45 protein-coding genes and 2 pseudogenes (1 of these 47 running past the window's edge) are annotated in these 57,671 nt (G+C 51.6%); 30 read left to right on the top strand and 17 right to left on the bottom strand.

Going from position 1 to position 57,671, the window contains the following annotated elements:
• The 4 genes from bcsC to ACMWKA_RS21300 form a co-directional block, all read left to right on the top strand.
• Positions 1-686, top strand: the final stretch of a protein-coding gene (bcsC, locus tag ACMWKA_RS21315) for a cellulose synthase complex outer membrane protein BcsC (RefSeq protein WP_414760587.1). The gene continues 2,797 nt to the left of window position 1, outside the view; 686 of the gene's 3,483 nt are visible here — the last part of the coding sequence; the start codon falls outside the window, past its left edge; its stop codon occupies positions 684-686.
• A 119-nt stretch (positions 687-805) separates the two neighbouring features.
• The gene (gene hmsP / locus ACMWKA_RS21310; RefSeq protein WP_155022777.1) at positions 806-2,812 is read left to right on the top strand and encodes a biofilm formation regulator HmsP; all 2,007 of its coding nucleotides are present in this window, start codon (positions 806-808) and stop codon (positions 2,810-2,812) included.
• Positions 2,813-2,971: 159 nt separating this feature from the next.
• Entirely contained in the window at positions 2,972-4,258 is a 1,287-nt protein-coding gene (locus ACMWKA_RS21305; RefSeq protein ID WP_013099213.1) for a dicarboxylate/amino acid:cation symporter, read from the top strand.
• 226 nt (positions 4,259-4,484) lie between these two features.
• The gene (locus ACMWKA_RS21300; RefSeq protein WP_013099212.1) at positions 4,485-5,978 is read left to right on the top strand and encodes a M16 family metallopeptidase; all 1,494 of its coding nucleotides are present in this window, start codon (positions 4,485-4,487) and stop codon (positions 5,976-5,978) included.
• Between the two features lie 63 nt (positions 5,979-6,041).
• Here ACMWKA_RS21300 and ACMWKA_RS21295 read toward each other — a convergent pair whose 3' ends face one another.
• Positions 6,042-6,971 (bottom strand): sugar kinase, encoded by a 930-nt coding sequence (locus tag ACMWKA_RS21295; RefSeq protein WP_013099211.1) that lies wholly within the window; start codon positions 6,969-6,971, stop codon positions 6,042-6,044.
• 229 nt (positions 6,972-7,200) lie between these two features.
• Between ACMWKA_RS21295 and pdeH the strand changes: the two genes are divergently transcribed.
• The gene (pdeH, locus tag ACMWKA_RS21290) at positions 7,201-7,974 is read left to right on the top strand and encodes a cyclic-guanylate-specific phosphodiesterase (protein ID WP_013099209.1); all 774 of its coding nucleotides are present in this window, start codon (positions 7,201-7,203) and stop codon (positions 7,972-7,974) included.
• Positions 7,975-8,040: 66 nt separating this feature from the next.
• The gene (locus ACMWKA_RS21285; protein ID WP_040020789.1) at positions 8,041-10,083 is read left to right on the top strand and encodes an AsmA family protein; all 2,043 of its coding nucleotides are present in this window, start codon (positions 8,041-8,043) and stop codon (positions 10,081-10,083) included.
• 93 nt (positions 10,084-10,176) lie between these two features.
• Here the strand turns inward: ACMWKA_RS21285 and ACMWKA_RS21280 are convergent, their stop codons facing one another.
• The 3 genes from ACMWKA_RS21280 to ACMWKA_RS21270 all read right to left on the bottom strand — a co-directional run bounded on the left by ACMWKA_RS21280 (position 10,177) and on the right by ACMWKA_RS21270 (position 13,738).
• Positions 10,177-11,499 (bottom strand): MFS transporter, encoded by a 1,323-nt coding sequence (locus ACMWKA_RS21280; RefSeq protein WP_013099207.1) that lies wholly within the window; start codon positions 11,497-11,499, stop codon positions 10,177-10,179.
• A 263-nt stretch (positions 11,500-11,762) separates the two neighbouring features.
• On the bottom strand, positions 11,763-12,788 hold the full coding sequence (yhjD, locus tag ACMWKA_RS21275; RefSeq protein WP_414760586.1) for an inner membrane protein YhjD: 1,026 nt from the start codon (positions 12,786-12,788) through the stop codon (positions 11,763-11,765).
• A 50-nt stretch (positions 12,789-12,838) separates the two neighbouring features.
• Complete coding sequence (locus ACMWKA_RS21270) at positions 12,839-13,738, bottom strand: LysR family transcriptional regulator (protein WP_013099205.1); 900 nt, start codon at positions 13,736-13,738, stop codon at positions 12,839-12,841.
• Positions 13,739-13,857: 119 nt separating this feature from the next.
• Between ACMWKA_RS21270 and ACMWKA_RS21265 the strand changes: the two genes are divergently transcribed.
• Both ACMWKA_RS21265 and ACMWKA_RS21260 read left to right on the top strand, forming a co-directional pair.
• On the top strand, positions 13,858-14,616 hold the full coding sequence (locus tag ACMWKA_RS21265) for an SDR family NAD(P)-dependent oxidoreductase (RefSeq protein ID WP_013099204.1): 759 nt from the start codon (positions 13,858-13,860) through the stop codon (positions 14,614-14,616).
• Between the two features lie 173 nt (positions 14,617-14,789).
• Positions 14,790-15,392 carry a DNA-binding response regulator gene (locus tag ACMWKA_RS21260; protein WP_414760585.1) on the top strand — a complete coding sequence of 201 codons (603 nt, stop codon included), beginning with the start codon at positions 14,790-14,792 and terminating at the stop codon, positions 15,390-15,392.
• Here the strand turns inward: ACMWKA_RS21260 and ACMWKA_RS21255 are convergent.
• Together ACMWKA_RS21255 and ACMWKA_RS21250 are read right to left on the bottom strand one after the other, a co-directional pair.
• Entirely contained in the window at positions 15,371-15,697 is a 327-nt protein-coding gene (locus ACMWKA_RS21255; protein ID WP_013099202.1) for a lysozyme, read from the bottom strand. The two genes, ACMWKA_RS21260 and ACMWKA_RS21255, sit on opposite strands and share 22 nt — an antisense overlap.
• 71 nt (positions 15,698-15,768) lie before the next feature.
• A pseudogene (locus tag ACMWKA_RS21250) lies at positions 15,769-16,308 on the bottom strand (GNAT family N-acetyltransferase).
• 148 nt (positions 16,309-16,456) lie between these two features.
• Here ACMWKA_RS21250 and ACMWKA_RS21245 point away from each other — a divergent pair.
• Entirely contained in the window at positions 16,457-18,046 is a 1,590-nt protein-coding gene (locus tag ACMWKA_RS21245; RefSeq protein WP_013099200.1) for an STY4199 family HEPN domain-containing protein, read from the top strand.
• 58 nt (positions 18,047-18,104) lie between these two features.
• Here the strand turns inward: ACMWKA_RS21245 and ACMWKA_RS21240 are convergent, their stop codons facing one another.
• The 3 genes from ACMWKA_RS21240 to ACMWKA_RS21230 all read right to left on the bottom strand — a co-directional run bounded on the left by ACMWKA_RS21240 (position 18,105) and on the right by ACMWKA_RS21230 (position 22,204).
• Positions 18,105-19,754: an alpha,alpha-trehalase gene (locus tag ACMWKA_RS21240; protein WP_013099199.1), complete on the bottom strand. Its 1,650-nt coding sequence runs from the start codon at positions 19,752-19,754 to the stop codon at positions 18,105-18,107.
• Between the two features lie 183 nt (positions 19,755-19,937).
• On the bottom strand, positions 19,938-21,290 hold the full coding sequence (gorA, locus tag ACMWKA_RS21235; protein WP_020687710.1) for a glutathione-disulfide reductase: 1,353 nt from the start codon (positions 21,288-21,290) through the stop codon (positions 19,938-19,940).
• 71 nt (positions 21,291-21,361) lie between these two features.
• Positions 21,362-22,204, bottom strand: a complete 843-nt coding sequence (locus ACMWKA_RS21230; protein ID WP_029883697.1) for a 23S rRNA (adenine(2030)-N(6))-methyltransferase RlmJ — start codon at positions 22,202-22,204, stop codon at positions 21,362-21,364.
• 213 nt (positions 22,205-22,417) lie between these two features.
• On the opposite strand from ACMWKA_RS21230, the gene prlC reads away from it, so the two are divergent.
• Both prlC and rsmJ read left to right on the top strand, forming a co-directional pair.
• On the top strand, positions 22,418-24,460 hold the full coding sequence (gene prlC, locus ACMWKA_RS21225) for an oligopeptidase A (protein WP_038420776.1): 2,043 nt from the start codon (positions 22,418-22,420) through the stop codon (positions 24,458-24,460).
• Between the two features lie 7 nt (positions 24,461-24,467).
• Complete coding sequence (gene rsmJ / locus ACMWKA_RS21220) at positions 24,468-25,220, top strand: 16S rRNA (guanine(1516)-N(2))-methyltransferase RsmJ (RefSeq protein ID WP_032644932.1); 753 nt, start codon at positions 24,468-24,470, stop codon at positions 25,218-25,220.
• A gap of 91 nt (positions 25,221-25,311) precedes the next feature.
• Here the strand turns inward: rsmJ and uspA are convergent, their stop codons facing one another.
• Positions 25,312-25,749, bottom strand: a complete 438-nt coding sequence (gene uspA / locus ACMWKA_RS21215) for a universal stress protein UspA (protein WP_003861223.1) — start codon at positions 25,747-25,749, stop codon at positions 25,312-25,314.
• A gap of 282 nt (positions 25,750-26,031) precedes the next feature.
• On the opposite strand from uspA, the gene uspB reads away from it, so the two are divergent.
• Positions 26,032-26,367, top strand: a complete 336-nt coding sequence (uspB, locus tag ACMWKA_RS21210) for a universal stress protein UspB (protein ID WP_003861224.1) — start codon at positions 26,032-26,034, stop codon at positions 26,365-26,367.
• A gap of 54 nt (positions 26,368-26,421) precedes the next feature.
• Here the strand turns inward: uspB and pitA are convergent, their stop codons facing one another.
• Positions 26,422-27,921, bottom strand: a complete 1,500-nt coding sequence (pitA, locus tag ACMWKA_RS21205; protein ID WP_013099193.1) for an inorganic phosphate transporter PitA — start codon at positions 27,919-27,921, stop codon at positions 26,422-26,424.
• A gap of 228 nt (positions 27,922-28,149) precedes the next feature.
• Between pitA and ACMWKA_RS21200 the strand changes: the two genes are divergently transcribed.
• From ACMWKA_RS21200 to ACMWKA_RS21165, 8 genes are all read left to right on the top strand, one after another.
• Positions 28,150-29,352 (top strand): NAD(P)/FAD-dependent oxidoreductase, encoded by a 1,203-nt coding sequence (locus ACMWKA_RS21200; RefSeq protein WP_414760584.1) that lies wholly within the window; start codon positions 28,150-28,152, stop codon positions 29,350-29,352.
• 142 nt (positions 29,353-29,494) lie between these two features.
• Positions 29,495-30,337: a TnsA endonuclease N-terminal domain-containing protein gene (locus ACMWKA_RS21195; protein ID WP_000090707.1), complete on the top strand. Its 843-nt coding sequence runs from the start codon at positions 29,495-29,497 to the stop codon at positions 30,335-30,337.
• On the top strand, positions 30,324-32,447 hold the full coding sequence (locus ACMWKA_RS21190; RefSeq protein WP_000351437.1) for a transposase: 2,124 nt from the start codon (positions 30,324-30,326) through the stop codon (positions 32,445-32,447). Before ACMWKA_RS21195 ends, ACMWKA_RS21190 begins: the two co-directional genes overlap by 14 nt.
• Positions 32,447-33,895 (top strand): ATP-binding protein, encoded by a 1,449-nt coding sequence (locus tag ACMWKA_RS21185; RefSeq protein ID WP_001049180.1) that lies wholly within the window; start codon positions 32,447-32,449, stop codon positions 33,893-33,895. Before ACMWKA_RS21190 ends, ACMWKA_RS21185 begins: the two co-directional genes overlap by 1 nt.
• 40 nt (positions 33,896-33,935) lie before the next feature.
• Positions 33,936-35,492, top strand: a complete 1,557-nt coding sequence (locus tag ACMWKA_RS21180) for a TnsD family Tn7-like transposition protein (RefSeq protein WP_001324699.1) — start codon at positions 33,936-33,938, stop codon at positions 35,490-35,492.
• Positions 35,493-35,503: 11 nt separating this feature from the next.
• Positions 35,504-36,430, top strand: a complete 927-nt coding sequence (locus ACMWKA_RS21175; RefSeq protein WP_000262423.1) for a hypothetical protein — start codon at positions 35,504-35,506, stop codon at positions 36,428-36,430.
• A 352-nt stretch (positions 36,431-36,782) separates the two neighbouring features.
• On the top strand, positions 36,783-37,082 hold the full coding sequence (locus ACMWKA_RS21170) for a helix-turn-helix domain-containing protein (protein ID WP_001097216.1): 300 nt from the start codon (positions 36,783-36,785) through the stop codon (positions 37,080-37,082).
• A 563-nt stretch (positions 37,083-37,645) separates the two neighbouring features.
• A complete protein-coding gene (locus tag ACMWKA_RS21165; RefSeq protein WP_001239419.1) occupies positions 37,646-39,472 on the top strand; it encodes an AAA family ATPase in 1,827 nt (608 codons plus the stop codon).
• 168 nt (positions 39,473-39,640) lie between these two features.
• Here ACMWKA_RS21165 and ACMWKA_RS21160 read toward each other — a convergent pair whose 3' ends face one another.
• From ACMWKA_RS21160 to silR, 4 genes are all read right to left on the bottom strand, one after another.
• On the bottom strand, positions 39,641-39,991 hold the full coding sequence (locus ACMWKA_RS21160; protein ID WP_000647571.1) for a DUF305 domain-containing protein: 351 nt from the start codon (positions 39,989-39,991) through the stop codon (positions 39,641-39,643).
• A 147-nt stretch (positions 39,992-40,138) separates the two neighbouring features.
• Positions 40,139-40,570 carry a silver-binding protein SilE gene (gene silE / locus ACMWKA_RS21155; protein ID WP_000790485.1) on the bottom strand — a complete coding sequence of 144 codons (432 nt, stop codon included), beginning with the start codon at positions 40,568-40,570 and terminating at the stop codon, positions 40,139-40,141.
• Between the two features lie 244 nt (positions 40,571-40,814).
• Positions 40,815-42,296, bottom strand: a complete 1,482-nt coding sequence (gene silS, locus ACMWKA_RS21150) for a copper/silver sensor histidine kinase SilS (RefSeq protein WP_000555736.1) — start codon at positions 42,294-42,296, stop codon at positions 40,815-40,817.
• Positions 42,289-42,969 (bottom strand): copper/silver response regulator transcription factor SilR, encoded by a 681-nt coding sequence (silR, locus tag ACMWKA_RS21145; RefSeq protein ID WP_414760583.1) that lies wholly within the window; start codon positions 42,967-42,969, stop codon positions 42,289-42,291. Before silR ends, silS begins: the two co-directional genes overlap by 8 nt.
• 189 nt (positions 42,970-43,158) lie before the next feature.
• Here silR and silC point away from each other — a divergent pair, with 189 nt between their 5' ends.
• The 7 genes from silC to ACMWKA_RS21110 all read left to right on the top strand — a co-directional run bounded on the left by silC (position 43,159) and on the right by ACMWKA_RS21110 (position 52,827).
• Positions 43,159-44,544 (top strand): Cu(+)/Ag(+) efflux RND transporter outer membrane channel SilC, encoded by a 1,386-nt coding sequence (silC, locus tag ACMWKA_RS21140; protein WP_000475506.1) that lies wholly within the window; start codon positions 43,159-43,161, stop codon positions 44,542-44,544.
• A gap of 27 nt (positions 44,545-44,571) precedes the next feature.
• Positions 44,572-44,925, top strand: coding sequence for a cation efflux system protein CusF (gene cusF / locus ACMWKA_RS21135; protein ID WP_001246155.1), 354 nt, complete (start codon positions 44,572-44,574; stop codon positions 44,923-44,925).
• Between the two features lie 113 nt (positions 44,926-45,038).
• Entirely contained in the window at positions 45,039-46,331 is a 1,293-nt protein-coding gene (silB, locus tag ACMWKA_RS21130) for a Cu(+)/Ag(+) efflux RND transporter periplasmic adaptor subunit SilB (RefSeq protein ID WP_000157620.1), read from the top strand.
• 10 nt (positions 46,332-46,341) lie between these two features.
• Positions 46,342-49,488, top strand: coding sequence for a Cu(+)/Ag(+) efflux RND transporter permease subunit SilA (gene silA, locus ACMWKA_RS21125; RefSeq protein WP_000574029.1), 3,147 nt, complete (start codon positions 46,342-46,344; stop codon positions 49,486-49,488).
• 86 nt (positions 49,489-49,574) lie between these two features.
• Positions 49,575-50,015 (top strand): DUF411 domain-containing protein, encoded by a 441-nt coding sequence (locus ACMWKA_RS21120; RefSeq protein ID WP_000758225.1) that lies wholly within the window; start codon positions 49,575-49,577, stop codon positions 50,013-50,015.
• A gap of 126 nt (positions 50,016-50,141) precedes the next feature.
• Positions 50,142-52,589: an Ag(+)-translocating P-type ATPase SilP gene (gene silP / locus ACMWKA_RS21115; RefSeq protein WP_001353604.1), complete on the top strand. Its 2,448-nt coding sequence runs from the start codon at positions 50,142-50,144 to the stop codon at positions 52,587-52,589.
• A 40-nt stretch (positions 52,590-52,629) separates the two neighbouring features.
• Entirely contained in the window at positions 52,630-52,827 is a 198-nt protein-coding gene (locus ACMWKA_RS21110; RefSeq protein WP_000843494.1) for a DUF2933 domain-containing protein, read from the top strand.
• A 33-nt stretch (positions 52,828-52,860) separates the two neighbouring features.
• Here ACMWKA_RS21110 and ACMWKA_RS21105 read toward each other — a convergent pair whose 3' ends face one another.
• A complete protein-coding gene (locus ACMWKA_RS21105) occupies positions 52,861-53,598 on the bottom strand; it encodes a peptidoglycan DD-metalloendopeptidase family protein (protein ID WP_000287501.1) in 738 nt (245 codons plus the stop codon).
• 288 nt (positions 53,599-53,886) lie between these two features.
• Entirely contained in the window at positions 53,887-54,336 is a 450-nt protein-coding gene (locus ACMWKA_RS21100) for a copper resistance protein (RefSeq protein ID WP_001023257.1), read from the bottom strand.
• A 234-nt stretch (positions 54,337-54,570) separates the two neighbouring features.
• On the opposite strand from ACMWKA_RS21100, the gene pcoA reads away from it, so the two are divergent.
• The 3 genes and pseudogenes from pcoA to pcoC all read left to right on the top strand — a co-directional run.
• Entirely contained in the window at positions 54,571-56,388 is a 1,818-nt protein-coding gene (gene pcoA / locus ACMWKA_RS21095; RefSeq protein ID WP_000925240.1) for a multicopper oxidase PcoA, read from the top strand.
• A 5-nt stretch (positions 56,389-56,393) separates the two neighbouring features.
• Positions 56,394-57,284, top strand: a complete 891-nt coding sequence (gene pcoB, locus ACMWKA_RS21090) for a copper resistance outer membrane transporter PcoB (RefSeq protein ID WP_001378118.1) — start codon at positions 56,394-56,396, stop codon at positions 57,282-57,284.
• A 39-nt stretch (positions 57,285-57,323) separates the two neighbouring features.
• Positions 57,324-57,572 (top strand): annotated as a pseudogene (gene pcoC / locus ACMWKA_RS21085) (copper resistance system metallochaperone PcoC); the annotation flags it as partial.
• Positions 57,573-57,671 lie beyond the last annotated feature (99 nt).

Genomic DNA, 57,671 nt, shown 5'->3' with positions numbered 1-57,671 from the left:
ACACCAATACCGGCACCACCTGGGGCGGCGTGCGCGCCACCGGCGGTGGCGTGAGCATCAGCTACGATAAAGGCGAGGCGAACGGCATCTGGTCAAGCCTGAATGCGGAATCGCTGACCGGGAAAAATGTAGAGGATAACTGGCGCGTCCGCTGGATGACCGGTTACTACTACAAGCTGATTAATAAAAACAACGAGCGCCTGACTGTCGGTGTCTCTAACATGCTCTGGCACTACGATAAAGATCTGAGCGGCTATACCCTGGGTCAGGGCGGCTATTATAGCCCGCAGGAATATGTCTCCTTTGCGCTGCCGGTCACCTGGCGTAAACGCACGGAGAACTGGTCCTGGGAGCTGGGCGGATCTGTCTCATGGTCTCACTCCAAAACCAACGATGTGCTGCGCTATCCCCTTCAGGGACTCATTCCCGTCGATGAGCCAGGCCGCTACACCGACAGGGGGGCGATGGAAACCGGCAGCAGCTCCTCAGGCACCGGTTATACCGCGCGGGCCATTGTCGAGCGTCGGGTCACGTCCAACTGGTTTGTGGGTCTTGGCGTGGATATTCAGGAAGCGAAAGACTATACCCCAAGCCATGCGCTGCTCTATGTACGCTACTCCGCCGCAGGCTGGCAGGGTGATATGGACTTACCGCCACAGCCGCTCATTCCCTACGCGGACTGGTAATCGGATTTTACTTAATCCATTTGTAAGTCTCTCTTAAAAGTGCGGCGATCGGGTATACTCAGGCGCGCCAGGTTTACACCCTGGTGCGCCCTGCGCTTCGAGTTCTGTGGAGAGTCATTTTGCGTGTCAGCCGTTCCTTAACGATCAAACAGATGGCGATGGTTTCTGCTGTCACCTTGCTGTTTGTACTGCTATTTTGCGTCATTTTGCTGTTTCATTCCGTACAGCAGAATCGCTATAACACGGCTTCGCAATTAGAAAGTATTGCCCGCTCGGTGCGTGGCCCGCTTTCGGCTTCTATTCTGAAAGGCGATATTCCCGAAGCGGAAACCATTTTAAAACGTATTCAGCCTGCGGGCGTCGTCAGCCGCGCAGACGTGGTGCTGCCGAACCAGTTCCAGGCGCTGCGGATGAGTTTTATCCCCGAACGTCCCGTCCCGATGATGGTGATGCGCCTGTTTGAACTGCCGGTACAAATTTCGCTCCCCATCTACTCGCTTGAACGCCCTGCGAATCCGCAGCCGCTGGCCTATCTTGTTCTGCAGGCGGACTCGTACCGCATGTATAAATTCGTCATGAGCTGGTTTATTACGTTAGTGACCACTTGCTTACTTATGACGCTGATACTGAGCGTGGCGCTGACCTGGTGCATTAACCGGCTGATTGTCCACCCGCTGCGGCGTATCGCCCGGGAGCTAAACGCGCTTTCTCCCCAGGAGCAGATGGGTCATCAGCTTGAGCTGCCCCGCCTGCATCATGACGATGAGATCGGCATGCTGGTGCGCAGCTACAACCTCAACCAGCAGCGCATTCAGCGTCAGCAGGATGAACTGAACAGTAGCGCCACCCGTTTTCCGGTGTCGGAGCTTCCTAATAAAGCGTTCCTGATGGCGATGCTGGAGCAGACCGTGGCGCGCCAGCAGACCACGGCGCTGATGGTCATCGCCTGTGAAACCCTGCAGGATACCGCTGGGGTGCTCAAGGAGAGCCAGCGTGAAATGCTGTTACTGACGCTGGTCGAAAAGGTTAAATCGGTGCTTGCTCCACGTATGGTGCTGACTCAGGTCAGCGGTTATGACCTGGTGGTGATTGCGAACGGCGTGAAAGAGCCGTGGCATGCGATCACGTTAGGTCAGCAAGTACTCACTGTCATTAATGAGCGGCTGCCCATTCAGGGTATTCAGCTTCGCCCCAGCGCCAGTATCGGGATTGCCATGTTCTATGGCGATCTGACCGCGGAGCAGCTCTATCGTCGCGCCTTCTCGGCGGCATTCACCGCCCGTCGCAAAGGGAAAAACCAGATCCAGTTCTTCGACCCGGATCAGATGGAAAAGGCGCAGCAGCGTCTGACGGAAGAGAGCGACATCCTCACCGCGCTGGATAACCACCAGTTTGCCCTCTGGCTCCAGCCGCAGGTCAATTTGCTGACGGGTGAAGTGGAAAGCGCGGAAGCGCTGTTGCGCGTGCAGCAGCCGGATGGCAGCTGGGAGCTGCCGGAAGGGTTAATCGAACGTATTGAGTCCTGTGGCCTGATGGTCACGGTGGGCTACTGGGTGCTTGAGGAGTCATGCCGCCAGCTTGCCGCCTGGCAGGAGCGTGGTGTCAACCTGCCGCTGTCGGTCAATCTCTCTGCCCTGCAGTTGATGCATCCCACTATGGTCTCGGAGATGCTGGAGCTCATCAATCGCTACCGGATCCAGCCGGATACGCTGATTCTGGAAGTGACGGAAAGCCGCCGTATTGACGACCCGAATGAGGCGGTCGCGATCCTCAAACCGCTGCGCAACGCCGGTATCCGCATCGCGCTGGATGATTTTGGCATGGGCTATGCCGGACTGCGTCAGCTTCAGCACATGAAAACGCTGCCGGTGGATGTCCTGAAAATCGACAAAGCGTTTGTCGATGGGCTGCCGGAAGACAGCAGCATGGTGCAGGCCATTATTCAGATGGCGCGTAGTCTCAACCTGAATCTGATTGCTGAGGGTATCGAGACGGAAGCGCAGCGCCGCTGGCTGGCTGAGGCGGGTGTCGGGAAAGGCCAGGGCTTCCTGTTTGCCCGTGCCGTCCCGTCGGATGTCTTTGAACAACGGTACCTTTCCGGCACTGGCAATAACGCAAAAGTGTAATTTTGTTGCTGGCTTGTGCGAGCCAGCTCAAAGTTCTTAACATTTGTGTTTCAAATTTGAACTGAGTTTATTTCTGTCCTGTTATGCGGGTGTTATTTTAGAGCCGCAGGTTAACCATAACCTTACAAAGCCTGTGGTTTTTCTTCCCAAGGACATTCTATGAAAACCTCACTCTTCAAAAGTCTTTATTTCCAGGTCCTGACAGCCATCGCAATCGGTATTTTACTGGGTCACTACTACCCGGAACTGGGTGCGCAAATGAAACCGCTTGGCGACGCGTTCGTTAAGCTCATTAAAATGGTCATCGCCCCGGTGATCTTCTGTACGGTGGTGACCGGTATCGCTGGCATGGAAAGCATGAAGGCGGTAGGGCGTACCGGTGCAGTGGCGCTGCTTTATTTCGAAGTGGTCAGCACCCTGGCACTGATTATCGGTCTGATCATTGTTAACGTGGTGCAGCCTGGCGCTGGCATGAACGTCGACCCGTCGACGCTGGATGCCAAAGCGGTGGCGGTTTACGCTGAGCAGGCGAAAGATCAGGGCGTGGTCGCCTTCCTGCTGGACGTCATTCCCGGCAGTGTGATCGGGGCGTTTGCCAGCGGAAACATTCTGCAGGTGCTGCTGTTCGCCGTCATGTTTGGTTTTGCCCTGCATCGTCTGGGCAGCAAAGGCCAGCTGATCTTTAACGTCATTGAAAGCTTCTCGCAGGTCATCTTTGGCATCATCAATATGATCATGCGCCTGGCGCCGATTGGTGCCTTCGGGGCAATGGCGTTCACCATCGGTAAATACGGCGTCGGCACGCTGGTACAGCTCGGCCAGCTGATTATTTGCTTCTATATCACCTGTATTCTGTTTGTGGTGGTGGTGCTGGGTTCGATTGCCCGCGCGGCCGGTTTCAGCATCTTCAAATTTATCCGCTATATCCGCGAAGAGCTGCTGATTGTGCTGGGAACCTCCTCCTCTGAGTCGGCGCTGCCGCGCATGCTCGATAAGATGGAGAAGCTGGGTTGTCGTAAATCGGTGGTGGGGCTGGTGATCCCGACAGGGTACTCCTTTAACCTCGACGGTACCTCGATATACCTGACCATGGCGGCAGTGTTTATTGCACAGGCAACCAACAGCCATATGGATATCTTCCATCAGATCACCCTGCTGGTGGTGCTGCTGCTCTCGTCGAAAGGGGCTGCGGGCGTAACGGGCAGTGGCTTTATCGTGCTGGCGGCGACCATTTCCGCTGTGGGACATCTGCCGGTGGCCGGTCTGGCGTTGATTCTCGGTATTGACCGCTTTATGTCTGAAGCGCGTGCGTTAACCAACCTGGTGGGTAACGGCGTGGCTACGGTTGTGGTGGCAAAATGGGTTAAAGAGCTGGATCACAAAAAGCTCGACGATACGCTGAATAATCGCTCTTCTGATAGCAAAAACCCGGGTTTATCCTCCTGATTTTCCGCTAAATTCCCGCATTCCCTTGTCGGAATGCGGGCTCCTGCGCATAATGACTGTTCGTACCTGTCATAATTCGACAAGATTTTTTTTGGGTATATTGCACTTCTCACCGTGACGTTTTGCCGAACGCGCGGTCTAATCGACGTGTTTTCATCGTCATCTTTTAGAGTGAAGCGCGTCGCGAGACACTCTTTTTAACCAGGAATGTTGATCAGGGGTTCACATGCAGGGCACAAAAATTCGACTCTTAACCGGCGGTTTGCTGATGATGGCAGCAGCCAGTTATGTGCAGGCAGATGCGCTCCAGCCAGACCCGGCATGGCAACAAGGGACCCTGGCGAATGGTTTTCAGTGGCAGGTGTTAGCCACGCCGCAGCGTCCCAGCGATCGTATTGAGATCCGTCTGTCTGTGAATACCGGCTCCCTCACCGAAAGCACCCAGCAGACCGGCTTTAGCCATTTTATTCCCCGACTGGCGCTCACCCAGAGCGGCAGTTTACAGGCTGTTCAGGTGCGTTCGCTCTGGCAGCAGGGCATTGACCCGAAGCGCCCATTGCCGCCGGCTGTCGTCTCGTATGACTACACCATGTTTAACCTGAGCCTGCCGAATAACCGTAACGATCTGCTCAAAGAAGCTCTTACGTATCTCTCCGATGCCACTGGCAATCTGGCGATCACGCCGGAAACCGTTAACTATGCGCTGAGCAACAGCGATATGGTGGCGACCTGGCCTGCGGATACCAAAGAGGGCTGGTGGCGTTATCGCCTGAAAGGCTCAGCGCTGCTTGGGCACGATCCGGCAGAGCCGCTGAAACAGCCGGTCGATGCCGAACAGGTAAAATCGTTCTATCAGAAATGGTACACCCCGGATGCGATGACGCTGATCGTGGTCGGGAATGTGGATAGCCGCGCGGTGGTTGAGCAGATCAACAAAGCCTTCGGCGAGCTGAAAGGCAAGCGTGAAACGCCTGCTCCTGTCCCGACGCTCTCCCCGCTGCGGACAGAGCCAGTCAGCATCTCCACTGATGCCGTGCGTCAGGACCGGCTCTCCATGATGTGGGATACCGCCTGGCAGCCTATCCGAGAATCCGCCGCGCTGCTGCGCTACTGGCGTGCGGATCTGACGCGTGAGGCGTTGTTCTGGCACGTTCAGCAGAGCCTCAGTAAGAACAGCGTGAAGAACATTGCGCTGGGCTTCGACTGCCGGGTGCTGTTCCAGCGCGCCCAGTGCGCCATTAATATCGAATCGCCTGGCGATAAGCTGAATGCCAATCTGGGCGTGGTGGCGAAAGAGCTGGCAAAAGTGCGCAAAGAGGGCCTGTCTGAAGAAGAGTTCAACGCGCTGGTCGCGCAGAAAAAGCTGGAACTGCAGAAGCTGTTTGCCACCTATGCCCGCGCCGATACGGATATCCTGATCAGCCAGCGTATTCGCTCCTTGCAGAATCAGGTGGTGGACATCGCACCGGAACAGTACCAGAAGCTCCGTCAGGACTTCCTGAATGGGCTGACCGTCGATATGTTAAATCAGGATTTACGTCAGCAGCTGTCGCAGGATATGGGATTAGTCCTTCTGCAGCCGAAAGGCGAGCCGGAATACAACATGAAGGAGCTGCAGGCGACATGGGATTCAATCATGACCGCCGCGCCGCAACCTACGCAGGCGGCAACGTCTGATGATCTGCATCAGGACGCGACGGATATTCCACAGGGGCAGTAATCTTAAAAAATTCCCTCTCCCGGTGGGAGAGGGTCAGGGTGAGGGCATCAGCCCGCACCTTATTTAAGCAGGCATCGCCTCACGCGGAATAATCGCCCCGCGATACTGGATCACCGTGCTGGCCGTCAGGTGCCCGCGCTGTGCAGCCGCTTCAGGCGTGCCGCCCGTCAGGCGCACCGCCAGATAGCCCGCGCTGAAGGAATCTCCCGCTGCCGTAGTATCCACCACTTTGTCCTTCGCCAGTTTCACCGCCGGGACGTCAATCACCGCCTCACCTGCTACGGCCACCAGGCACGATGCCGCGCCGCGCTTAATCACCACTTCGCTCACGCCAGCAGCCTGGGTGCGCGCAATAACCTCATCAACAGGTTTCTCGCCCCACAGGGCATCTTCGTCGTCGAGCGTCAGGAACGCGATGTCGGTGCACTGCAGCATCTGCTGGTAAACCTGCTGCGTCTCTTCACGACTGGCCCACAGGCGCGGACGGTAGTTGTTATCAAAAATGACCTTCCCGCCATTGGCGCGGCATTCGCGCAGCAGCGATAGCAGCTTTTCACGACTGGTCGGGCTTAAGATGGCGAGGCTAATCCCGCTCAGATAGAGATAATCAAACGTCGCCAGCGTTTCGCAAATGGCGGCTGCGTCGTCGCTTTCCAGCCAGTATTTGGCCGCAGCTTCGTTTCGCCAGTAGTAGAAGGTGCGCTCGCCGGTATCATCGGTTTCAATGTAATACAAACCCGGCAGGCGGTTTTCCATGCGCTGAATCAGCGAGGTATCAATGTGTTCGCTCTGCCAGGCGTCCAGCATTTGCTGGCTGAAACTGTCCGTACCCAGTGCGGTGACGTAGTTCACGGTGAGGGCCTCCGGCGGCACCTGACGGGCAATATACACGGAGGTGTTTAAGGTATCGCCACCAAAACCGCGGCTAACGTCCGCGCCTTTTTGTGACAGCTCAATCATGCATTCGCCAATAACGGCAATTTTTTTGGACATAATCATGAACCTGAACAGAGTATTTAAAAGCAGTGTGCGCTGTGTGAATTATCAGGTCAACTATATTAAAACATCGTTCCATTATTTTTTTTGAACCAGCGCGTGTTCCTGTTCATTTCTGTCATCTTAATTTCATTTTCCCGGTGAATTGAACATAAAGTTCTCAATTATCGCGCCGATAACCCAGTGACGAGTCCAGAAAGGCCATCCCAACAACAGGACATCTGAAATGAAGTCAGAGCAGGTTATCCAGCGGCTGAGCACTACGCCTGAGGCAAGTATTGAGAACTTGCAGGAGCATCGCTACTGGCTGCAATGTGAGCGTGTGTATACCTACCAGCCGATCTATCGTACCGACGGTCGACTGATGGCGATTGAAATTTTGACGGTCGTTACGCACCCTTCTAACCCTTCACAGCGTATCGCGCCGGACCGCTATTTTGCCGAAGTCGCCGTGCGCCAGCGCCTGGACGTGCTGGAAGAGCAGTTGCGCATGCTGGAAACGAAAAAGGCCTTTTTCGAACAGCACGATATTCTGGCCTCGGTCAACGTGGATGGCCCAACCCTGCTGGCGCTGCGCCAGAACGCGAAGTTGCAGGAGCTTATCGCCACCCTGCCGTGGATGCGCTTTGAACTGGTGGAGCATGTCCGCCTGCCGCAGGAATCCTCTTTTGCCTCGATGTGTGAATTTGGCCCCCTGTGGCTGGATGACTTTGGCACCGGCATGGCGAACTTCTCCGCCCTCAGCGAAGTGCGTTACGACTACATCAAAGTGGCCCGCGATCTGTTCATTATGTTGCGCCAGACCCCGGAAGGGCGGAATCTGTTTACGCTGTTATTGCAGCTGATGAACCGCTATTGCAAAGGCGTCATTGTGGAAGGTGTGGAAACGCTGGAAGAGTGGCGCGATGTGCAAAACTCACCCGCCGCCGCCGCGCAGGGCTATTACCTCTCACGTCCGGTGCCCATGGATACCCTCGACGGTGTGATAACCAACCTCTGAACCGCCCGTTTCCCTTTGTCTGGACTATAGTTTTACAGGACAGGTCATCAGGAAAAGGGGATCAAAATGACTAAAACAACCAGGGTAATCTCCTGGACAGCAGGGATTTTCTTGTTGTTGATCGTGGTCGCTATCATCGTTATTGCGACATTCGACTGGAACCGTCTTAAGCCGACCATCAACCAGAAAGTCTCAACTGAACTGAACCGCCCCTTCGCGATACGCGGTGATTTGGGCGTGGTCTGGGAGCGTCAGAAAGAAGAGACCGGCTGGCGAAGCTGGATCCCCTGGCCGCACGTTCACGCCGACGACATCGTTCTGGGCAATCCGCCGGATATTCCTGCCGTCACCATGGTGCATCTTCCGCGGGTTGAAGCCACGCTGGCGCCGTTAGCGCTTCTGACAAAAACCGTCTACCTGCCGTGGATCAAGCTTCAGCAGCCCGATGCACGCCTGATCCGTCTCTCGGAAAAAAACAATAACTGGACCTTTAACCTCGCCAGCAGCGGCGAGAAAGATCCCAATGCCCAGCCCTCTTCGTGGTCATTCCGTCTCGATAACATTCTGTTCGATCGCGGGCGGATCGCCATCGACGATAAAGTCAGCAAGGCCGACGTGGAGATCCTGGTCGATCCGCTGGGTAAGCCGCTGCCGTTCAGTGAAGTGACCGGCACCAAAGCGAAAGGGGATAACGCCAGCGCGGGCGATTACGTTTTCGGCCTGCGGGCCACCGGGCGCTACAACGGACAGCCACTGACCGGCACCGGTAAAATTGGCGGCATGCTGGCGCTGCGAAGCGCAGGTACCCCGTTCCCGGTGCAGGCGGACTTCCGTTCCGGCAACACGCGAGTCGCCTTTACCGGCACGGTCAACGATCCCATGAACATGGGCGGGGTCGATCTGCGGCTGAAGTTCGCCGGAGATTCGCTGGGGGAGCTCTACGAACTCACCGGCGTGCTGCTGCCGGATACGCCGCCGTTTGAGACGGACGGGCATCTGGTGGCCAAACTCGATACGGAAAAATCATCTGTCTTTGACTATCGGGATTTCAACGGCCGTATCGGCGACAGCGATATCCACGGTACGCTGACCTACACCACCGGCAAACCGCGTCCGAAACTGGAAGGGGATGTGGAGTCCCGCCAGCTGAGGCTTGCCGATTTGGGCCCTCTGATCGGCGTTGATTCTGGCAAAGGCACGAAGTCGAAAGAGGTCAAAAAAGACCTTCAGCCCGCGGGGAAAGTTCTGCCCTACGATCGCTTTGAAACCGACAAGTGGGATGTAATGGATGCGGATGTGCGCTTCAAAGGGCGAAAAATCGAGCACGGCAGCACGCTGCCGATCAGCAACCTCTCAACCCATATTCTGCTTAAAAATGCCGACCTGCGTCTGCAGCCGCTGAAGTTTGGCATGGCGGGCGGAACCATCTCCTCGAACATTCATCTGGAAGGCGATAAAAAGCCGATGCAGGGTCGGGCTGATATACAGGCGCGCAGGCTTAAGCTGAAAGAGCTGATGCCCAACGTGGAGCTAATGCAGAAAACCCTCGGTGAAATGAACGGTGACGCGGACATTCGCGGGGTGGGGAACTCCGTGGCGGCGCTGCTCGGGAGCAGTAACGGCAACCTCAAGCTACTGATGAACGACGGGCTGGTGAGCCGCAACCTGATGGAGATCCTGGGGCTGAACGTCGGGAACTACATTATCGGGCAGATCTTTGGTGACGATGAGGTGCGGGTGAACTGCGCGGCGGCGAATCTGGATCTGGTTAACGGCGTGGCGCGGCCGCAGATTTTTGCCTTCGACACGGAAAACGCGGTAATCAACGTGACCGGAACCGCCAGCATGGCCTCTGAGCAGCTTGATTTGACCATCGACCCGGAAAGCAAAGGGATCCGTATCATCACCCTGCGCTCGCCGCTTTACGTGCGCGGCACCTTCAAAAATCCGCAGGCGGGGGTAAAACCCGGGCCGCTGATTGCACGCGGTGCGGTGGCGGCAGCGCTCGCAACGCTGGTCACGCCAGCCGCGGCGCTGCTGGCGTTGATTTCGCCATCAGAAGGGGAAGCCAATCAGTGCCGGACGATTTTGTCACAGATGAAGAGGTAAGGTGCGGTCTGTATTTGCCGGGTGGCGGCTACGCCTTACCCGGCCTACGATTCAAATGTAGGCCGGGTAAGCGCAGCGCCACCCGGCATTAGCTTAAAGCGCCTGATGCTTAGTCTCGTGCGTCAGCAGCAGCGCAATCAGCGTCAGTGCCGCCATGGCCGCCAGATACACGCCCACGTAGAACAGGCCATAATTTGCCTGCAGCCAGGTGGCGATGTACGGCGCAACGGACGCTCCCAGAATCGACGAGACGTTATAGGAGAACGACGCGCCGGTATAACGCACTTCCGTCGGGAACAGCTCCGGCAGCAGCGCGCCCATCGGGCCGAAGGTTAATCCCATCAGGCTCAGACCAATCAGCAGATACGCCATCACCAGCGCCGGGCTGCCCGAGCCTAACAGCGGTGGGAAGACAAACAGAGCGAACAGAATGATAAGCGTCGTGATGGTGATCATGCTGGAGCGACGGCCAAATTTATCCGCCAGCAGGCCGGCAATCGGCACCATGACGCCAAACCCAATCACCGCCATCATCAGCATCCACAGCACTTCGTTACGCGGCAGACCCAGCCCAACCGGCGCGGCAGCGGTGCTGAACGTCATGGAGTAGACGGTCATGATATAGAATAGCGTATAGGTAGCCAGCATGATAAAGGTGCCCAGCACGGTCACGCGGACATGTTTGGTCAGCAGCGTGCCCAGCGGCACTTTTACCTGTTTTTTTGCCGCCGCCACTTTCGCGAACACCGGCGTTTCGTGCAGAGAAACGCGAACATACAGACCAATCAGCACCAGCACGGCCGAGAAGACGAACGGAATACGCCAGCCCCAGCTCATGAACTGCTCGTCGGTCAGCAGCCAGGAGAGCAGCAGGAAGGTGCCGTTCGCAAAGAAGAAGCCAATCGGTGCGCCAAGCTGCGGGAAGGAGCCATACAGCGCCCGTTTACGCGCCGGGGCGTTCTCGGTCGCCAGCAGTGCCGCACCGCCCCATTCACCGCCCAGACCCAGACCCTGACCAAAACGCGCCAGCGCCAGCAGCACCGGTGCCAGAATGCCGATGGTCTCGTAGGTGGGCAGCAGGCCGATGGCGACGGTAGAAATACCCATCGTCAGCAACGAGGCCACAAGCGTCACTTTACGCCCGATGCGATCGCCAAAATGACCAAACAGCGCAGAGCCAATCGGACGCGCGACGAAGGCGATAGCAAAGGTTGCCAGAGACTGTAGCGTGGCCGCCGTCGGGTCGCCCTGCGGGAAGAAAATATGCGGGAAGACGATGACCGCTGCGGTGGCATAAATGTAAAAGTCGAAGAACTCGATGGCGGTGCCAATCAGCGAGGCGACGACAACTTTATTGCGTGAGTTGACCGGAACGTTTTCGCTCCCGGAATCGAGTGTTGTGGCGGTTGCTTGCATAATATTTTCTTATTTTATGTCGGACGAAAGGCCATATTACGCACAGCAAAAGCGACATTTCAATCTGTAACAAAGCCGCGAACCGGTGATAAAAGCAACAAAAAGCGGATAATGTTCAGACCAGCCAAAACACTTCCATGAAATGCTTCACAGATTTTAAATATCAGTGGATATAACTGGTTTTCAGTTAAATAAAAGTTACGGACTGGATATATATGCTGAAATGATGAATCGGGCTGAAACTTTCAGCCCGAAAGGGGGAATTAGCGGTGGGTTTTCCCCGGCATGCGCGTGTCGCCTTTATATTCGGCGGTGGCAATCCACGCCGCGCAGAACAGCGTCAGGCGGGCAAAGAAGTAGAAGAACGCCATCAGCCCCAGAACGGAGCCAAACGCGGCGCCAGAAGGGGATTTCACCAGTGATGGCAGGGTATAAGTCATCACGATTTTAATCACCTCAAAGCCTATCGCCGCGAGCAGTGTTCCGCGGATCAGCGCTTTTTTGCGCGGACGATGACGCGGCAAGCGCCAGAAGATCCAGAAGAACAGCAGGTAGTTGGCGAAAATGGAAATCGCCAGCCCGATGCCGCGCCACGCAGGCTTGAGCCAGTCGATGTAATCCAGATAGAGCGCGGAGATAATCATCTGCTGCGCGGAACCGGCGACCGAGGTGATGGAGAGCGTGACGATCAGCGCCACCAGCAGACCAATCAGCGAAACAAAATCGCGGAAATACTTAACCCAAATTTTCTCCTGATCCTGAGGCTTACGCTCCCATACTTCGCGCGACTGGGCGCGAATGGCCTCGCGCAGGTTACCCATCCAGTTCACACCGGAATAGAGCGCAATCAGCAAACCGACAATACCCACCGTGGTGCGCTGCTGCACGGCAGTATTGATGGTGCTTTTTAGCGTGGTGGCGAGGGTCGGGTCACTGACGTTATTCAGGATCTTATTGAAAATATCCTGCAGCAGCGTCGGATGAGACGCGAGCACAAAACCGGCTGCCGCGAACGAGACCATCAGGATCGGGATCATCGACAAAAAGGAAAAATAGGTAATCGCTGCACCAAACTGATTCCCCATCCGGTCGTTGAAACGTTCCGCGGCGCGTATCAGGTGCGCAATCACGGGGATCTGCTGAACTCTCTCCGCCAGCGTAGTGACCGTCCCCAGCGCTTTGCTGGCTTTGCCGGGTGTGCTGGGCTCTTCGGGCCCGGTCTCCATCTTCTTGATGGGATCGTAATCTAATTGTTGAGTCGGTCGTTGCGGGTTATTTTCCGGCGTCACGCGTTTTTTCCTTTTCGTTGAGCTGGATGTCATTGAATTATAGCTTGCGACTAATCCACGTAAGCTTTTGTGATTTCCGTAAGCCACTCCATAAACAGGTGTACCCGGCGGGAAAGGTTACGGCGGTGGGGGTAAATCAGGGAAACCGGCATGGGTTCAGCCCGGTATTGCGGCAGAACTTCAATCAGCTTTTTCGTGCGCAGAGAATCACGAACGCCCACGCGGGGAACCTGGATAATACCCAGCCCGGCGATGCAGGCGGCATGGTACGTCTCGGTACTGTTGACCGTTAAGACGCCGCCCGTTTTAACCCACTGGGTCGTACTGCCGTTATAAAACTCAAAGCCCTGCGGGCGCGTGCCCAGCATCGCGGCGTAGTGGATTACCGCGTGTGAGGCCAAATCGTCCAGCGTTTCCGGATAACCAAACCGCGTCAGATAATCCGGGCTGGCGCAGTTGATAACCGTAAGCTTGCCCAGTGGGCGGGCGATAAGCCCGGAATCTTTCAGGGTGCCGACGCGCACCACGCAGTCGAACCCCTCGCGGATCACATCCACCAGACGATCGCTGCTGCTGAGCTCCAGTTCAATACCCGGATACTGCTGCAAAAACGCAGGCAGTTTGGGGATGACTAAATTTCGTGCAACCCCCACCGGCATATCGACGCGTAGCCGCCCGCTGATACTGGAGGGATCGTGCTGGAACATACCGTCCAGTTCATCAAGGTTCGCCAGCAGATCTTTTGCCCGTTCGTAATAGACCATGCCGTCCTGCGTGAGGCTGACGCGGCGCGTGGTGCGGTGCAGCAGCTGGGTGCCCAGGCGGTTTTCCAGCGCCTGAATCTGCCGCGACACGCTGCCTCTTGGCAGGGTCAACGTCTCCGCTGCGCGGGAAAAACTCTCCAGCTCCGCGACCCGAACAAACAACTGCATTGCGTTAATTTTATCCATCGGTAGCGCTCATTGTTGTTGTAAATGAAACAGTGAAGCGTTCTGTCACATCTTTATTGATCTTCTATCAGCTAATAAGCTCTTTCTCAATCTCCCTGACAACCGAAATGAGGTTTCTTATGACTGAACGTATCGCTTTAGTGACCGGTGGTAGCCGTGGTTTGGGTAAAAATGCGGCCCTGAAGCTGGCAGCAGAGGGAACAGGTATTGTCCTGACTTATCATCATAATCAGCAGGATGCGCTGGATGTTGTGCAAGAAATTCAGGGAAAAGGGGTAAACGCGGCGGCATTACAGCTTAACGTCGGAGATATCACCCGTTTCGAACATTTTGCTCAACAGTTGCAGGAAACTCTCCGAACCGTCTGGCAGCGTGATACCTTTGATTATTTATTGAACAATGCCGGAACGGGTTTATACGCCCCCTATACCGAGACGACAGAAGCGCAGTTCGATGAGGTAATGAATGTACATTTAAAAGGGCCATTTTTCCTGACCCAGCGCCTGCTGCCGTTGCTGAAAGATGGCGGACGGATCCTCAACGTCTCCAGCGGGCTGGCGCGTTTTACACAGCCAGGCTCCGCGACCTATGCGGCCATGAAAGGGGCGATGGAAGTACTGACCCGCTATCAGGCCAAAGAGCTGGGCGCACGCGGCATCTCCGTCAATATCATCGCGCCGGGGGCAATTGAAACCGACTTTGGCGGCGGACGCGTACGCGATGACGCGCAGCTTAATCAGTTGCTTGCGTCGCAAACCGCGCTGGGGCGTGTTGGCCTGCCGGATGATATTGGTGATGCCATCGCCGCGCTGCTCAGCGACAAACTGGGCTGGATGAATGCGCAACGTATTGAAGTGTCTGGTGGGATGTTCCTGTAATACGCCTCCTTAAGGGGACGGAACCCCTTAAGGAAATCCTTAAAAGAGATGTGTCCAGATACGGGCAGATATAAAGAACGGCGATGAATTTGTAACCTCTCCGTTCATTGAGTTTTTTCTCAAATAACGCCTCTATACAATCCCCCCTCGCTATTCTCAGAGGGAGAAAAACGATGCGAGTAATCATGTTTGACAGGCAGTCGATATTTATTCATGGAGCGATAAACAGTTTGCAGACGTTAATTCCTGAAATAAATATGACAGGAACCCGTCAGGCAGATGAATTATGGGCGCAGTTGTCCGCGTCGCCATCCGCTATCGTCATGATTGACGGCGCATTAATTCAGAATGAGGGCATCAGCTTTCTGAAAGACATTATCACGCGTTTCCCTGCGATACGTGTCGTGATGGTGCTGACGAAAAAAGAGACCCGATGGGCTGAACAGATGTTTCAGCGCAACGTGAAGGCGATTATTCCCCGTAATGCCAGTCCCGAGCGGTTTGCCGCAGTGCTGGATTCGGTCTTCCGGGGGATGGTCTGTTTTCCCGGCGAATGGCTTGCGCAGCAGGCGTCACACCAGGCGTTGTTATCCTTAAGCGAGCGCCAGCGTGAAGTACTCAAGTTACTGGCCGCCGGGGAGTCGAATAAAGAGATTGGTCGCACGCTCAATATCAGTGCGGCAACGGTAAAGGCCCATCTGGAGTCACTTTTCCGGCGGCTGGATGTGAAAAATCGCACGCAGGCGGCAATGTGCTATACCCGGCTCACCGCCTGAGCGATGGCGTTTATCGGACACGGTGTGTCACTAAAACTGAACATTAACAACACCAGCGCATCGTGCTGGTGTTGCGTTAATGGCTGGGCGATATTTTCCTGAATTAACGTCTCATAAATCTGAATATCGTTATCTAACAAGCGCTCTGCTTCAGCAACGGTAATAAGACCATGGAACTTCTCCCATTGCTGAATAACGTGACCATACCCAATAACCTCAGTACCGTGCTCATCACGGTATTTTTCCAGAGACAGCCCTTGCTGTTTTTTAATTAATTCAACGGCAGCAGAAGATAGCTTCAACATGGTATTTTCCTCTTTCAGACACTACTGTAGAGGAAATACGGCACGAGACATATCCGCCAAATGGCCGTTGCTCAGCTGATATTTTCCAGATAGTCGCGCTGTAATAAACCGAATAGCCAGTCATTATGCCAGCGGCCGCCAAGGTAATAGCTCTCACGCAGCTCACCCTCCAGCCGGAAGCGGGCTTTTTCCAGCAGACGCCGGGAGGCGATATTCCCTGCCGTGACGGTGGCGGTGAGGCGGCGGATCCCCCCCTGGTGGAAGGCATAATCACAGAGTGCCTACAGGGATTCAAAGCCGTAGCCTTTTCCCTGGGCCGAGGGAGCGAAAAGGAAACCGACTTCGGCGCAATCCGCTTCGTGGTGTTTGTAGCCGGTCACCCCCAGCGGAGTCTGGCTGGCGTTATCGCGAACCACGAGGCAGAGCCAGTGCATGCAGCCGGGCGTCCATGGCGTCAGTCGGGAGTCGAAGGCCTCACGGATGTCCGCCACAGTGCGATCCTGCGCGACAAAGCGCATCACATCCGGGTCTTGCTGTAGCGCCAGAAAAAAGGGCCAGTCATCTTCCTGTAACGGCGAGCAGATAAGACGCGAGGTGGTTAGCTGAGGCATTCAGATTCTCCTGAAACAATATAAATGATTTTAGGACTGTCACTTTATTTCAACAGAAAGTCAGGTATGGTTAAGCGCGTATAAATAAAAAGAAAAACGGCCGTTCCGGGCCCCTTTTGGATGTCTTCGTGGTCTTTTAAGGAAAACAATGACGCTCAGCACATCACACCATAACCGCGAACAGTTTGAACACTGTCTGGCGGTCATTCGTCAGGCCTCTGTGGAAATATTGCTTCTCCTGAATGTACATGTTTCTGAGGGAAAAGATCCACGCTGGTTTCTGGAGCAGCTGGATAGCGCCCGTTTAGGCCTGGGCGGATGGGGGGCCGTGGCGAAGAAGCTCAACCTGAACGATGCCGAGATGTCAGAATTTACCCTGCAACTGCGCCTGTTGCAGCAGCGCGTACCGCAGTATGAAAGCGGGCAGGATGTCAGTGAAAATCAGCTTATTGCGGCAATGCGGTTTGTCACCGCGCTGGAACATCTTCGTCTGCAACAGCCTCTTCTCACCTACAGTACCGAGCTGGCGCCGGGCAGCGATCTTGAACAGCAGCAGGCGCACAAGCAGGTGCGTGCAATTGAACTGATGATTAAAGGGCTTATCCAGCAGGCGTGGCCCGATCAGGTCCGTCTGAACAACCACCTGAAGACCCTGTTTAACGCTGACCGCGTGCGGCGCTGGCTGAAGCTTGGCGACATCAACGATGTGCTAAGCGGCATGATGTTCAGCGAGCTGGCCCAGATGCTGGTGGATAAAAAAGAGTACAGCCGCTACTACGCGTCGCTGTTCAGCGATCCGTCCATGCTGACGCTGCTGGTGGAGCCGCGCAAAACGCTGCAAACCTTCCTTGATGACATCCGCCAGATCCGCAACAACCTTACCGTTCAGAAAGCGTTAACCTCGGCGCAAATCCAGCTACTCGACAACTACTACACCCAAATCACCCGGCCCGTTCAGCGTGCGTTTGAAGAGGGGCGAACCCGCGTCAACCCGGCCGGGATAATGGCGGTGGATGCCAGCGAACTGCACGCTTTCTGGGAAAAAGCACAGAAAAGGGATCGGGTCACCGGCGGGGATCTGTTTGAAGTACGTGACACCATAGAAAAACCGACCCAGCGCGCCCCGCGCACGCCAGAACAACGCGAGCAGCTCATCTCCGGCGTGTTATGGGGCGCAGTGGGCGTGATGGTCATTGCGATTGTTGTGGGAGGATTCTGGCTGGTGACCAGCAGCGCGCCAGCAGAGACTGCAGTGGCCGCCACCGAAACGCCTGCGCCGCAGGAGATGCGGGAAACGCCCTCCTCGCGGGAGACGCTGACGCGCATGGGCATTACCTGGGACGAGAATAATTTCCGCTCGGCCATCAACCGCAACGACACCCGCATTGCGCAGCTCTTTTTGCAGGGTGGAATGGACTGGAAGCTCTCATGGACGGAAGAAGCGATGTCATCCAACCATGACGACGTGCTGGAGCTGATGTTGCGCTACCGACAGCACATGGTGGAAGAGAAGCCGTGCCGCCGGTTTATCAATACGCTCACCCATGCCATGGCGAATGGCGAATCGCTGACATCCCTGCGTAAACAGTACCTGAAAGCGTTTTGTACCGTCCCGGCCGTGGTGAAACGCCAGCAGCACGATTTGGATATGGCGACGCGCCGCGCCGAGTCACAGCCGAATGCCAGCACGAAAAAATGGCAGGCTATTCAGTCTGCCATTTATGAGGTGATCCGCTGATCGTAACGCCCTTTCCCTCTGGGAGAGGGCGGGGTGAGGGCACCAGACCGCACCCCACTCAAGGCTCCCCATACAACCCAATCAACCGCCGCACCACGCCATTCGTCCAGCCAAAGCCATCCTGCAATGGATACTCACCGCCGCCCCCTTCGCGTGGGGTACTGCTGGCGATGTGATACTTCTCAATCAGCTTATGGTGAGTCTTATAAAAATGATTCACCGTGTGTAGCCAGCTCCAGGCGATCTCATCGCCCAGCGAGTCGTTGCCGTACTGCTTGAAGCCCTGAATGGCCATCCATTGCAGCGGTGCCCAGCCATTGGGTTTATCCCACTGCTCGCCGGTTTCGTACTCGGTCGCCAGGATACCGCCCGGGGTGAGCAGACGTGATTTAACCGCATCAGACAAGCGTTCTGCCTGCTCATGGGTCGCCATTCCGACATACAGCGGCACAATGCTCGCCGCAGAGAACAGCGCCATATTTTCCCGACGCCAGTCGTAATCGCGGTAGCAGCCATTCTCTTCATCCCACAGGTAGCGGTTCACCGCTGCCCGGCGATCGCTGGCTTTCTGGCGGAACAGGTCAGCCGTCTCCTTATCTCCTTTCGACGCCGAGATATTGGCGATAGCGCTTTCCAGCTTGAACAGGAAGGCGTTCAGGTCGATAGGGATAAACTGCGTGGTGCGAATGCTGGCCAGTCGGCCCGGTTCGCGCAGCCAGCGGGAGGAGTAATCCCAGCCGGAGGCCGCCCCTGCACGCAGATCGCGATACACCTCATTGGGTGGTCGACCGGAATGGCGGGCCGTCTCCACGTCCTCAATCCACGATTCGTCGCGCGGAGTGTCACGGTCATCCCAGTAGCGGTTCAGCAATGAGCCATCCGGCATACGCACCGCGCTGCGATAGGCCTGATTCAGCAGTAGCGACTCCGCGCCGTCCATCCAGAAGGCGTGCTCCATTTTGAGGTGCTCAAGGTAGCGCTTCGCACCGCGCACCCCGTCCTCTTCAAACAGCTCCACCATCAGGGCAAAGACCGGCGGCTGGGAGCGGCTGAGGTAGTAGGTTCGGTTGCCGTTCGGGATATGGCCGTAACGCTCGATCAGCCACGCGAAGTTATCCGCCATGCACTTCAGCAGATCGTTACGGCCGCTCTCGGCCAGCCCCAGCATCGAGAAGTAGGAATCCCAGTAGTAGGTCTCACTGAATCGTCCGCCGGGGACGATATAGGCCTGCGGCAGGGCCAGCAGGGAAGACCAGGGGATATGATCCTGCGGCTCGCGCGTCAGCACGGGCCACAGGCTGTCGATATGCTCTTTAAGCGACAGCCCCGGGTCGGACACATACTCCGTGCTATAGGTCTCGGGCAGCCAGAAGTGATTCTCCACGAACTGGCGCAGGTCGAAATCCCGGTGGCGTCGCACCTTACGATAGCGGATCAAAATATCCAGCGGATCCATCTTCGGCGCGCAGTCGGGAAAGGTTTTGCTATCCGCAAACAGCCTTGTTGACTGCACATGTTCGAACAGCTCAAGGTAACGGTCAGCGGGGGTCAGGGCATCGGAGGCGGGTAGCCCCTCGATCATTTCTGGCTCCGGCTCCGCCTCAATCATCTCATCCAGTTTCAACTCGCAGGGATCGGTCTCGTAGCGCAGCTCTTCTGCGATCTCGAACGCGATGTTCTCGTTAGCCTGTAGTTTCTGGTTGAACATAATGATAAGGACCTCCGGTTAGGTGTTCTTGAAGACAGGTTTATCCGGGCGTCTTATAAGCGTAGACATTCGCTTCGGTAGATGGGGAGGAATATGTGCGGTAGATCACTCTTTTCGGAGCATTCGTTTTGCAACGATTTGTGAATGTAAAAAAGAATGCCCCTCAGTGGAGGGGCATCAGGACTAGCGCATGGTCACAAACTCTTCGGCCGCGGTCGGGTGGATCGCCACGGTGTTATCGAAGTCTTTCTTCGTCGCGCCCATCTTCAGCGCCACCGCAAAGCCCTGCAGGATCTCATCCATGCCAAAGCCAATGCCGTGGATACCGACAATCTTCTCTTCCGGACCCACGCAGACCAGCTTCATGCGGCACGGCTGACGGTGCGAGGTGACGGCGGTATACATTGCGGTAAACGCAGATTTATACACTTTCACCTGATCGTCGCCATACTGCTCGCGCGCCTGCGGCTCGGTTAAACCGACGGTGCCGATAGGCGGGTGGCTGAAGACCACGGTCGGGATGTTGCTGTAATCCAGGTGCTCGTCCGGCTTGTTGTTGAACAGACGCTCGGAAAGGCGACGCCCCGCCGCAACGGCCACCGGGGTCAGTTCAACGGCACCGGTGTTATCGCCCACCGCGTAAATGCCTGGCACGCTGGTGTTCTGGAATTTATCGACGACGATATAGCCTTTTTCATCGGTTTTCACGCCGGTTACGGCCAGGTTGAAGTTGTCATTCGCCGGTTCACGGCCAATCGCCCAGATCAGGCAGTCGACGGTCTGGCTGCGACCATCTTCCAGCTCCAGGGTCAGGCTGCCGTCTGCATTTTTAATCACCGCTTTTGGCACGGCGTTGGTATGCAGGGTTGGACCTTCGGTGTTCATCACTTCTACTAAGGTGTCGACGATCAGCGGATCAAAGCTGCGCAGCGGCGCATGTTTACGCACGAACAGGTGCGCTTCAGCGCCCAGACCGTTAATCACACCGGCCAGCTCGACCGCGATATAACCCGCGCCCACCACCGCAACGCGCTCTGGCAGAGCTGGCAGCTCGAAGAAACCGTCGGAGTCGATGCCGTATTCGGCACCCGGGATGTTCGGGTGGCTCGGACGGCCGCCGGTAGCGATCAGGATATGATCGGCAGTGATCGTCTCCCCGTTCACTTCGATCGTTTTCGCGTCCACAAAGCGGGCGAAGCCGTGGATCACATCTACGTTGTTCTTACCCAGCACGTTATCGTACGAGGTGTGAATGCGGTCGATGTAGGCGGTACGGCTGGCGATCAGCTTCTCCCAGTCGAAGTGGTTGATCGTGGTGTCAAAGCCGTAGTCCGGGCCATACATATGGATGGCTTCACGGATTTGCGCCGCATGCCACATCACCTTTTTCGGTACACAACCCACGTTGACGCAGGTGCCGCCCAGCGCTTTGGCTTCAATCAGCGCACACTTCTGGCCATACATGGCCGCACGGTTGATGGAGGCGATGCCGCCGCTCCCGCCGCCGATTGCGATGTAGTCATAATGCTTAGTCATAGCTTTTATCCTTAATCGTGAATTGCCGCGATTGTATACCTGAAATCAATAGTTTCCACCGATGGCTGCGATTACTCTGGCACAATCCAGCTGACGGTGGCGTGACCTGTCCCGGCAGGTACCAGCGTTTTATGCAGCCACGGCAGGACGTTGTTCATCTGCGCTTCGAGCTTCCATGGCGGGTTAATGACAATCATGCCGGAGGCGGTCATGCCGCGCTGGTCGCTGTCCGGACGGACGGCCAGCTCAATCTGCAGGATTTTGCGGATGCCGGTCGCTTCCAGGTCTTTGATCATGCGCTTGATCTGCGCGCGCAGGACCACCGGGTACCACAGGGCGTAGGTGCCGGTCGCAAAACGTTTGTAACCTTCGTTAATGCCGGTGACCACCGCCTGATAGTCGGTTTTGATTTCGTAGGGCGGGTCGATCAGCACCAGGCCGCGACGGGAGACCGGCGGCAGTTTGGCTTTCAGCTGCAGGTAGCCATCGGCTTTGTCCACGCGGGCGCGGCTGTCTTTCTGAAACTCAGAACGCAGCAGCGGGAAATCGCTTGGGTGCAGCTCGGTCAACTGCAGGCTGTCCTGCTCACGCAGCAGCTGACGGGCAATCAATGGCGAGCCCGGGTAGTAGCGCAGCTGGCCGTTGCGGTTGAAATGATTCACCACACCGATGTACGGTTCCAGTTCGGCAGGCAGATCGTCCTGCTGCCAGATACGGGCGATCCCTTCCAGATATTCACCGGTACGCTCGGCGTGTTCACCGCTCAGCTGATAGCGGCCCGCGCCCGCGTGGGTGTCCAGATAGAGAAACGGCTTCTCTTTCTCTTTGAGTGATTCGATGATCAGGCTCTGAACGGTGTGTTTGAGGACGTCGGCGTGGTTGCCTGCGTGAAAGCTGTGGCGATAACTGAGCATGGATGAATGTGTTCCGGGTAGTCAACGTAGGCCCGATAAGCGTAGCGCCATCGGGCAAAAATAGAGCGTATCGCCACAGTATACAGAAAAGTTTCCACTGCCGCGAAAGCGCAACGCCCGGCATTGAAATCCTCTACACTTAACCCCATTACTGAACCATATGCACAGCGCCGGATGCGCGCTTCATTCATCAAATTCAACAGGACAGCGTTTATGACCAATCCATTACTGACGCCTTTTTCGTTGCCACCGTTTTCTAAAATCCTCCCTGAGCATGTGGTTCCAGCCGTTACGCAAGCGCTGGACAACTGCCGCGCGGCGGTAGAAAGCGTGGTCGCGCAGGGCGCGCCGTACACCTGGGAAAATCTGTGTCAGCCGCTGGCCGAAGTGGATGACGTGCTGGGGCGTATCTTCTCCCCGGTAAGCCACCTTAACTCGGTAAAAAACAGCCCGGAGCTGCGTGAAGCCTACGAACAAACCCTGCCGCTGCTCTCCGAGTACAGCACCTGGGTCGGCCAGCACGAAGGGCTCTACAAGGCCTATCGCGATCTGCGCGACGGCGACCACTATGCTGAACTGAACACCGCGCAGAAAAAATCCGTCGATAACGCCCTGCGTGATTTCGAGCTTTCCGGGATTGGCCTGCCAAAAGAGAAGCAGGTTCGCTACGGCGAAATCGCGGCGCGCCTGTCTGAGCTGGGTAACCAGTACAGCAACAACGTGCTCGACGCCACCATGGGCTGGACGAAGCTGATTACCGACGAAGCAGAGCTGGCGGGTATGCCGGAAAGTGCACTGGCGGCGGCAAAAGCCCAGGCCGAAGCGAAAGAGCAGGAAGGTTTCCTGTTAACGCTGGATATCCCAAGCTATCTGCCGGTGATGACCTACTGCGACAACCAGGCATTGCGTGAAGAGATGTACCGCGCCTACAGCACCCGCGCCTCCGATCAGGGGCCGAATGCCGGTAAGTGGGATAACAGCCCGGTGATGGCAGAAATCCTCGCCCTGCGTCACGAGCTGGCACAGCTGCTGGGCTTTGACAGCTACGCGGACAAATCCCTCGCCACCAAAATGGCCGAGAACCCGCAGCAGGTGCTCGATTTCCTGACCGATCTGGCGAAACGCGCCCGTCCTCAGGGTGAAAAAGAGCTGGCCCAGCTGCGTGCCTTCGCCAAAGCGGAGTTCGGCGTGGATGAGCTGCAGCCGTGGGACATCGCGTATTACAGCGAAAAACAGAAGCAGCATCTCTACAGCATCAGCGACGAGCAGCTGCGCCCATACTTCCCGGAAAACAAAGCCGTTAACGGCCTGTTCGAAGTGGTGAAACGCATCTACGGCATCACCGCCAAAGAGCGTACTGATATCGACGTCTGGCACCCGGACGTGCGCTTCTTCGAGCTGTATGACGAGAAAAACGAACTGCGCGGCAGCTTCTACCTCGATCTCTACGCGCGTGAGAACAAGCGCGGCGGGGCGTGGATGGATGACTGCGTCGGCCAGATGCGTAAAGCCGACGGTTCCCTGCAGAAGCCTGTCGCTTACCTGACCTGTAACTTCAACCGCCCGGTCAACGGCAAGCCGGCGCTGTTCACCCACGACGAAGTGATCACCCTGTTCCATGAGTTCGGTCACGGTCTGCACCATATGCTGACCCGCATTGAAACTGCAGGCGTGGCCGGTATCAGCGGTGTGCCGTGGGATGCGGTCGAGCTGCCGAGCCAGTTTATGGAAAACTGGTGCTGGGAGCCGGACGCGCTGGCGTTTATCTCCGGCCACTACGAGACCGGTGAACCACTGCCGAAAGAACTGCTGGATAAAATGCTGGCAGCCAAGAACTACCAGGCGGCAATGTTTATTCTGCGCCAGCTGGAGTTCGGCCTGTTCGACTTCCGCCTGCACGCCGAGTTTAGCCCGGAGCAGGGGGCAAAAATCCTCGAAACCCTGGCTGAGATTAAAAAGCAGGTCGCGGTTATTCCAGGGCCAACCTGGGGTCGCTTCCCGCACGCGTTCAGCCACATCTTCGCGGGCGGCTATGCGGCAGGTTATTACAGCTACCTGTGGGCCGATGTCCTGGCGGCGGATGCTTTCTCTCGCTTCGAAGAAGAGGGGATTTTCAACCGTGAAACCGGTCAGTCGTTCCTCGATAACATCCTGACCCGCGGCGGCTCAGAAGAGCCGATGGAGCTGTTCAAACGCTTCCGTGGCCGCGAGCCGCAGCTGGATGCGATGCTTGAGCATTACGGGATCAAAGGCTGATTGCTACGTGAAGATCTGCTTAGTGGATGAAACAGGCGCCGGAGACGGCGCCTTATCTGTTCTGGCCGCCCGTTGGGGGCTGGAGCACGATGAAGAAAACCTGATGGCGCTGGTGATGACGCCAGAGCATCTCGAATTACGTAAACGCGACGAACCGAAACTCGGCGGGATTTTTGTCGATTTTGTCGGGGGCGCGATGGCGCACCGGCGCAAGTTTGGCGGCGGCCGCGGTGAGGCTGTTGCCAAAGCCGTCGGCATCAAAGGGAGCTATCTTCCGGATGTGGTGGATGCCACGGCGGGGCTGGGGCGCGATGCGTTTGTGCTGGCGTCTGTCGGCTGCCGCGTGCGGATGCTGGAGCGCAACCCGGTGGTGGCCGCGTTGCTGGATGACGGCCTGACTCGTGGCTATGCGGACCCGGAAATCGGCCCCTGGTTGCAGGAACGTTTACAGCTGATCCACGCCTCCAGCCTGACGGCGTTGACCGATATCACCCCGCGCCCGCAGGTGGTCTATCTCGATCCGATGTTCCCGCATAAGCAGAAAAGCGCGCTGGTGAAAAAAGAGATGCGGGTGTTTCAGTCGCTGGTGGGGCCGGATCTGGATGCGGACGGCCTGCTTGAGCCTGCCCGTCAGCTTGCAACGAAGCGGGTGGTGGTGAAGCGCCCGGACTACGCGCCGCCGCTGGCGGACGTTGCGACGACCAACGCGGTGACCACCAAAGGGCACCGGTTTGATATTTATTCGGGTACGCCGGAATAAAAAAGCCGGGTGGCGGCTTCGCCTTACCCGGCCTACGTTCAGTGCCATTTGTAGGCCCGGTAAGCGTTAGCGCCACCGGGCTTTTTTGCACTTACTCGTCTTCTTCGTCACGCAGCGGAACAATCAGCATATCCACGTGAACGGTATTGATCAGCTGACGCGCTGAGGACATCAGCTTGCTCCAGAAGTCCTGGTGATGACCGCAAACCACCAGGTCCATATCGTATTTCTTAATCGCATCGACCAGCACCTGGCCCAGATCGCCGCTACCGCTTAAGGTTTCAGTGATCGGGTAACCCGCGTTGGTGGACAGCTCGCTCAGGGCGTGGTGTGTCTCTTCGGAGATGCGTTTTTGCATATCGCCGAGATTCACGTCGATCAGACCGGTGTAAAGGTCGGAGTAATTCACATCAACGTGAATCAGCGAAACTTTCGCGTTGTAAGGGCGTGCCATGGATACTGCTTTATCAACCAGCACTTTGCTCTCCGGGGAGAGGTCTACCGCGATGAGAATGTGTTTGTAAGCCATAGTGTTACTCCTTCCTTAAGTTATCGATGACTAAACAGAAAGCCGTCGTCTGATGCTTTCATTACGGCCCAGTTAAACATATTTTTCAAGCTTTGGTGTTGATAACGATTAACCTTGTGGCAAAAAAATTAACGGATCTCCTACACTATTTAATGAACCGTTCGGATATTAAAACGCGAACCGGATCGACTTTTGGTCATTCTTTCACTGAACTGTCTGTCAGGGCATTGGGGTGCGGTAGCTCAGAAGCCTTGCTTCGTGGGCGGACGCCGGGGAGGATGTATGATTAGCACCGTCGCATTGTTTTGGGCGTTATGCGTAGTTTGCATAGTGAATATGGCGCGCTACTTCTCATCGTTACGTGCGCTGTTAGTGGTACTTCGTGGTTGCGATCCGTTGCTTTATCAGTATGTGGACGGTGGAGGGTTCTTCACCTCGCATGGACAGCCCAGCAAACAGATGCGCCTGGTCGGGTATATCTACTACCAGCGCTACCGGGATCATCACGATGAAGAGTTTATCCGCCGCTGCGAGCGCCTGCGTCGCCAGTTCATTTTGACCAGCGCCCTGTGTGGTCTGGTCGTCGTCAGTATGATTGCCTTAATGATTTGGCACTGAGCATAAAAAAAGCGGGTCAGTTTCCTGACCCGCTTTTTTGTCGCCTTCAGCCGATTAAATCAGCTTCAGCGCAATCCAGTACAACCCACCCGAGAGCAGGATAGACGCCGGAAGCGTAAACACCCAGGCCATCAGAATGTTGGTCACGGTTTTGCGTTGCAGACCGCCGCCATCAACAATCATGGTACCTGCCACGGACGAAGAGAGTACGTGGGTGGTGGAGACCGGCATACCGGTGTAGCTTGCCAGACCGATAGAGACCGCCGCCGTCATCTGCGCGGACATGCCCTGCGCATAGGTCATGCCTTTCTTACCGATCTTCTCGCCGATGGTGGTTGCCACACGACGCCAGCCAATCATCGTACCGATACCCAGTGCCAGCGCGACAGCCATGATGATCCAGATTGGCGCGTACTCAATGGTGTTGAGCATATCGCTTTTCAGTTTCTTCAGCAGGCGCTTGTCGTCAGCATTCACGTCTGGCAGCTTCGCGACTTTGTCGGTCACGTCAGAGATGCAGAGCATAATGCGACGCAGCTGACCACGCTGTTCAACGGCCAGTTTGTCGTAGCTTTCGATATCGCCCAGCATGCCTTTCGCACGTTCCAGCGCGTTAATCGCGTTTGCCGGGTGGCAGTGGAACTCGCCCGGCGCGGTGGTCGCACCCGCTTCAGGCGACGGGATCAACTGGTCAACGCCGGTCGCTTTTTTCAGCAGTTCAGGGTGCTGCTGGAAATAGGTTTCAACATTATTGACCGCATCACGGGTACGGGTGATTTCATAACCGGAGGCATTCATGTTAACCACGAAGCCCGCCGGTGCAACGCCAATCAGAACCAGCATCACCAGACCGATGCCTTTCTGCCCGTCGTTCGCGCCGTGAGAGAAGGCCACGCCGATGGCGGAAATGATCAGGGCGATACGCGTCCAGAATGGTGGCTTTTTCTTGCCGTCTTTCTTCTCACGCTCTGCTGGCGTCAGGTGGATACGCGCACGTTTTTTCGTGTTGCTCCAGTAGCGACGCAGAATGAAAATCAATCCACCCGCAACTACCAGACCGACGATAGGGGAGATGATAAGAGAACCGAAAATACCCAGTACTTTAGGCAGGTTAAGCGCATCAACAACCGAGGTACCGGTCATCAGGGCGTTGGTTAACCCGATACCGATAATGGCGCCGATGAGGGTGTGAGAACTGGATGCAGGCAGGCCGAAATACCAGGTACCGAGGTTCCAGATAATTGCAGCAAGCAGCATTGAGAACACCATAGCGAGGCCATGGCCAGAACTTACGTTAAGCAGCAGATCCGTTGGCAGCATATGCACAATGGCATACGCAACGCTCAGTCCGCCCAGAAGGACACCAAAAAAGTTAAATACCGCCGCCATAACGACCGCCAGTTGCGATCGCATTGCGCGAGTGTAGATAACCGTTGCTACTGCGTTTGCAGTGTCGTGGAAGCCGTTGATCGCTTCGTAAAACAGTACAAAAACCAGAGCAAGCAATAATAAAAGCCCGGTATGTAAATCCAGGCCGGCAAACAAATGTAGCATAGGACGTTACGCCATTTTGAGGACATGAACGCGGCGCATTATCCAGGACAAATGCGCGGCGGGCAAAGTGAAATATAGACTTTTTTTGACATACCACCTGATTTGGGAAAAGTGCCTGAAAGGATATTCTTTAAATTTCAATGAAATGGCTTTGTAATATCTTTTTACGCTGGTGTGACCACAGAGGAAACTTTACAATCCGCGGCAGTGAACAACGAGGGTTTTGACGTGGAAAGGTTTGATGCCGTGGTAATTGGCGCCGGTGCGGCGGGTATGTTTTGTGCGGCGATGGCCGGACAGGCGGGGCGTCGCGTGCTGCTGCTGGATAACGGTAAAAAGCCTGGGCGCAAGATCCTGATGTCTGGCGGCGGGCGCTGCAACTTTACGAACCTGTATGTCGAACCTGCGGCCTATCTGAGCCAGAACCGCCATTTTTGTAAATCTGCGCTGGCGCGTTATACCCAGTGGGATTTTATCGATCTTGTGGGTAAGCACGGTATCGCGTGGCATGAGAAGACGTTGGGGCAGCTGTTCTGCGACGACTCCGCGCAGCAGATTGTCGATATGCTGGTGGCCGAGTGCGAGAAGGGCGGCGTGGTAATGCGCCTGCGTACGGAGGTGCTGGACGTATCCCGCGACGAGCAGGGCTATACGCTGCAGCTCAACGGCGAAGGCGTCAGCGCCGATAACCTGGTCATTGCCAGCGGCGGTCTGTCGATGCCGGGGCTGGGCGCCTCGCCGTTCGGCTACAAAATTGCCGAGCAGTTTGGCCTGAAAGTGCTGCCAACGCGTGCGGGACTGGTTCCTTTTACTCTGCACAAACCGCTTCTGGAACAGCTTCAGACGCTTTCTGGCGTTTCTGTTCCTTCCGTTATTACCGCCGAAGACGGAACGGTGTTCCGCGAAAACCTGCTCTTTACCCACCGCGGCCTCTCCGGCCCGGCGGTGCTGCAAATCTCCAGCTACTGGCAGCCGGGCGAGTTCGTCACGGTTAACCTGCTGCCGGAGTGCGATCTGGATGCGTTCCTCAATGAACAGCGTGCGGCGCACCCGAATCAGAGCCTGAAAAATACCCTGGCGATGCAGTTGCCGAAGCGTCTGGTGGAGTGTTTGCAGGGGTTAGGGCAGATCCCGGATGTTTCCCTTAAGCAGCTTAACAGCCGCGAGCAGGAGACGCTGGTAGAGACCCTGACAAACTGGTGCGTGCAGCCCAACGGCACCGAAGGCTACCGCACGGCGGAGGTCACGCTGGGCGGTGTCGACACGAATGAGCTCTCCTCGCGCACGATGGAGGCACGCAACGTGCCGGGCCTCTACTTCATCGGTGAAGTGATGGATGTGACCGGCTGGCTGGGCGGGTATAACTTCCAGTGGGCGTGGTCCAGTGCCTGGGCGTGTGCGCAGGCGCTGGCCGATGTCCGAGGACAATAAAGTTGTACACAAAGCACTAAAGTTGTAACCATTCTCAAAAAACGACGCTAATGTTGTATACTTACTGAATGTGTGGTTATAGGGTTGGAGACTATAAAATGCACATATAGGTACGTATCAATGTCGTTTTTAGGGTACGATCATGGCTAGGGGTAGGCGTCTCAAATCCTATTTGGATTATGAAAATGCGCTAGGTGACGGCATAGGAGTGGGCTATGGCCAAAGTTATCAGCCCTGGCTTAGAGCTCAGGACGTTAAATCCCGTGGAAACCGTTCGATAGTCTTTGGCCTTAAGACGTTTCGAAACCATCATCTCCTTTCTTCTGTCGAAAGTAACTTTTTCTATCTGGCTGAGTTTAATGACTCGGTGATTGATATCCGGGAACAATTCCCACTCTTTCCTCTCCGGCTTACCCAACAAATAGCAAATCATCTACATTTTCAACATCCTATGGTGAGGGGAGTAAGAGGAGTACCTGTCGAAGTTCTGAATGTTATGACAACCGATTTTTTACTGACCTTGAGAACTCCTGAAGGCGGACTTCGATACAAAGCTATAGCAGTAAAACATAACGAGAGCATACCTGAACGCGAAGCCCAAAAACTTGAAATAGAGAGGATGTTTTGGCAGTTGATTGATGTTGAGTTTCAAATTTATGTTGGCTCGGAACTCAATAACGTCGTCGGTAAAAACATTTGCTGGGCTACTTCTGTATTAAGAGATGGTTCTGAATTTTATGATAAATATCCTCTTGATAAAATCCTATGGAAGCTTAAACCAGATGTTTATCCCATAGTAGGACTACGTGCAATGATTTCATCAATCTTTGGGGTAGACGCACAAGAAGCGATGATGTTATTGCAGGCAATGATTGGATTAAAAATGATAAATGTTGATTTATCATATCCAATACTCGAAACCGGTCTGATAAAGATAATTTCCAATGACCACTATATAGGACTGAACGCAAATGGATATTATTAGGAATTCAGTCTGGCTCTCTCAAGGCACTGATTTGCTTGCAGAGGGACTTTACCGTGTTTTGGATTTTGACAGAAAGGTCGATTTGTTAATTTTGTTTAAAATAAAATCAGAAAGAACGGGTAAGCCAATCCCTTTCTCATTTTCAATGTTTAAATATTATATTGAATCAAATAGCATAACTTGTAAAGATTATATATATCCTTCATATATGTTAGTAGATGAGAAAGAATTAACAGATAAAGACAGAGGAAGGCGAGATGAAAATTACAATATCATTAAAGATCTTGTAGATGACAGAATGTTTCTGTTCGACTATGCATTACATAAAAAGTCGCACCTTTTAATGGATTACTCAAGAAATAAAAAAATATCACAATATACTATCAGAACGCTTCTGGCGTTGTATTGGCGACATGGGCAGGATATTTATGCATTGCTACCCGCATTCTCGAACTGTGGCGCCGCTGGGAAAAGTAGAATCAAACATGAAATTAAACTTGGGAATTCCAAAAAAAACAGAGCATTACCTAATGAACGATCACGTGTTTTCATTCTTAATGAAAGAGATATAAATAATATTAGAAAATCTCTCATTACGTATCATTATAAAGTTAACGGAGATACGATAAAGAAAACATTAGAGAGACATATTGATTTGTATTTTAGGGATGAAATTAAAACAGCAAACCTAGAAAATAGAGCTCCATATGTTCCTTCTTTAAAACAATTTTCATACTGGAATAAAAAACTCTTCACTAAAGATTTCTCGATAAATAAGAAGAACACGAAAAAAGAAATAGACCTCAAAATGCGGGCGCTTTTAGGTAGTGTGGCTAATACAACTGTTTTGCCGGGTGATGTTTTCGAAATAGACTCAACTGTCGCTGATGTACATCTTATTTCGAGTTTAAACAGACGAAAAGTCATTGGGCGTCCTACTATTTATACAGTGGTGGATCGTGCAACAAGAATGATTGTTGGCCTTCATGTTTCTTTATACCATGCTTCATGGCGAGCCGCCCGACAAGCGTTAGCAAATTGCTTTATGCCAAAAAAAGAATATTGTAGATTATTTGGAATCTCTATTACTGATGATGATTGGCCTTGTTCTCACATTCCATTAACATTGATGTGTGACAACGGGGAGATGATTGGTCTTAAACCTCAGGAAGAGATGACCCCCCTGACAAAACTTGAGTTTGCGCCAGTCGGTAGAGGCGACAGAAAAAGCATTGTTGAACGCTGTTTCGGCATTCTGAATGATGAGGTTATTCATAGGCTTATTGGAACAACACGAAGGGGAAAGATTGTTAAAGGAGAGCCAACACCGCAATCCAGGGCTTGTTTAACGATTCAGGAGGTCACGTCTTTACTGATTCGGGAGATACTTGCACATAATCAGAGAACGTATGAGGAACTGGCTTATATCAATCCCTTACTGATTGAAAATGATCTCGTAATATCACCAAAAAATAGTTGGATGATAAGCTTAAAGCACGGGAGATTCAGCGCAAGAGCCGTTGGGGCCGACGAAGTGATCGCACGATTGTTAATCCCTGTGAACGCTAACATTACCGCCGGTGGGATTCAGTACAATAATCTTTTTTATGAATGTGATCCTGAAATTGCATCAGGTGTCAGAGTATTTGGAAGAACCACTTGTGAAGCAAGAATAGATGACAATTGCGTAGATTATATATATGTAAGATTTGACAAAAATAGCATTTTCAAAAAACATTACCTACTTAAGAAAAGAGATGTATTTAAAGGGAAAGCTCATCTTGATACAGATGTAATGGCTGATTGGGTAGATACTCAAAAAGAAATTAATTTATTTACTCTGGATTCGCTCAGCAATATCAATAATAAAGATGAATTTAACAGGAAAGGTAACGAAAGATTAAATGAAATATACGAATCTCGCCGGGTACATGGTAAAGATATTAAAAAGAACAGGAAAAATGAACTTGATTCATTAGGGCGAACTCATGTTGCTAATGGAAGATCTGAACCCCTACTTCCTTCATCCAGTAATGTTCTGCTTTTGCCTGGCCGGGAGGAGAAACAAAGATGGTTAAAAGGTAAGAAGAAGACTGAGGACGCAGAATAATGAATCTTATACGGCGCGTTTCAGCGATATATAAAGAACAGGAGTTACCTGAGTATCGTGGCAATCCCTTAATTGAAGCACTTCCTGAAGCGCTTACGGAAGATGAAGTACTTCTGGAAATGAGTTATTTCCCCGAAATTGACGAAAAAATCCGCTGGACTGCCCCGGCGAATGTTAGAGAGCAGTATGTCGAACGTATAAAGAAATTCCGTTGCCCTCAAACCAATCTTATCCAGGCTTATAAGATGATCTTACGGGCACTTAGGGAAAGCTATGCAGCTCGTAATCCTTTAAAAAGCGGAACAATTCAATATCTTCATTACTATGGAAATGAGCGTCCTGATATTGAGCCAGAAAGTGGATATTTTAAATCCCAGGCTGAAACTATTACGATAGTTGGAATGAGTGGTTCTGGAAAAACTACCATGATTGAGCAAGTCATGGATCATTTCCCTCAGATTATAGAACACAGCAGCTATAAAGGAGTTTTTCCCGGCTTCAGTAAGCAAATTGTATGGGTAAAGATTAATTGTCCATACAATTCAAGTGTGAGAGACCTTTGTGAAGAGATTTTACAAAAATTAGATGATGCAATTGGTATTGAACGAACTACACCTGAGATTAGAAATGGTGCTCTGGCTCGCCAGATTGCACAAAGAATTAAATCATCATTTTTGGGTATCCTTGTTATTGATGAAATGCAGAGGCTTAAATTTTCAAGAACCGGGGGTGAGAGTAAGTTGATTGATTTTTTACATGAAATTGTAGATTCCATGGGGGTATCTATGGTTTTTTGTGGAAATCATCCTTTTGACGAGACGCTGACAAAGAAAATGAGAATTGCCAGGCGGGCAGAGTCTGGTGGTTACATGAAAATTAAGAATGTTAGATACGATTCACAAGACTGGCAATCGTTTATTCATTATTTATGGCCATTACAATGGACAAATGTTGAAACTCCATTAAATGATGAGTTAAACGAAAAATTATTCATTTTATCTAAAGGCAATATTGGATTGGCTCAGATGATTTATCGGGGGGCACAATTAAAGGTTATCGGTAGCGGCAATGAAATCATCACTGGCGCAGTCTTGTCGGCCTCTGTACCGGTACTCGTGAGTCATACGGAGGAATATAAGGATACTCCACTCCCGGGGGCCGCGACTGAAGATGAGGAAGCTAAATGGCTCTCTGCATCTAATGAGGGTGATGCTTCGGCTAAAATCATGGCAGAGAAGTCCCTAAAGTCTTTGATCCCTGGGGATATAGACAGGCCACAGCACAAGGAATTCGTAGGAAAAATAGACGAGGTTTTGCGCAATTTCGACGAGAAAATACTGTCTCTTGACCACGATCTTGTTATCAACAGAACAGCTGAAAAGAAAAATACCTACGATGCTCTTCAGCGTTGCGGGCTTATAAATATAGATCCACTTAATAAATTGTAATGAGGTAACAGTTCGTAACGGTCAAAGAGAGGTGTGGGAAATGAGAATGTTGCCTGTTTTGCCTGATGAATCCTTGTTCAGCCGGTTTTGTCGGACAACTACCGTGTACGGTATGTCCCCATCTTCTCTGTTAACGATCATTTTCAACAAACCTGATATGAACGTCCATCCAATTCTCAATTCAGGATTAAAGGCTATTTCTCTTCATACATCCGAAAGTGCAGATCAGCTCTGGCATGAACAGACTTTACTCCCTCTTTTTGCCTGGGCACTACCAATCAGTCGTAATGAAATTATGGATTTCAACACGACCCCTGCCAGGCTTAATCGATTGTGCCGCCTTAGTAATTTTTCACTAGGGCAGCGCACACTATTGAAGTTTTGCCCGGTTTGCGCTCGTGAAGATACTTTTCATTATGGTGTTACTTATTGGCATCTGGCGCATCAGCTTCATGGGGTTACAACCTGCCATCGGCATCCGGTAGCGCTTGAAAGCATCCATGTCCCTTCTTCACCGCACATACGTATTGGACTGATGCCTCCTGTTTCGTATACAGAACAACTTAGCAATGAGATAGACTTCGATTTTGCTAAGTTTTGTTATGAGTCCCTAAATATAATCAGAAGAAAAGATATTACACACCCCAATTACATGGATGTACTTAAAAAGTTGAATTTATTATCATTGGATGGAAATTTAAAGAAAAATGTATTCTACGCACATGTTTATGCTAAGTGCCAGTTATTTGGGGAGGGTTCATCGGGACTTATACCAACATCCCTAACTGATTATCATTACTGGGAGCCTATACTCAAAGACAAATGTTGTCAGCATCCCACAAAGCATCTTTTGCTTTGTTATTGTTTGTTAAATACTTGCTGGCCAACGTATGCAGGAAGTCGTACTAATAAAAAGAAAGAAATCTTTAAAAGTCATAAGAAATACAGTTTTCATATAGTTGAAAATAATACTAGTGTTAGCAACCTTGGGAAGGAATTTAGTCGCAGCAGATGTTACATTAAAACACTTATTTATAAAAAATACCTGAGGGCGTTTAAGCGAAACACAAAAATTAATATATTCACTGAATTGCTTATCAAGTCTATGGCTGTAAGGGGGTTTAGTCTGGCATCCATAGCTGAGAAAAACTCATTATCGGAAGGAGCTGTATCCTCTGTAATTTCATCTTGTTACGGTTTATGCTCATGGCGTAAAAAATGTAAAAAAGATTCTTTAAGACGGCGTCATAAGCAGAAAATATTAAGATTTATACATAATCAATCCGTTTCTATAACACGAAAGTTAGTCAAAGAAAGTTGTTATGCAAGTTTCTATTGGCTAAATAAACATGAATGTGACTGGCTTAATTCCTGTCTTCCTAAAACAATACGATGCTATAAAAATAAAAGAGTAGACTGGAGCGAGAGAGATATTATCTCATCATCATTAATAAATGATGTTTTATCTCAGGGGCAGTACTCGATGTCACTTACAAGTCTAGATGCTTTACTGGGAGGGCATGGCTGGCTTTTGAAATACAGAGATAAACTACCAATGACAATGATACTTCTCAGAAAAATGGAACTAATTAAATAAGAGGGAGTTATATGGTTTACGAAAATGAATTGTGGCACAGTTTTCTTCTGCGTTCACAGATAATGTATAACTTATCCAATTGCAGGAACATAATATCAAAGCATGGCGCACTAAGGTACGATGCCTTTCCTCGTTTCGAACTGATTGATATGTACAAATTGCATAGCTTGCAGGATATATATGACATTCTTGCCACTAGAAATGGTTATATACTAACTTCCAATATAGTGTCGTTATCTTCTGGTGTTTACGGGTATTTTAACGCTGTTGAAGATGCCTGTCGGAAAAATTTTCACATAACTAATTCATATCCATTGGTAAACATCTCAAACATTCGTTACTGTCACAAATGTATTGTTGAAGATATACACTCTAAAGGCATTGGTTATCTGCGTCATAGATGGTTGTTTGAATCTAAATGTGCAGTTCATAGTACCAGTTTATATGAGGTTTGTTTTGATAACTATTTGAATGCAGTGAAAGGACTTAGTGACTTAATTATAAGTGGAATAAATCCTCATGGTTATTGTTCCCTTGTGGTTGACGTTTCAAACCCTTTCAAAAATCCAGTGTATATATTACCATGTGCACGTAATAAAATTTTAAAATGGATTTCGGACAATAAAAATATGCTGATTTACTTTCTCTTTGATCTCTTCAAATGTAAGTCGCATTCAAGTTTATCTAAGGTTATCGAAGTCAAGATAATGCATGATAGATATATTTCTGCGGTGTTCAAGATGTTAAGTGAAGTTAATTTTTGTAATTTCAACTCATTTATTTCTGATATTTTTGAGGACGTAAGTTATGCCTCTATCGGACTTGATGATTATTCTGTTAATGTGCATTTTCTCAGGCTAAGGGCTGCAGATTGTAAATTTTGCCAGTTGAATGGTAAATATTTTTGCTCACTTTACAATGTAAAACTTCTTCGCTAATTTCACTTCATTTATAAAATACTAAGAAAGCTAGTTAGATAAGGTTTTATATTTTGACTGGGGCAGGAATAAATTATCACTCATAGAGTTTCCCTGGGGGTTACCACCTGTGTATGATGCCGGTTAGCAACAACGTCTAAAAGACCTGCGATCACGTGGGTCCCTCTCCAGCAAAGGGGCAAGGGGTGCTATATAACGGTGTACTGCTTACCCAATACGGCCTTGTATTTGAAAGATGCCGCATCTTGGCAGGATTCGTATTACAGCCTATAGTCTGTTAATGAGCATTACAGCCTATATGCTGTAAATCCCTGCGTTATGCTTGTTAACTCGTCGATACGGAAGGTCACTTATGAACACTCAATACGCTTTGAAGACTTTGAATCAGTTACGTCCTGTTTTAATCGGCTTTCGCAAAGCCAATGGACTGACGCAAAAAGATGTTTCTGAACGTTTGGGTATAACACAGCAAACTTATGCCCGACTAGAGGCCAACCCTGCAAGTGCGGGTTTTGAGCGTTTGTTTAGGGTGTTCAGCGTCCTTGGAGTGGAGATCGTACTTTCATCCAGGGAACCATTGTCAGATGCAAAGCCCGAATACGGAGCTATGCACAATTATTCTTCACTTCCAGCCAGGCGGGAGAAATGGTGACGCCTGGCGCTTCCCGGTCTAATTTTTCTTCAACAAGATTAACCCCTTAGCGGCCTGAAGTATCAGGTTGCGATAGAGCCTTTCATTTCTTCTGTTATGTTAAATACACCATTTTGAGCTATTTCGCTCGGCCTTAAATTATCTCTTCATTCTTCAGTGAAAATTTTATGTCGATCACATTATCGATGAATTTAGGAAATAATCCGTAAATGAAAATCTATCTTCTTTTAAATTCATCAGTGTCAGTAGCAAATATTACGCATAAAAGAATGGTTATTATTATCATTTAAATTATAAAGCTCATGAGTCAATTCCAAAAAATATAATAAGCATTGAAATCATTACCCGTGATTCTGGAGTTTTAACTTTGCCATGTAACCAACCACAAGTTAGTTTCCGGTGTTTTGAGGGGCAGTAAAGTTCTGAAAGCGCGACCAGATCATAATCCCGAAATGTCGTTAAGATATTCTGAATAACGGTTATCCCTGCTTGTTGGCAGGCATTTGAAAATATATTTTGTATTCAGGTTGCAGCAAAACGCTTTCTTACACACAGGACTTCATATGCGGCTCAGAAAATTAAAACTGAAAAACTTCAGAGGCTACAGAAACTCTACTGAAATCATTATTGATGAAAGCATGACGGGTATTGTCGGTCGTAATGACTTTGGGAAATCAACGCTTCTGGAAGCGCTGGCTATTTTTTTTGAAACAGAAGGAATGAAGGCTGACAAGAATGACATGAACTGTTTCAGCCTAAGAGAAGGGGACGGCCGTTTTGAAATAGCCTGTGAATTTGATGACCTGCCCGATTTTATCATGATCGACGACAGGGTGCAGACCACGCTCGCCTCAGAACATCTGCTGAATGAGGACGGCAATTTTGAAATCGTCAAAACGTTTAAAGCAACGACCTCAGGAAAACCGGAGCAGACCTGCATCCGCTGCATCCACCCGGATGAGGAGCCCCTGAGAAATTTACTGGGCATGAAAATTTCTGAGCTCAAGGCGGTGGGAAAAGAAGTTGAAAAAAATGTGGCGGATAAACGCACTGCATCGTTATGGCGTCAGGCCATCAGGGAAGCCGCAGCCCCCTATACCTGTTCGGAAATTATGCTGGATGTCGATAAAGAGTTCGGAACCGACACAAAATCATTATGGGGTAAGATCCTCGATTTGCTGCCCACGTATGCGATTTTCAAAGCCGACAGGGAAAGCAGCGACGGGGATTCCGAAGCTAAAAACCCCTTACAGCAGGCCGTAAAAGACGCTCAGGCTGCGCTGCAGGACAAAATTACAGCGCTGGAAAATGAGATTCAGGACAGCGTCCTGGATGTCGCACAGAGAACGCTGGATAAATTACGTGAAATGGCCCCCGAACTCGCCAGTGAACTGACTCCACGATTTAAGGAGAAACCCAAGTGGACCTTCAATTTCACCCTGGACGGGGAAAATGGCATCCCCATCAATAAGCGCGGCAGCGGGATAAGGAGGCTTATCCTGTTGAATTTTTTTCGGGCTGAGGCTGAAAAGAATGTCGCGGGGACGCCCAGAAATGTGATTTATGCCATAGAGGAGCCTGAAACGTCACAGCATCCGAACTATCAGATGATGCTGATGAAAGCGTTACTGGCACTGGCAGGCCAGCCGCACCGTCAGATTATCGTCACCACCCATGTCCCGGCGCTGGCCGGATTAATCCCTGTCGAAGGCGTACGTTATGTTACCCGAAATGAGGCGGGTGAACCCGTAGTAAAAATGCCGGATGACGCAGTGCTGAAGGAAGCCACTGAAAGCCTGGGGGTGCTGCCAGAGACCGGTATGGAAAGGGCGCAGGGGATTGTTCTGGTAGAGGGAAAGTCGGATGTTACTTTCCTGAGGCATGCGGCCAGTTCATTAAAACAGTCAGGTGCGCTGCCAGCCTCTCTGGAGGACGTGAAAATAGTGCCAGTCCTCATAGGAGGGTGTGGTAGCGTCAAACACTGGGTTACATTGAATCTGGCCAAAGATCTGGGGCTTCCCTGGTGCGTATTTCTGGACTCCGATATTGGGGGAGACCCTGCACAGGTTCTGTCCATCCAGAAGCGTAAAAAAGAAGTAGAGGAGGCCGGTAAGGTATTTTTCGCTACGCGCAAACGTGAGATAGAAAACTATCTGTGCCCGGATCTTATCGAGGAAATTACTGGTGTAGCCGTCACGTTTACGGACACCTGTGACGCTAAAAAAATAATCGGCCGGGCTGTGGGAATGAAACCCGATAATGTACTAGATAAATTCTGGCCTCAGATGACATCAGAAAGAATCATCTCAAGATCAACCTATCATGACGGAACGCAGGAGAGAAGCGAGCTGGTTGAGATCCTGAGCGACATTGTATCCATGACGAGATAATGTATTAAATAAGCATCTCAGGTGCATATATTCCGGTCCTCAACAAAGGACCGGAGTACAGAGTAGTAAAAACCCGAAATTAATCGGGTTTGAATTATATAAAGATTAACCGACTCCCGCGCCCAGGAACGATGTAAAATCACGCTTGTCGTGACATTTCTACAATGTTTACTTTTGACTATCAAGCCATTTATTCATCTGCTCAATTTCACCTTTTTGAGCTTTAATGATGTCCTGCGCGAGCTTTCTCATTTTCGGATCTTTTCCGTATTTGAGCTCGGTCTCAGCCATTGCTATTGCCCCTTCATGGTGCGCTACCATGCCTTTCGCAAAAGCCTTGTCGGGATCGGACTCATTTACGGCAGCCATCATTTTGTCATGCATGTCTTTCATGCCAGCCATATATTCCTGTGACGAAGCCGAGGTAGACATATCAGTCATTTTCATTTCTGAATGTTCTGCTGAAATCGCTGGCAGGGATAACATTAATACTGCAAATAAAGTGTTTCTGGCTTTCATAAAAAATATCCTTTTAGCGTTGATGCCCGTTAACTGTAGCAGAATCTGATAAAAATGCCCCCTGTAGGGGGCAAAGATGTTGCCATATATCCGGTTACGGAAAAATCTATCAAGGAAATAAGGACAGCACAGATACTTCCCTCGCCGTCAGCCTGCACTGAGCATGCGACGATGCGCTTCGGCCATGGCCTGATGTGGGCCAGACTGACCGTTATTCATAAATTCATGGGCAACTGCAGCTCTTTCATGCTCATTCATTGCCGCTAATGACTTCGACGGCCCGGTAGGGGAAACGGTCTGACTTCCCATCATCCTCTGATGACTTTCCACCATTTTCTGGTGCGCATCCGCCGACCCGTTCGTCATGGTTTCATGAGCAATAATGGCCTGTTCATGCTGGTCCATACCGGCCATACGAGGTGCAGTCCCCTGGATCCCGACAGGAGCCGCAGCAGACTGCATCTGGTGAGCAGGTGCCTGTGCATTGTTGACCCGCTCATGGATATTCACGGTTTCAGTGGCCCAGGCCGAAGAAATTAAGCCAAAGCCCAGCAAGGATGCTAATACGATATTTTTCATGATAACTCTCCATTTCTTAATTAGTGATGTCCGGGGGAGTACAACCGGTGTTTTCAGTTCCATAACTGAAACAGGTTCGGAAGTGTTTATTTCTCCGGGAGGGGACTGGATATTCATTTCCTGGCGTCCACTGACGCCGGATATTGATAAAGCAATCCAGCCTTCCTGATAAGTTGCACTAATTATATCGAATGGCTTCTGTTTGCTGCATGACAGGCTAATGACATCTTTGTCATTTAAATCTTTATTCCCAGCACTGGGTGTCCGGAATCATTTTTTCCAGTCTGGGCACGGATAAGATAAAACGCGTTGAGTGTACGTCCGATTCCACCTGCACTCTTCCGTGATGTGCTTCCACGATTGACTTCACAATCGCAAGGCCGATGCCGCTGCCTTCTCCTTTTCGTTGTCTGGACGGATCCACCCGATAAAAACGGTCAAACAACCTTGATAAATGCTCTTCAGGGATTGGTTTCCCCGGATTTTCAATCACAAGGTCAAAAAAGCTCTCCTGCTCTCTTATTGAGACGGTGATTGCCTGTCCCTCCGGGGTATAACGCAGGGCATTGGATAACAGATTATTGATCGCCCTTCTGAACATTTGTGGATCTCCCTCAACCAGGCAGGGCATCCCGTTAAATTTGAGCGTGATATTGCGTTCTTCGGCCCAGGCTTCGAAAAACTCGAAGACTTTCATGACTTCCGCTCTGAGGTCAAACATGACCCTGTCAGGTATCAGCTGATTATTATCTGCCTGTGCCAGGAACAGCATATCGCTGACCATTTTGGTCATCCGGTTATACTCTTCAAGACTGGAATAGAGGACATCCTCAAGTTCCCTCTGTGTTCGATCCTGACTCAGTGCGATTTCAGTCTGCGTCACCAGATTGGTGATGGGCGTTCTGATCTCATGCGCGATATCGGCAGAGAAATTGGCCTGGCGGGTAAAGACATCCTCAATCTTTCCAATCATATGATTGAACGAGATAACCAGTTGCTCCAGCTCAATGGGAACGCGTGTCGGTTCCAGTCGCGCATCAAGATTCTCGGAGGTGATGTTTTTAATGGCATTGCTGACATTACGAAGGGGCAGGTGCCCCTGACGGACAGCGATTCGAATGATCAGAACAATCAACAGGCTTATCACGACGGCAATCGCAATCAGGTTCTTTTTCAGCGCATCGAGGTAATGGAGATGGAAATTAATGGATAGGCCAGTCAGCATGACATAGTTCTGCTGTTTGCCCTGAAATATCGCCTGACCAGAGGAGGCGATAATCCTGTATGTTTCCATCTTCATTTCGGACCCGGTATCCATCGGTCCCGCAGGATCCTCCACCGTCCAGAGAAAGACATCCCGTGCGCGGCTGTGCTCGCTAAAATCTGCTGAATTCACTGCCGGGCGTAGTGCCGCCCCCTGAGCTGAGCTAAAGAGCACTTCCCCCCTGGGATTGAGGAGCAAAAGGGCAACGTTGCGGTAGCTGGCAATTGATTCCTTTATTTTGCTTATTTTTTTATCATCCGGATCCACCGGGGACTGCAGTATACGGTTCAGTGTGGTGCTGATTTGTTGAAGATCGCTGACATCCTGCTCGGCAAAATGATTTTCAACAGAATGCAGCATAAACCAGGTGAATGCGATAAAAGCCAGTATCGTGGACAGGCTGATAAAAAAGGTCAGCCGCAGAGCGAGTGAGAAAGGGCGTCTGGAAGGTTTGCTATGCATCCGGGACCTCCAGCATGTAGCCCACGCCCCGGACTGTCTGGATCAGCTTTGTCTCGTAATCGTTGTCTATTTTAGCGCGGAGTCGCTTTACTGCGACATCGATCGCATTAGTGTCGCTGTCAAAATTCATGTCCCAGACCTGAGAGGCAATCAGGGAGCGGGGAAGAACCTCTCCCTGATGGCGAATGAAGAATTCCAGCAGGCTGAACTCTTTACTGGTGAGCACAATGCGGTTTCCGGCGCGACTGACTTTTCTGGATACGAGATCAATCGAGAGGTCAGCCACCTTAAACTGGCTTTCCGTGATCATCGTGTTTCCCCGCCTCAGAAGGGATCTCACCCGGGCGAGCAGTTCGGCAAACGCAAAGGGTTTAACCAGATAATCGTCCGCACCCAGTTCCAGTCCTTTGACCCTATGTTCGATCGTGCCGAGGGCTGTCAGCAGTAAGACCGGCATACCCTTTCCGGCAGTGCGCAGCATGCGGATGATATCCCAGCCGTTCACATCAGGTAGCATGATATCCAGAATGACTAAATCATACTCGGCTGTCATGGCGAGATGATATCCGGTAAGACCATTATCAGCGTGATCCACTACGAACCCTGCCTCTGTAAGCCCTTTGCTGAGATATTCACCTGTTTTAATTTCGTCTTCGACGATCAATATTTTCATCTTGCTCCCCGGCTGGCTGCTAATGTCATTCTATTGCGCCCACGATCGTTATCAACGGATTACAGCAAAAATGACAACATTGTCATTATCCTGTCACCCGGCAAACAGAGAGCGTTAGGTAAAGTACCCCTATCAATACTCTGGACTTCATTTGAACCATTTACCAGGTCTGCCTGGACGAGAAGCGTTATGTTCAAATTAAAATTACTCAGCATTAGCACGATATTCATCCTGGCAGGCTGCGTGTCGCTTGCGCCTGAATATCAGCGGCCCGCAGCACCGGTACCCCAGCAGTTTTCACTGTCCCATAACAGCCTGACGCCAGCGGTAAATGGCTATCAGGATACGGGCTGGCGTAACTTTTTTGTCGATCCCCAGGTTACCCGGTTGATCGGTGAAGCTCTGACTAATAACCGTGATTTGAGAATGGCTGCCCTGAAGGTTGAAGAGGCCCGAGCCCAGTTCAACGTCACGGATGCAGATCGTTATCCCCAGCTGAATGCCTCATCCGGGATAACATACAGCGGTGGTCTGAAAGGTGACAAGCCGACCACACAGGAGTACGACGCGAGACTGGAGCTCAGCTATGAGCTCGATTTTTTCGGCAAACTTAAGAACATGAGTGATGCTGATCGCCAGAACTACTTTGCCAGCGAAGAAGCCCGTCGGGCCGTACACATCCTGCTGGTATCCAACGTTTCACAAAGCTATTTCAGCCAGCAACTGGCGTACGAACAACTTCGTATTGCGCGGGAAACGCTGAAAAATTATCAACAGTCCTATGCTTTCGTTGAGCAGCAGCTCGTGACCGGGAGTACGAACGTTCTGGCACTTGAACAGGCGCGAGGACAAATCGAAAGTACCCGCGCCGAAATAGCCAAACGAGAAGGCGATCTGGCTCAGGCAAACAATGCCCTGCAACTGGTGCTGGGAACGTACCGCGCACTTCCGTCAGAAAAAGGGATGAAAGGCGGGGAGATAGCCCCAGTAAAATTGCCACCAAATCTGTCTTCACAAATTTTGCTGCAGCGACCGGATATTATGGAAGCGGAATATCAGCTGAAAGCGGCTGATGCCAATATTGGCGCAGCGCGAGCGGCCTTTTTCCCCTCAATTACCCTGACCAGTGGTCTTTCCGCAAGCAGTACGGAGCTGTCCAGCCTGTTTACGTCAGGAAGTGGAATGTGGAATTTTATCCCTAAAATTGAAATTCCTATATTTAATGCTGGCAGGAATAAAGCCAATCTGAAGCTGGCTGAAATTCGCCAGCAACAGTCGGTGGTTAATTACGAACAAAAAATTCAGTCAGCCTTTAAGGATGTTTCCGACACGCTTGCGCTGCGCGACAGCCTTAGCCAGCAACTTGAGTCACAGCAGCGTTATCTTGATTCACTTCAGATAACTCTCCAGCGTGCCAGAGGATTGTATGCAAGTGGTGCTGTCAGTTACATCGAAGTGCTGGATGCAGAACGTTCCCTCTTCGCTACCCAGCAAACCATTCTCGATCTTACCTATTCCCGGCAGGTTAACGAAATTAATCTGTTTACCGCGCTGGGTGGCGGTTGGGTAGAGTAAATTTATTTAATTAATCAGGAAATTAAAATGCGTAATTCACTTAAAGCCGTTTTATTTGGTGCCTTCTCTGTCATGTTTTCTGCCGGTCTTCATGCTGAAACACATCAGCATGGCGATATGAATACTGCCAGTGATGCTTCGGTACAGCAAGTTATCAAGGGCACCGGTGTCGTTAAAGACATTGATATGAATACTAAGAAAATCACCATTTCGCATGAAGCAATTCCAGCGGTGGGCTGGCCTGCAATGACCATGCGCTTTACTTTTGTTAATGCAGACGATGCTATTAATGCCCTGAAAACAGGCAACCATGTCGATTTCTCGTTTATTCAGCAGGGCAATATCTCCTTACTCAAAAGCATTAACGTGACGCAGTCCTGATTGGCTGTCCGGAGCGATTACATCCTGTGCGCCTGTACATTCACATAGGTATATGTGTGAGTTAACCGTCAGGCGCATATGCCAGGTGTTTTGATTTTTTAGCGGAAAATTGTATGGCTTCTTTAAAGATAAAATATGCTGCAATAATTATCAGCAGCCTCATAGCAGGGGGGCTGATATCGGTTACTGCCTGGCAGTATGTAAACTCAGCACAAAAGACAGAAAAAACAGAACAAAAGGCACCGGAACGAAAGGTGCTTTTCTGGTATGACCCAATGAAACCGGATACCAAATTTGATAAACCCGGAAAATCGCCCTTTATGGATATGGACCTGGTGCCAAAATATGCTGATGACAGTGGCGATAAAAGCAGTGGCGGGATCCGTATCGACCCAACCCAGGTTCAGAATCTGGGATTAAAAACGCAAAAAGTCACGCGAGGAATGCTGAATTATTCTCAGACAATCCCGGCTAATGTCAGCTATAACGAGTATCAGTTTGTTATTGTGCAGGCGCGTTCTGACGGGTTTGTCGAAAAAGTCTACCCCATGACGATTGGCGATCATGTGAAGAAGGGGACGCCACTTATCGATATTACCATTCCGGACTGGGTGGAAGCACAGAGTGAATTCCTTCTGTTATCCAGCACCGGTGGTACTTCCACGCAAATTAAAGGCGTTCTGGAACGGCTTCGCCTGGCAGGTATGCCGGAAGAGGATATTCAGAGACTGCGTTCTACCCGGAGCATTCAGACCCGTTTTACCATTAAAGCACCTATTGATGGTGTCATTACTGCATTTGACCTGCGCACCGGCATGAATATTTCGAAAGATAAGGTGGTGGCTCAGATTCAGGGAATGGACCCGGTCTGGATCAGCGCTGCAGTGCCAGAATCTATCGCCTATCTGCTGAAAGATACGTCGCAGTTTGAAATTTCGGTACCGGCTTATCCGGATAAAACATTCCATGTCGAAAAATGGAATATTCTTCCCAGCGTGGATCAGACAACCCGTACGCTTCAGGTCCGTCTCCAGGTTTCTAATAAGGATGAGTTTCTCAAGCCGGGCATGAATGCCTATCTGAAACTGAATACCAGAAGCCAGGAGATGCTGCTGATACCAAGCCAGGCCGTTATCGATACCGGCAAAGAACAGCGCGTGATTACTGTTGATGATGAAGGCAAGTTTGTGCCGAAACAGATCCACGTTCTGCATGAGTCACAGCAACAGTCCGGCATCGGCTCCGGCCTGAATGAAGGCGATACCGTGGTGGTCAGTGGCCTGTTCCTCATTGACTCTGAAGCCAATATTACGGGCGCACTGGAACGTATGCGCCACCCTGAAAAAACAGAAAGCAGTATGCCAGCAATGTCTGACCAGCCTGTAAATATGCATTCAGGGCACTGAGGAGACGACGATGATTGAATGGATTATCCGGCGCTCTGTCGCCAACCGTTTCCTGGTCATGATGGGGGCCCTGTTTCTCAGCATCTGGGGCACATGGACGATTATTAACACGCCTGTCGATGCCTTGCCTGACCTGTCAGATGTGCAGGTCATTATCAAAACCAGCTATCCCGGCCAGGCCCCGCAGATTGTAGAAAACCAGGTCACCTATCCACTTACCACCACCATGCTGTCCGTGCCTGGCGCAAAAACCGTGCGTGGTTTTTCACAGTTCGGTGATTCGTATGTGTATGTCATTTTTGAAGACGGCACCGATCTGTACTGGGCCCGTTCCCGCGTGCTGGAGTACCTGAACCAGGTACAGGGAAAACTGCCCGCCGGTGTGAGTTCTGAAATCGGTCCGGACGCCACGGGGGTGGGCTGGATATTTGAATATGCCCTTGTCGATCGCAGCGGAAAACACGACCTTTCAGAACTGCGTTCTCTGCAGGACTGGTTCCTGAAATTTGAGCTGAAAACCATCCCGAACGTGGCTGAGGTCGCTTCGGTTGGCGGCGTGGTGAAACAGTACCAGATTCAGGTCAATCCGGTAAAATTGTCTCAGTATGGTATCAGCCTGCCCGAAGTGAAACAGGCCCTTGAATCGTCTAACCAGGAGGCCGGTGGCTCATCCGTTGAAATGGCCGAAGCTGAGTATATGGTCCGTGCCAGCGGTTATCTTCAGAGCATTGATGATTTTAATAACATCGTCCTGAAAACAGGCGAGAACGGCGTGCCGGTTTATCTGCGGGATGTTGCCCGCGTGCAGACCGGGCCTGAAATGCGGCGTGGTATTGCCGAGCTGAACGGCCAGGGCGAAGTCGCTGGCGGCGTGGTGATCCTGCGGTCGGGTAAAAATGCACGCGACGTTATCACGGCAGTGAGGGATAAACTTGAGACGCTGAAGGCCAGCCTGCCGGAAGGCGTTGAAATCGTGACCACCTACGATCGCAGCCAGCTCATCGACCGGGCGATTGATAACCTCAGTTCCAAACTTCTGGAAGAGTTTATCGTGGTGGCCATCGTCTGTGCCCTGTTCCTGTGGCACGTACGTTCTGCCCTGGTGGCGATTATCTCTCTGCCGCTTGGTCTGTGTATCGCCTTTATCGTCATGCACTTCCAGGGACTGAACGCCAATATCATGTCGCTGGGAGGGATAGCGATTGCCGTCGGTGCGATGGTGGATGCCGCCATTGTGATGATTGAGAATGCGCATAAGCGGCTTGAGGAGTGGGATCATCAGCATCCGGGTGAGCAGATTGACAACGCCACCCGCTGGAAGGTGATTACCGATGCCTCCGTTGAAGTGGGACCCGCACTGTTTATCAGCCTGCTGATCATCACCCTGTCCTTTATTCCTATCTTTACCCTGGAAGGTCAGGAAGGACGTCTGTTTGGCCCGCTGGCATTCACGAAAACGTACTCCATGGCGGGCGCGGCCGCGCTGGCCATCATCGTCATTCCGATTCTGATGGGATTCTGGATCCGGGGGAAAATTCCTGCAGAGACCAGTAACCCCCTGAACCGGGTACTGATCAAAGCGTATCATCCATTGCTGTTGCGGGTTCTCCACTGGCCAAAAACAACCCTGCTGGTTGCGGCCTTGTCCATTTTCACCGTTATCTGGCCGCTGAGCCAGGTGGGCGGTGAGTTTCTGCCGAAGATTAACGAGGGCGACCTGTTGTATATGCCGTCGACCCTGCCGGGTGTCTCTCCGGCTGAAGCTGCAGCGCTCCTGCAGACGACGGACAAGTTAATCAAAAGCGTTCCTGAAGTGGCCTCTGTATTTGGCAAGACCGGTAAAGCAGAGACCGCCACGGATTCCGCACCGCTCGAAATGGTTGAAACCACGATCCAGCTCAAACCTGAGGATCAGTGGCGTCCAGGCATGACGATTGACAAGATTATTGAAGAACTCGACAGGACCGTCCGTTTACCGGGGCTGGCAAACCTCTGGGTGCCGCCAATCCGTAACCGTATTGATATGCTCTCAACCGGGATCAAAAGCCCGATAGGTATCAAGGTGTCCGGAACGGTTCTGTCCGATATCGATGCAACGGCGCAGAGTATCGAAGCGGTCGCCAAAACCGTACCCGGCGTAGTGTCTGCTCTCGCAGAGCGACTGGAAGGCGGGCGCTACATTGATGTGGATATCAACCGGGAAAAAGCCTCCCGCTACGGAATGACGGTGGGCGATGTGCAGCTGTTCATCTCATCAGCCATCGGCGGCGCGACGGTAGGGGAAACGGTTGAAGGCGTGGCCCGGTACCCGATTAATATCCGCTATCCGCAGGATTACCGGAACAGCCCGCAGGCCCTGAAACAGATGCCGATCCTGACCCCGATGAAGCAGCAGATCACGCTGGGCGATGTTGCGGATATTAAGGTCGTTTCCGGGCCGACTATGCTGAAAACGGAAAATGCCCGTCCAGCCAGCTGGATTTACATTGACGCGCGCGGCAGGGATATGGTGTCGGTGGTTAATGACATTAAAACGGCGATCAGTCAGAAAGTGAAACTGAGACCGGGTACCAGCGTGTCATTCTCCGGACAGTTTGAACTGCTTGAGCATGCCAACAAGAAACTGAAGCTGATGGTGCCGATGACGGTGATGATCATCTTCATCCTGTTGTATCTGGCATTCCGCCGGGTTGATGAAGCCCTGCTGATCCTGATGAGCCTGCCGTTCGCCCTGGTTGGCGGGATATGGTTCCTGTACTGGCAGGGCTTCCATATGTCTGTCGCAACCGGAACGGGGTTTATCGCTCTGGCCGGGGTGGCAGCAGAGTTTGGCGTGGTCATGCTGATGTATCTGCGTCATGCCATTGAAGCGCACCCGGAATTGTCCCGTAAAGAGACGTTCACACCGGAAGGCCTTGATGAAGCCCTCTATCATGGTGCCGTACTGCGTGTCCGGCCGAAAGCCATGACCGTGGCGGTGATCATTGCGGGTCTGCTGCCAATACTCTGGGGAACCGGTGCAGGTTCAGAAGTCATGAGCCGTATCGCGGCACCCATGATTGGTGGGATGATCACGGCTCCGCTGCTGTCCCTGTTCATTATTCCTGCCGCCTACAAATTAATCTGGCTGCGCAGACATAAAAAAAGCGTGTCCTGAACCTGAAAGGGCACCCCCTGTGGGTGTCCTTCTTTACTGATTCACCCTGACGTCAGGGTTTAAATCGATAATATACAGAGGTGAGTATGAAAAAAGTGGTTCTGATGGCGCTGGCTCTCGGCCTTTCACTGCCCGCGATGGCGAGTGAAAAAGTGATTGATATGTACAAATCTGAAAACTGTGGCTGTTGTTCCCTGTGGGGCAAGGCGATGGAAAAAGACGGGTTTGAAGTACGAACTCACGTCATGAATGATCAGGCGCTGTCAGCCCTGAAAGAAAAGCATGCTATTCCTGCAGGACTGCGAAGTTGTCATTCCGCGGTTGCCGGTAATTTGATCATTGAAGGCCATGTGCCTGCGACAACGATACATAAGGCAATGCAGTCTGGTTCAGGTATATACGGTCTCGCCACCCCCGGTATGCCAGCAGGAAGTCCTGGAATGGAGATGGGAGCCCGAAAAGAGGCTTACGATGTTATCGCATTCTCACCGGATGGAAGTAAAAAAGTCTTCCAGCGAATCGAATAGTCAGCGGAACGGCTGATAACGGGACGCCGGTAGCAGGCACTCCTGTGCCGGCGATATTCGTGGTAATCGCATCCATGACATACCCTGAAGACAGAAGATGCTTCGGTATGCATAAGGAGAGTTACTGTGAAAAATGACAATGCAGTGCAACACAACAACCAGACTGCTTCTGAGCAGACATTATCCCCGGACGAGGGCCACGTATTGCATAAGGTGAGAGATCCCGTGTGCGGGATGGCCATCCTGCCCGACAGGGCGCACAGCAGCATTCGATACCAGGACCATCAACTTTATTTCTGCTCCGCCAGCTGTGAGAGTAAATTTAAAGCCCATCCCGATCGTTATCTTACCGAAGATGCCAGTGAACATTCCCATCACCATCACCACGATCATCACGAAGTCAGCCCTGATCAGATAAAACAGCCTCACCACCAGGCGGAAAAAGAGAATTCTGAAGGTGTGTGGACATGTCCGATGCACCCGGAGATACGCCGCAGTGGTCCCGGAAGCTGTCCTGTCTGTGGAATGGCACTGGAGCCGCTCGTAGCTACGGCATCCACGGGGCCGAGTGATGAACTTCACGACATGACAAGACGCTTCTGGCTGGGGTTGTTGCTGGCGTTTCCGGTTCTGGTACTCGAAATGGGATCTCATCTGTTTCCCGAGTTGAGGAATACAGTACCGCCACAGTACAACACATGGCTGCAGCTGCTTCTGGCCTCCCCTGTCGTGTTGTGGTGTGGCTGGCCATTCTTCGCCCGGGCCGGAATGTCGTTACGTAACCGCTCCCTGAATATGTTTACCCTTGTTGCAATGGGGACCGGCGTAGCCTGGGTTTACAGCGTCATTGCAACCGTCTTCCCCTCCTGGTTTCCTGCATCGTTCAGAAACATGGATGGCCTGGTGGCCGTTTATTTTGAAGCCGCAGCAGTTATTACGGTGCTTGTTCTGCTGGGACAGGTTCTTGAGCTGCGGGCACGGGAACAAACCTCAGGCGCCATTACTGCGCTTCTGAACCTTGCCCCCAAAACCGCCAGACGGCTGGATCATGACGGTCATGAAACGGATATTAATGCGGAAGATGTCCTGCCTGGCGATAAGCTCCGCATCAGACCTGGAGAGAGTATTCCGGTCGACGGTATCGTGATCGAAGGCAAAACAACCGTTGATGAATCGATGGTGACCGGGGAATCTATGCCGGTTACCAAAACGGAGGGTGACCCTGTCATCGGGGGGACCATTAATCAGACAGGGAGTCTCATCATCCGTGCAGAGAAAGTCGGTGATGAAACAATGCTCTCACGAATTGTTCAGATGGTCGCTGATGCACAGCGTTCGCGTGCCCCCATCCAGAGAATGGCTGACAGCGTTTCAGGCTGGTTTGTTCCTCTGGTGATACTTATCGCGGTTGTTGCTTTCGTGATCTGGTCTGTCTGGGGGCCCGAGCCCAGGATGGCGCACGGTCTCATTGCGGCTGTGTCGGTCCTGATTATTGCCTGTCCCTGCGCGCTGGGGCTGGCCACGCCGATGTCGATAATGGTGGGGGTGGGCAAAGGAGCCCAGGCCGGGGTGTTAATCAGGAATGCCGAAGCCCTTGAGCGTCTTGAAAAAGTGGACACGCTGGTTGTCGACAAAACAGGCACGCTCACGGAAGGTTCGCCTACGGTGACAGGGATTATCAGTCTCAATCCGGGTGGGGAAACATCTCTTTTGCGTGTAACAGCCGCAGTGGAAAAAGGCTCGCAGCATCCGCTGGGTATGGCAGTAGTTAAAGCAGCACAGGAAAAGGGGATCGCAATACCCGCAGTCACTCATTTCGATGCACCGTCGGGTAAAGGTGTCTCAGGCGATGTCGAAGGTCAACGGGTTGTTATTGGTAATGAACTGGCTATGCAGGAAAACAGTATAGTTATTGATAATCAAAAGGCCGTTGCGGATACGTTGCGGATGGAAGGCGCTACCGTTATCTATGTGGCCACAGACGGGGACCTTGCAGGCCTGATAGCTATCTCGGATCCCGTGAAAACAACCACGCCGGATGCGCTTAAAGCTTTGCGTCAGGCGGGGATCCGCATCGTTATGCTCACCGGGGATAACCAGCTTACTGCTGAAGCAGTCGCACGGAAACTGGGAATAGATGAGGTTGAAGCCGGAATTCTGCCGGATGGCAAAAAAGCAGTGATAACCCGACTGAAAGAGTCTGGCCATGTGGTTGCGATGGCCGGAGACGGTGTGAATGATGCCCCGGCGCTGGCAGCGGCTGACGTGGGTATAGCCATGGGAACGGGTACAGATGTGGCAATTGAAAGTGCCGGAGTCACCCTTCTCAAAGGCGACTTGATGATACTGAACAGGGCCCGTCATCTGTCAGAGATCACCATGAAAAATATCCGTCAGAATCTGTTTTTTGCATTTATCTACAACGCACTTGGCGTGCCTGTGGCTGCAGGTCTGCTTTATCCTGTGTATGGAATACTGCTGTCGCCAGTTATTGCGGCGGCGGCCATGGCTCTTTCCTCCGTCAGCGTCATTGTGAATGCGTTGCGTCTGAAAAGTGTCAGGCTCGGGAAATAACACTGAGTGAAGGGTCAGTTACGAACAGAAGGAGTCCAGTATGAAAAGTACCACCTATGCGCTTATTGCTGTCGCCGCGATCGCGGCATTTGCCCTCCTGCGCGAACACTGGTCACATGTGGCAGGTTACTGGCCATATCTGTTATTGCTGGTCTGCCCGCTAATGCATCTTTTCCACGGCCACGGAGGGCATGGAGATCATCAACATCACGGAAGTGAAAACGATAAAAAAAATTAATCCGGCAGACGGGGCCGCGTCGCGGTCCCGTTATCAGTCCAGGTATCGTTCGTAGTCTCTGGCATGCGCAAAGGCATGCTGTTCGAGTTTGTTATCAGCGGGTGCCGCTGCCCGGAACGCCAGAGAGTTAACAGGGTTGTTATTGATGACCAGCTCGTAATGCAGATGAGGACCGGATGAACGTCCGCTGTTACCGGATAACGCAATAGCACCTCCCCGTGTAACCCTGGCCCCTTTAGTAACGAGTATTTTATTGAGGTGGAGATAGCGAGTTTTAACACCGGCTTTTCCCGTTACTTCAACAAAATATCCCATGGTACTGTTGTATTCGGCCCGGGTGATTTTTCCGTCGATGACGCTGACTATTTTCGTGTTCATGGGCATGGAATAATCAATGCCATTATGGGGACTCACTTTTCCCGATACCGGGTTAAGTCTTGCAGGATTGAAAGGCGAACTGAGTCTTGCTGTGGCCGGTAACGGATAATCGAGACTGCCTTTCCCGGAAGTATCGGAAAGGTTATAGAACTTTTTATCTGATATACGATACGCCGTGTAATTAAATGAACCGGACGTAAATTTATAGGCCACGACACGTGATTTTCCCGCTTTCTTTTGCAGTACGAGTTTTAATGATTCATTTTTTTTCAAATGCCGCAGATTAAACCGGGAAGGCAAGGAGCGCTGAAGAGTAGCGATCTCGTTCGATTCCAGCCCCGAGCGGGTGGCTGAAAGGTAGGCATTTTCTTTTACGACATCGGTAGAATACATTTACTGGAATTCGCCGTTAGCATGAACACTGCGGCGTATGCTAGGGGTTTTCAGGAGGCGTGTCATCTGTCAGTTAATCGGGAGCACCGTTGATGGTCGTCATTTTTGTAACATATCTTGTTTCCCGTTTGCTCCTGAAGCTCTGGGAACTGTATGACCAGCCCGACGGTGATGATTAACGGGACTGAAACAGGTTACGGCAGAGCAATATGGGGCTCATGTCCTGCTACGTAACCCGTCAGTAAAGCCCTGCTGCGCACCTGACGCTAAGCACTAACCCGCCTGCAGTTACCTGGTCGAATACAGCCCGCGAAGCTTTCTTGCCTGCGTCTGATGTGCTTCCGCACCGGCATTATTGACCTGCTCATGCACGAGAGCGGCTTTTTCTCCGGCATTCAGTTCGTTAAAAGAAGAAGACGAGGTCTTTGAATTTGCATCACTGCCGGACAGCATTTTTTTATGTTCCTCAATCATTTTCTGATGCGCATAGGACGCGCTGTTGTTCATAAATGAATGAGCAACAATGGCCCTTTCATGTTCATTCATTTCAGAGAATGAGGGCGTGTTGTTTTTATTAACCCTGTCCGGTAAGTTTTCATGCGTCGAGGAATTCACATGACTGACGGCTGAGGCATTATTAACAAATCGATGTGCTTCATGGGCAATATCACTGGACTGAGCAAAAGCTGCCCCACAAAATAAAGCTGTAAACGCAGTGGTCGTGATTAATATATTCATGTGTAATTACCTTCTGAGGTACATAAAAGATGTCCTTATGATCATATATAAAAATAATCAACCTGTGGGGAAGATGACGTAAATGTAATACAGCTATGTACATTACACGATTGTAATGAATTTGTTTCTTAAGGTGTGCTAGATTCATTTCATTGTAAGTGGATGAACCAGTAATTTAATTTAAATCGGTTCTCGAATTCTGTCAGTAACTATACTTTAAATAAGGGAATGCGCATGCTGTTGAAAACGTCTCGACGAACTTTCCTGAAGGGGTTAACCCTCTCTGGCGTAGCCGGAAGTCTTGGCGTATGGAGTTTCAATGCGCGTTCCAGTCTGAGCCTGCCAGTTGCCGCATCCCTGCAGGGTACTCAGTTTGACCTGACCATTGGTGAAACGGCCGTCAATATCACGGGCAGTGAGCGTCAGGCCAAAACAATCAATGGAGGCCTGCCGGGGCCCGTTCTTCGCTGGAAAGAAGGTGACACCATTACCCTGAAGGTCAAAAACCGTCTTAATGAACAGACGTCCATTCACTGGCACGGCATTATTCTTCCGGCCAATATGGATGGTGTTCCGGGGCTGAGTTTTATGGGCATAGAGCCTGATGATACCTACGTTTACACCTTTAAGGTTAAGCAGAACGGGACTTACTGGTACCACAGCCATTCCGGTCTGCAGGAACAGGAGGGGGTATACGGTGCCATTATCATCGATGCCGGGGAGCCAGAACCGTTTACTTACGATCGTGAGCATGTGGTCATGTTGTCTGACTGGACCGATGAAAATCCTCACAGCCTGCTGAAAAAATTAAAAAAACAGTCGGATTACTACAATTTCAATAAACCAACCGTTGGCTCTTTTTTCCGCGACGTGAATACCAGGGGGCTGTCAGCCACCATTGCCGATCGGAAAATGTGGGCTGAAATGAAAATGAATCCGACTGACCTCGCGGATGTCAGTGGCTACACCTACACCTATCTCATGAACGGGCAGGCCCCGCTGAAAAACTGGACCGGACTGTTCCGTCCCGGTGAAAAGATACGCTTACGGTTTATCAACGGCTCGGCAATGACCTATTTCGATATCCGTATCCCCGGGCTGAAAATGACGGTCGTGGCTGCAGATGGCCAGTATGTAAACCCGGTTACCGTTGACGAATTCAGGATTGCCGTTGCCGAAACCTATGATGTCATTGTGGAGCCTCAGGGTGAGGCCTATACCATCTTCGCACAATCCATGGACAGGACCGGTTACGCTCGAGGGACACTGGCCACGAGAGAGGGGTTAAGTGCTGCCGTTCCCCCCCTCGATCCCCGTCCTCTGTTGACCATGGAAGATATGGGTATGGGGGGAATGGGACATGATATGGCAGGAATGGACCACAGCCAGATGGGAGGCATGGATAACAGCGGAGAGATGATGTCTATGGACGGTGCTGACCTTCCGGATAGCGGGACATCCTCCGCGCCCATGGATCACAGCAGCATGGCCGGTATGGATCATTCCCGGATGGCCGGAATGCCGGGTATGCAAAGTCATCCTGCGTCAGAAACGGATAACCCACTGGTTGATATGCAGGCGATGAGCGTCTCTCCGAAGTTAAATGATCCGGGTATTGGTCTTCGAAATAACGGAAGAAAGGTTCTCACGTACGCGGATTTGAAAAGCCGCTTTGAGGATCCTGACGGACGTGAACCTGGCCGTACCATAGAACTGCATTTAACCGGCCACATGGAAAAGTTTGCCTGGTCATTTAACGGAATCAAGTTTTCAGATGCCGCACCGGTGCTGCTGAAATACGGTGAGCGGCTCAGGATCACGCTGATCAACGATACCATGATGACTCACCCCATTCACCTGCATGGTATGTGGAGCGATCTGGAAGATGAAAACGGTAATTTCATGGTTCGTAAACACACAATAGATGTTCCCCCTGGTACAAAACGCAGTTACAGAGTGACAGCAGATGCGCTTGGCCGCTGGGCGTATCACTGCCATTTGCTCTATCACATGGAAATGGGAATGTTTCGTGAAGTCCGGGTGGAGGAATGATGCGAATGAAGAGAAATTTGAAGGCCATACCTGTTCTGGTCGCCGGTTTGTTTACCTCACAGCTTTCTATTGCGGCGGGCTCCGTCTCTGCAGATCCCCACGCCGGGCACGACATGTCTGCCATGCAGATGCCAGCAGATGAGAATTTCACTGAGATGACGTCAATGGAGCCCATTGTAACTGAGAGCAGAACGCCAATTCCGCCTGTTACCGATGCCGACCGGAAGGCTGCATTCGGCAATTTACAGGGGCATGCGATTCACGACAGTGCGATTAATTATCTGGTTCTGCTGGATCAACTGGAATGGCAACGGTCGGATAACACCAACAATTTCAGCTGGAGTGTTAACAGCTGGATTGGAGGCGACACAGATCGGATTTGGCTAAAGAGTGAAGGTGAACGAAGCAATGGGGAAACGGAGGCGGCTGAAGCGCAGTTACTCTGGGGACATGCGGTTGGCCCATGGTGGGATTTGGTTGCGGGTGTCAGGCAGGATTTCAGACCTGCTTCTGCCCGGACCTGGGCTGCTGTCGGTTTTCAGGGGCTGGCACTCTATAATTTTGAGTCTGAAATTACGGGTTTTGTCAGTAATGGCGGAAAAGCAGCCCTTCGTCTGGGAGGAGAATACGACGTTTTACTGACTAACCGGCTCATACTCCAGCCATCCTATGAGGTGAATTTCTACAGTCAGGATGATGAATCGCGGGGTCGCGGCAGGGGACTGACTGACACAGAGCTGGGGCTCCGGCTGCGCTATGAAATACGCCGTGAGTTTGCACCCTATATAGGCGTTTCCTGGAATCAACTTTACGGGAAAACATCCGATATGGCGAAAAGAGAAGGTGAGAAAGACCATCAGGTAGTATTCCTGGCGGGAGCCAGAATCTGGTTTTAACGCACTGATATAAAACACTCAACTAAACAGGTAAATAAAATGTCGATTTTAAATAAAGCCATTCTTACAGGTGGCCTCGTTATGGGCGTTGCTTTCTCTGCTATGGCCCATCCGGAATTAAAAAGCTCTGTGCCACAGGCTGATTCAGCCGTAGCGGCCCCGGAAAAGATTCAGCTTAATTTCTCGGAAAATCTGACCGTGAAATTCTCAGGTGCAAAATTAACGATGACGGGTATGAAAGGCATGTCATCACATTCTCCGATGCCGGTCGCGGCAAAAGTGGCGCCATAGACTGGCCCCCTGAATCTCCAGACAGTTGGTATCACTTAAGTTAGTGATAGTCTTAATACTAGTTTTTAGACTAGTCGTTGGAGTCCGAATGATTGA

This window comes from Enterobacter sp. 03-F-07-AD-ECC, assembly GCF_047530935.1.
Taxonomy (GTDB): Bacteria; Pseudomonadota; Gammaproteobacteria; order Enterobacterales; family Enterobacteriaceae; genus Enterobacter; species Enterobacter cloacae.
This window is presented reverse-complemented; position numbering and strand designations above follow the sequence as displayed.

What these genes read in the sequence shown, in the direction of transcription:
- pitA (WP_013099193.1), bottom strand. Translation starts at nt 27,921, where the DNA reads ATGCTACATTTGTTTGCCGGCCTGGATTTACATACCGGGCTTTTATTA.
- silC (WP_000475506.1), top strand. Translation starts at nt 43,159, where the DNA reads ATGTTCAAATTAAAATTACTCAGCATTAGCACGATATTCATCCTGGCA.
- ACMWKA_RS21185 (WP_001049180.1), top strand. Translation starts at nt 32,447, where the DNA reads ATGAATCTTATACGGCGCGTTTCAGCGATATATAAAGAACAGGAGTTA.
- ACMWKA_RS21120 (WP_000758225.1), top strand. Translation starts at nt 49,575, where the DNA reads ATGAAAAAAGTGGTTCTGATGGCGCTGGCTCTCGGCCTTTCACTGCCC.
- silA (WP_000574029.1), top strand. Translation starts at nt 46,342, where the DNA reads ATGATTGAATGGATTATCCGGCGCTCTGTCGCCAACCGTTTCCTGGTC.
- silR (WP_414760583.1), bottom strand. Translation starts at nt 42,969, where the DNA reads ATGAAAATATTGATCGTCGAAGACGAAATTAAAACAGGTGAATATCTC.
- prlC (WP_038420776.1), top strand. Translation starts at nt 22,418, where the DNA reads ATGACCAATCCATTACTGACGCCTTTTTCGTTGCCACCGTTTTCTAAA.
- pdeH (WP_013099209.1), top strand. Translation starts at nt 7,201, where the DNA reads ATGAAGTCAGAGCAGGTTATCCAGCGGCTGAGCACTACGCCTGAGGCA.
- silE (WP_000790485.1), bottom strand. Translation starts at nt 40,570, where the DNA reads ATGAAAAATATCGTATTAGCATCCTTGCTGGGCTTTGGCTTAATTTCT.
- ACMWKA_RS21110 (WP_000843494.1), top strand. Translation starts at nt 52,630, where the DNA reads ATGAAAAGTACCACCTATGCGCTTATTGCTGTCGCCGCGATCGCGGCA.
- uspB (WP_003861224.1), top strand. Translation starts at nt 26,032, where the DNA reads ATGATTAGCACCGTCGCATTGTTTTGGGCGTTATGCGTAGTTTGCATA.
- ACMWKA_RS21165 (WP_001239419.1), top strand. Translation starts at nt 37,646, where the DNA reads ATGCGGCTCAGAAAATTAAAACTGAAAAACTTCAGAGGCTACAGAAAC.
- ACMWKA_RS21245 (WP_013099200.1), top strand. Translation starts at nt 16,457, where the DNA reads ATGACGCTCAGCACATCACACCATAACCGCGAACAGTTTGAACACTGT.
- ACMWKA_RS21170 (WP_001097216.1), top strand. Translation starts at nt 36,783, where the DNA reads ATGAACACTCAATACGCTTTGAAGACTTTGAATCAGTTACGTCCTGTT.
- ACMWKA_RS21270 (WP_013099205.1), bottom strand. Translation starts at nt 13,738, where the DNA reads ATGGATAAAATTAACGCAATGCAGTTGTTTGTTCGGGTCGCGGAGCTG.
- ACMWKA_RS21230 (WP_029883697.1), bottom strand. Translation starts at nt 22,204, where the DNA reads ATGCTCAGTTATCGCCACAGCTTTCACGCAGGCAACCACGCCGACGTC.
- ACMWKA_RS21300 (WP_013099212.1), top strand. Translation starts at nt 4,485, where the DNA reads ATGCAGGGCACAAAAATTCGACTCTTAACCGGCGGTTTGCTGATGATG.
- silS (WP_000555736.1), bottom strand. Translation starts at nt 42,296, where the DNA reads ATGCATAGCAAACCTTCCAGACGCCCTTTCTCACTCGCTCTGCGGCTG.
- pcoA (WP_000925240.1), top strand. Translation starts at nt 54,571, where the DNA reads ATGCTGTTGAAAACGTCTCGACGAACTTTCCTGAAGGGGTTAACCCTC.
- ACMWKA_RS21195 (WP_000090707.1), top strand. Translation starts at nt 29,495, where the DNA reads ATGGCTAGGGGTAGGCGTCTCAAATCCTATTTGGATTATGAAAATGCG.
- gorA (WP_020687710.1), bottom strand. Translation starts at nt 21,290, where the DNA reads ATGACTAAGCATTATGACTACATCGCAATCGGCGGCGGGAGCGGCGGC.
- ACMWKA_RS21280 (WP_013099207.1), bottom strand. Translation starts at nt 11,499, where the DNA reads ATGCAAGCAACCGCCACAACACTCGATTCCGGGAGCGAAAACGTTCCG.
- ACMWKA_RS21105 (WP_000287501.1), bottom strand. Translation starts at nt 53,598, where the DNA reads ATGTATTCTACCGATGTCGTAAAAGAAAATGCCTACCTTTCAGCCACC.
- ACMWKA_RS21265 (WP_013099204.1), top strand. Translation starts at nt 13,858, where the DNA reads ATGACTGAACGTATCGCTTTAGTGACCGGTGGTAGCCGTGGTTTGGGT.
- ACMWKA_RS21175 (WP_000262423.1), top strand. Translation starts at nt 35,504, where the DNA reads ATGGTTTACGAAAATGAATTGTGGCACAGTTTTCTTCTGCGTTCACAG.
- cusF (WP_001246155.1), top strand. Translation starts at nt 44,572, where the DNA reads ATGCGTAATTCACTTAAAGCCGTTTTATTTGGTGCCTTCTCTGTCATG.
- silB (WP_000157620.1), top strand. Translation starts at nt 45,039, where the DNA reads ATGGCTTCTTTAAAGATAAAATATGCTGCAATAATTATCAGCAGCCTC.
- ACMWKA_RS21190 (WP_000351437.1), top strand. Translation starts at nt 30,324, where the DNA reads ATGGATATTATTAGGAATTCAGTCTGGCTCTCTCAAGGCACTGATTTG.
- ACMWKA_RS21100 (WP_001023257.1), bottom strand. Translation starts at nt 54,336, where the DNA reads ATGAATATATTAATCACGACCACTGCGTTTACAGCTTTATTTTGTGGG.
- ACMWKA_RS21305 (WP_013099213.1), top strand. Translation starts at nt 2,972, where the DNA reads ATGAAAACCTCACTCTTCAAAAGTCTTTATTTCCAGGTCCTGACAGCC.
- uspA (WP_003861223.1), bottom strand. Translation starts at nt 25,749, where the DNA reads ATGGCTTACAAACACATTCTCATCGCGGTAGACCTCTCCCCGGAGAGC.
- ACMWKA_RS21260 (WP_414760585.1), top strand. Translation starts at nt 14,790, where the DNA reads ATGCGAGTAATCATGTTTGACAGGCAGTCGATATTTATTCATGGAGCG.
- ACMWKA_RS21255 (WP_013099202.1), bottom strand. Translation starts at nt 15,697, where the DNA reads ATGTTGAAGCTATCTTCTGCTGCCGTTGAATTAATTAAAAAACAGCAA.
- ACMWKA_RS21295 (WP_013099211.1), bottom strand. Translation starts at nt 6,971, where the DNA reads ATGTCCAAAAAAATTGCCGTTATTGGCGAATGCATGATTGAGCTGTCA.
- ACMWKA_RS21180 (WP_001324699.1), top strand. Translation starts at nt 33,936, where the DNA reads ATGAGAATGTTGCCTGTTTTGCCTGATGAATCCTTGTTCAGCCGGTTT.
- pcoB (WP_001378118.1), top strand. Translation starts at nt 56,394, where the DNA reads ATGAAGAGAAATTTGAAGGCCATACCTGTTCTGGTCGCCGGTTTGTTT.
- ACMWKA_RS21240 (WP_013099199.1), bottom strand. Translation starts at nt 19,754, where the DNA reads ATGTTCAACCAGAAACTACAGGCTAACGAGAACATCGCGTTCGAGATC.
- ACMWKA_RS21160 (WP_000647571.1), bottom strand. Translation starts at nt 39,991, where the DNA reads ATGAAAGCCAGAAACACTTTATTTGCAGTATTAATGTTATCCCTGCCA.
- ACMWKA_RS21285 (WP_040020789.1), top strand. Translation starts at nt 8,041, where the DNA reads ATGACTAAAACAACCAGGGTAATCTCCTGGACAGCAGGGATTTTCTTG.